Here is a 56,259-nt window from a genome sequence, read left to right as displayed (position 1 = left end):
TGGTGGTGGCAGTAGCACTCATGTCACTCATCACTTCCTGCGCCACCGGTAAGCGCGGAGGCGCCACCGACGATCTCGCTGATCTCCTGGGTGATCTGGGCCTGGCGGGCCGCGTTCGCCTGGCGGCTGAGCGTGCGGACCAGCTCGGTGGCGTTGTCCGTCGCCGCCTTCATCGCGGTCCGGCGTGCCGCCGACTCCGAGGCCGCCGCGTCCAGCAGCGCCGAGAAGAGCCGGGTCTTGACGTACTTGGGCAGCAACGCGCCCAGCAGCGCCTCGGCGTTCGGCTCGAACGAGTACACCGACTGGAGCTTCGGCGCCTGCGGGTCGTAGTCCACGACCATCGGTGCGATCCGCTTGGCGACCGGCGTCTGGCTCAGCATCGAGTTGAACTCGGTGTAGACGACGTGCAGCTCGTCCACGCCCAGCACGCCGTCGGGGCCGGGGTCGTTCCCCTGGTCGTCGCTGCCCGCCACGAACGCCTTGACGAGCACCTCACCGGCCTCGCTGGCGTTGACGTAGTGCGGGAGCTGGGAGAACCCGCTCCACTCGCCCGCGATCTCGCGGCGGCGGAAGCGGTAGTACCCGGCGCCCTTGCGGCCGACGACGTAGAGCACCGGCTCCTTGCCCTCGGACCGCAGCAGCGAGAACAGCTCCTCGGCCGCCTTGAGCACGTTGGCGTTGTAGCCGCCGCACATGCCCTTGTCGCTGGTCACGACGAGCACGCCGGCGCGCTTGGGCGACTTGCGCTCGGTCAGCAGCGGGTGGTCGAGGTTCGCGGACGCCGTGGCCAGGGAGGAGAGCACACCGGTGATCTCCTCCGCGTAGGGCTTCGACGCCGCGACCCTCGTCTGCGCCTTGGCGAGACGGGACGTGGCGATGAGCTCGTACGCCTTCGTGATCTTCTTGGTCGAGTTGACCGACCTGATCCTCTGGCGCAGCTCCCGGATCTGTGCCGCCATGGCCTACGTCACTTCTCGGTCGGAGCCGGTCGGTTGACCTTCACCGACTCCTGCCCGACCTTGTCGGCGTCCATCGCGTCGGCCGGGACGTCGACGACCGACGTGCCGTTCGAGGCGGTGAACTGCTGCTTGAAGGAGGTGACGGCGTCCACGATGCCCCGCTCCGCGTCGTCCGACAGCTTCTTGGACTCGCGGATGTCGGACAGCACGGCCTCGTGGGAACGCCGCAGGTGGTCCAGGAACTCGGCCTCGAAGCGGCGGACGTCGCCCACCGGGATCGAGTCGAGGTGGCCCTTGGTGCCGAGGTAGATGGAGACGACCTGCTCCTCCATCGGGACCGGCGAGTACTGGCCCTGCTTGAGCAGCTCGACCAGGCGGGCGCCGCGGTCCAGCTGGGCGCGCGACGCGGCGTCGAGGTCCGAGGCGAAGGCGGAGAACGCCTCCAGCTCGCGGAACTGCGACAGGTCGAGGCGCAGCGAGCCGGAGACCGTCTTCATCGCCTTGGTCTGCGCGGCGCCACCGACGCGGGACACCGAGATGCCCACGTTGACGGCCGGGCGCACACCGGCGTTGAACAGGTCCGACTCCAGGAAGCACTGGCCGTCGGTGATCGAGATGACGTTGGTCGGGATGTACGCCGACACGTCGTTCGCCTTGGTCTCGATGATCGGCAGGCCGGTCATCGAACCGCCGCCGAGGTCGTCGGACAGCTTCGCGCAGCGCTCCAGCAGGCGCGAGTGCAAGTAGAAGACGTCGCCCGGGTACGCCTCGCGGCCCGGCGGGCGGCGCAGCAGCAGCGAGATGGCGCGGTACGCCTCCGCCTGCTTGGTCAGGTCGTCGAAGATGATGAGGACGTGCTTGCCCTCGTACATCCAGTGCTGGCCGATGGCCGAGCCGGTGTAGGGCGCGAGCCACTTGTAGCCGGCCGCGTCGGACGCCGGGGCGGCGACGATGGTGGTGTACTCCAGCGCGCCCGCCTCCTCCAGCGCGGTCTTGACGCCCGCGATGGTGGAGCCCTTCTGGCCGATGGCGACGTACACGCAGCGGACCTGCTGCTTCGGGTCGCCCGACTCCCACGCCTTCTTCTGGTTGATGATCGTGTCGATGCAGACCGCGGTCTTGCCGGTCTTGCGGTCGCCGATGATCAGCTGGCGCTGGCCGCGGCCGATGGGGGTCATCGAGTCGATGGCCTTGATGCCGGTCTGCATCGGCTCGCTCACCGGCTGCCGCTGCAGCACGGTGGCGGCCTGCAGCTCCAAGGCGCGGTTGGCGTCGGCGACGATGTCGCCGAGGCCGTCGATCGGCTGGCCGAGCGGGTTCACCACGCGACCCAGGAAGCCGTCGCCGACCGGCACCGAGAGCACCTGGCCGGTCCGCTTGACCTCCTGACCCTCTTCGATCTTGTCGAAGTCACCCAGGATGACGGCGCCGATCTCGCGCACGTCCAGGTTCAGGGCGACACCGAGCACGCCGCCGGGGAACTCCAGCAGCTCGTTGGTCATGGTGCCGGGCAGACCCTCGACGATGGCGATGCCGTCGTAGGTCTCCGCGACGACGCCGACCTCTTCCCGGCTGACTTCCGGGGAGTAGGTCGAGACGTACTTCTCGATCGCACTGCGGATCTCGTCCGACGAGATCGTCAGCTCCGCCATGTCGTTCCTGCTCTCACTTCGTTCTGGGAAAGGGGCTTGTGGGCCGCGGTTCCGGTCGGTCAGCCGGCGAGGTCGCGGCGCAGTGCCGCGAGCCGACCCGCCACGCTGCCGTCGATGACCTCGTCACCGATCTTGATCAGCAGGCCGCCGCGCAGGGCGGGGTCGACCTCGACGTGGAGGGCGATGGGGCGCGAGTAGATCCGGGTCAGCGTGGCCTCCAGCCGGTCCCGCTGCGCCGCATCCAGCTCAACAGCGGAACGCACGTGGGCGACCGAACGTTCCCGGCGCTTGGCCGCGAGCGCCGCCAGGTCGCCCAGACCCGCGACGACGCCGCGGCCCCTCGGCTCCCGGACGAGCTGGTCGACCAGCGACTTGGTGGTGGCGTCGACCTTGCCCTGGATGAGGCCGTCGACCAGCGCCACCTTGCCCGCCGCGTCGGCCGCCGGGTCGGACAGGGCCAGCTCCAGCTCGTGGTTGCCCGCGATGATGCGGCCGAGCCGGAACAGCTCGTCCTCGACCGCGTCGAGCCGGCCGTCGCGCTCGGCCCGCACCAGCAGCGTGGTCCGGGCCAGGGACTCGACGCCGTCGACCAGCTCGCGCGGGCTCGACCAGCGGCTGGTCACGACCGTGCCCAGCACCTGGAGGGTCGGGTCGGTGACCTTGCCCCCGAGCAGGCCGCGCAGCAGCTGCTCCCGCGCCGCGGGCTCGGTGGCGTTGTCGGCCAGCGCGCGGCGCAGCGCGGGCCGGCCGGACAGCAGGCCGACGACCGCGAACAGCTCGTCACCCAGCTCGCCCAGGGCCGCGCTGTTCTTCGTGGCGTCGACGACCTCCAGCAGCCGCAGTTCGGCGGCGGCCAGGGCGTCTCGGCTAGCGGCGTGCAGCGTCATCGGCGTTCCTCACTTGGCGGCCGGGGCCGACGTGCCGTCGAGGTCGGCCAGGAAGCGGTCGATGGTGCCCCGGCGGCGCACCTCGTCCTCCAGCGACTCGCCGACCACCCGGTCCGCGAGGTCGATCGCCAGCCGGCCCAGCTCGCCGCGCAGCTCCGCGACGATCTGCGACCGCTGGGTCTCCAGCTGGGTCTGCCCCTGCGCGACGATCCGCGCGGATTCCTCCTGCGCCTTGGCCCGCAGCTCGCTGATGATCTGCTCGCCCTCGATGCGGGCGTCGTCGCGGATGCGGGCCGCCTCGGCACGGGCCTCGGCGAGCTGCGCGCGGTAGTCCTCGAGCAGCTTCTGCGCCTCGACCTGCGCCTGCTCGGCCTTCTCGATGCCACCCTCGATCTTGGCGGCACGCTCCGCGTACAACGCCTCGAAACGCGGCGCCACGAACTTCTTCATGACGAAGAGCAGCAGCAGGAACGCGACGAGACCGAGGATGATCTCGGACGTGTGCGGAAGGACGGGGTTGATCTCGCCTTCCGCGGCCAGGATGAGGGTATTCATCTGGGACCTCTTCCTCTGTAGCGGTGAACGGAGGATCAGCCGGCGGCGAGGAAGTAGACGACGAAGCCGAGCAGCGCGAGGACCTCGACGATGGCGAAGGTGGTCCACGCCAGGCCCAGCAGCACGCCGCGAGCCTCGGGCTGGCGGGCGGTGCCGCTGATGACCGAGGAGAAGATCAGGCCCACGCCGATGCCCGGGCCGATGGCCGCGAGGCCGTAGCCGATCGCCGCGAGACCGGCGTTGGTGACACCACTGTTGGCGGCTTCCTGGGCAAGAACGATAGCGCTCACTTGTGCTGTTCCCTTTCACTTCGGTCCGCGGAACACCCGCGGATCGGAGGCTTTGAGTGGTTTCTCAGTGCTCTTCGGCCAGCGCCGCGCCGATGTAGTTGGCGGACAGCAGCGCGAAGATGTACGCCTGGAGGACCATGATCAGCGCTTCCAGGAAGGTCAGCGCGATGGCGAAGGCGAAGGCGATCGGCGCGACCACCACGGTGACGCCGCCGGCGAAGAGGAGGTACTCACCCGCCAAGGTGAACACCAACAGGAGCAGGTGACCCGCGAACATGGCCGCGAAGACTCGGATCGCGAGCGTGAGCGGGTTCAGGACGAACTTCTGGAAGAACTCGATCGGGATCAGCAGGATGAGCACGTACCACGGCGCGCCGGGCGGCATGGTCTGGTGCTTCAGGTACCCGAGGAAACCGTGGCGGCGGAACCCGACGAAGTGGTAGACCGGGTAGATGACCAGGAGGGAGACGGCCAGCGGGAAGCCGATGTGCGACATCGTGGGGAACTGGATCAGCGGGATGAGGCCGAACAGGTTGTTCACCAGGATGAAGCAGAAGACCGTGAGGATCAGCGGCACGAAGGGCTTGAAGTCCTTGGCGCCGATCTGCTCGCGGGCGATCGAGTTGCGACCGAGGTCGTAGGCCGACTCCCCGAGGAACTGGAGCTTGCCCGGGACGAGCTTGAGGTTGCGGGTCGCGGCGAGGAAGAACGCCCCGATGATGACGATCGACAGCACCAGCAGCACCATGGGCTTGGTGACGTCGCCGAAGATCGCCGGCGGGAAGAAGTCCTTCGTGCCGGGAGCGACGAACTCATCGCCCGCGGCCAGCACCGTCATGGTCACTGTGTTCCTTCCGGTTCTCCCGGCCGGCGTTCACTCCGCCGGGGGAATCGTCACGATCGGGACTTAACGTACCTTACGGACCGCAAGCGCCCGCGAGAGGCACCCCGCCTACCTGGGTGTCCCGTCTGCGCGCACCGTACCAGCCGGTAGATCAGGTGTTGCCGGGGGTGGGCACCACCATCTGACTGCGACTGCGCTTGGAAGCGCGCACCTCCATGAAGGTCGCGACCACGATGGTGGCGACCATCGTGAGCGCCAGCGCGTTGTCGTCGAGCGCCGGGAACCGCCGCACGAGCAGCATGACCGCGATGAGCAGGAGCAGCTTGCCGAGGAAGCCGGCGAACGCGGCGATCATGATGAACTGGAGCGGCAGGGCGGCGGTCTTGCGCATCACCAGCAGCGTGGCGACCGACGACAGGCAGGCGAGCGCACCGCCGATGAGGGCGCTGACCAGGCCGGGGACGCCGGAGAGCGCGGTCCACAGCACCGCCGCGACGGCGACCGTCCCGAGCGCCGCCCACAGGGCGCCGCGGAACATCTCGCCCGCGAGGCGCCGCACGACCTTTTCGTGCGTCCACTCGGCGGTGGACGCAGGTTCGTCCTGGCTCATGTGTCACCCCTTCCCACCGGTCGATACCGAGTGTAAAAGGCCGGTGATCGGCGACCCTCAATCGGGGGTCAGGAACGCCGCACTTCCCGAAGTCTGGGTATCGCGGAGACCAACAGCGCGAGGAGCAGCCCGATCGCCAGGCACCACGCCACCACCGCGACGTCGAACAGGGTGAGCGCGACCGCCCCGAACGCGAGCACGCCCGCCCACAGGTAGATCAGCAGCACGGCGCGGCGCTGGGAGTGCCCGATCTCCAGCAGGCGGTGGTGCAGGTGCATCTTGTCCGCCGAGAACGGGCTCTCGCCGCGCCGGGTGCGCCGCACGATGGCCATGAGCAGGTCGAGCATCGGCACGAACAGCACCGCGGCCACCACGACCAGCGGCGAGAGCAGGCCGAGCACGTCGGTGGCGCGCACCGACTCGTAGTTGATCTTGCCGGAGGCCGAGATGGTGGCCGCGGACAGCATCAGGCCGATCAGCATCGACCCGGAGTCGCCCATGAAGATGCGCGCCGGGTTGAAGTTGTGCGGCAGGAAGCCCAGGCACGCCCCGGCGAGCGTGGCGGCGATCAGCGCGGGCGGGTACGCGCCCACGTCGCCGCCGTTGTTGCCGAGCAGGCCGATGGAGAACACGCAGGTCGCGGCGGCGGCGATGAGGCCGATGCCGGCCGCGAGCCCGTCCAGGCCGTCCACGAAGTTCATCGCGTTGATCATGGTCACGGCCAGCAGCACGCTCAGGATCGCGCCCTGGTTCTGGTCCAGCGACAGCAGCGAGCCGGTGCCCTCGCCGTCGTCGCCCCACGGCACCCAGAACAGCAGCCACTGGAGCCCGAACAGCACCAGGATGCCCGCCGAGGTGACCTGGCCGGCGAGTTTCGTCAGGGAATCCAGCTCGAACCGGTCGTCGAGCACGCCCACCAGGACGATCACGCCGCCGCCCACGATGACGGCGTACGGGTCGTTGGAGAAGTCGAACGCCGACCGCAGCACGGGGAGCTGGTGGGCCAGCAGCATGCCGCCGAGCACGCCGCCGTACATGGCGAGGCCGCCCATCCGGGGCATGGGCTTGACGTGCACGTCCCGGGTGCGGGGGTAGGCGACCGCGCCGATCCGGAACGCCAGCGCGCGGACCAGCCCCACGAGCAGGAAGGTCACGACGGCGGCGGTCAGCGCGACGAGCAGGTACTCCCGGACGGGGAGGACGTTGGAGACGGCAGAGAACTGGCCCACGGCAAACTAGCCCCTCGGGGACGGGGTGTCGGGCGGAGTGGGCACCACGCTACTCCGATCGGGAAGATCCACTAGCGGGCGACCTCGACTTCCACGCCCAGCACCTCGGACACCTCCGACACCGGCACCGCGCCCTCGCGCAGCACGACGGCGTCGGGCCCGGTCAGGTCGACGATGGTGGAGCCGACGTGCTCGGTCGCGGGACCCCCGTCGAGGTAGACGCCGACGTCCTCGCCGAGCTGGTCCCACGCCTCCTGGGCGGTGGTCGCGGGCTGGAAGCCGGACTTGTTCGCGCTGGAGACGGCCATCGGGCCGACGTCGCGCAGCAGCTCGAGGGCGACCGGGTGCAGCGGCATCCGCAGCATCACCGTGCCCCGGGTGTGACCGAGGTCCCAGTTCAGCGAGGGCGCGTGCTGGAGGACCAGCGACAGGCCGCCGGGCCAGAACGCCTCGATCAGCGCGCGCGCCTGGCGGGGCACGCTCAGCACCAGGCCGTCGACGGTGGTCCAGGAGCCGACCAGGACCGGCACCGGCATGTCCGGGCCCCGCCCCTTGGCCTCCAGCAGGTAGCGCACGGCCGTCGCGTCGAACGCGTCGCAGCCGATGCCGTACACGGTGTCGGTCGGCAGGACCACGAGGCGCCCGGAGCGCACCGCGCCCGCGGCTGCGGCGAGACCCGCGGCGCGGTCGTCCTGGACCGCGCAGTCGTAGATCGTGCTCACCCGGTTGATCCAAGCACAGCGCGGAGGAGCCCAGCGGCGGAGGTCACAGACCGGACCGCCGGAGCGGCCCGCCCGCGTCCGCGACCCACCGCCGCCTGCGGTGCGCCAGCACCCACCCGAACACCAGCGCCGCGCCCGCGGCCACGCCGCCCGCCGTCACCGCGGCGCTGTCGACCGCCGCGCCCACGAACGGCAGCACCAGCGCGGCCAGCGCGACGACGGCGGCGCCGGCCGCGGAGCCGGGCGCGACCCAGCACCAGCGCTCGGCGCGGTCCAGCCGGTCGAGCAGGTCCTCGGCGAACGCGGCCAGCTCGGGGTCCGGGCGCAGCTCCAGGACCTCGTGCGCGAGGGCGCGGCACGCGTCGAGCCGCCCGCGGTCGGTGACCACCAGCGCGCCGTCCGCCGCGACGCCGCGCAGCTCGGCGCTGCGGGCGGCCAGGGCGATCGCCAGGTGGTCGCGCAGCACCGGCGACGGTCCGGCGTGGCGCAGCTCGCGGCGCACCCGCTCCACCGCCGTCGCCGCCCGGCCCTCCACGAACGCGTCGGCGAGCGCGGCCCGGGACCGCGCGGCGGCGTCGTCGGCGGGGTCGGTGGGGCGGGCGGCGAGCGCGGCGAGGCGTTCGCGCAGCGCCTCGTGCTCGCCGGGCTGGGGTTCGATCGGGCCGTTGACGGGCACCGCCGGCCCTCCGGTTTACTGCTGCGGACTGGGACCACCAGAGGCTAGCCGCAGGGGGAAGGCACGATGGCGAGGCGTTCCGGAGGCGCCCGCGCCGGGCGCGTCGGCGCGCTGCCGCTGGCGTTCGCGATCACCGCCGCGTACGTGGTGGTGGGCGGCGGCGCGGGCGTGCTGGCCCTGCGCGCGGGCACGCCCGGACCACCGGCCGCGCAGGCGGGCACGACGCCGCGGTTGCCGGTCATCACCACGTCGGGGGCGACCGCTCCCCCGCCGTCGGCCACGGCTCCCGCCGCTTCGACGACCCCGGGCACCACCCCCGCGGCCCCGCCGGGCTTCCGCACCGTGGAGGCGCCGGGGGACCTGGTCACGATCGTGCCGGCGGACTGGGCGGTCGGCCCCGGCACCGTGGCCACGACCCTGGTCGCCACCGCGCCCGACGGGCGGCGGGAGGCCCGGTTCGGCGGCGCGCCGGTGACCGACCCCGGCCGGACGCTGCTGGAGCGCATCACCGCGGCGGCCGCGGACCGGGAGCGCGAACCCGGCCACGCGCGGCTGGGGCTGGCGGGGACCACGATCCGGGGCCACCCCGGCGTGCGGTGGGAGTTCGCGGAGGCCACCGGGCGGGTCGCGGTCGCGTACTGGGAGACGGGCGGCGTCGAGTACGTGGTCTACGCGTCCGGGCCGCCCGAGGTCTGGTCGGACACGCGGGCGCTGCTCACCGCCATGGTCGACGCGGCCCGCCCCTGAACCGGGTCCTTCGAACTCGCCACCGCCCGACCGCAATCGTGCGGATCGGATCCCCGCCGACCGGTCGATCATGTCGGGGTACCGAAGTCGGGCGCCGGCGGGGACCGGGCGCCGGAGGGGGTCGGGGGCACATGGGGCAGCCGGAGCACGGCGACGCGCGCGACGCCGTGGCGGCGGACGTCGCGGCGGGGAACGGCACGGCGGGGAACGGCACGGCGGGGAACGGCACGGGCAACGCCGTCACGGCCACGACCATCGGGACGGTCGTGCAGGCGGGCACCATCCGCGGCGGCGTCACCGGCCAGCGGTACCTGTTCAGCGTCCAGATGCCGCCGGCGGTGCGCAACGCCCTGGTCGCGCTGCTCGTGGCCGCCCTGCTGGCCGGCGGCGCGTACGCCGTGCTGACCTGGGTGGTGCCGCAGTTCGCGCCGACCTACAAGACCGAGTTCCTGGTCGACCTGTCCGGCGCGGGCGCCGCGCCGGAGGACTTCGCCGCGAGCGTCGAGTCCCTGGGCAAGGCGCTGGACAACTCCGGCGACGACGACGCGATCGCGCTGCGCGGCTTCGGCGGCGAGTGCGGCGCGGAGGACAACACGACCCGGCTCGTCGGGTTCGGCAAGGGCAACCGCGACGAGGTGGGCGCCGCCGTGCGCGCCGCGGCGCCGTCCGGCCGGGCGACGCTGCTGCGCGGCGTGGTGGAGGCCACCGCCGACTTCTCGGAGCCGTTCTCGCAGGACGCCAAGCAGGTCAACCGCATCATCGTGGTCACCCGCAACGGGGTGGACGCGTGCGACGACGACCGGGCCTTCGTGGAGGAGGAGATGCGCGACCGGGTCGCCGCCGCCGGGCTGGCGATCGAGTTCCGGTTCGTGGGCTACCAGCTCGACCGCGACCACCGGGACAACCTGGCGAAGCTCGCCACCGGCGCGGACGCGCCGCCGCCGCTGCTGCCCGACTCGCCCGACGAGCTGCGGGCCGCGCTGGAGTGGGTGGCCAACGTCGAACCGGTCCTGCGGTCCGCGCGCCGGGTCGTCGACGTGTTCGACCCCACCGTGGCCAGGCTCAACGAGGCCGCGCGGGCGATCGTGGAGGGCCGCCTGGACGTGGCCGGGCGGGCCGTCGACGACGTCGCACCGGTCACCGCGGACGCCGAGTTCGAGGACCTGCGCGGCCGGGCGCGGACACCGGCCGCGGTCGACCTGCACGCGAAGGCCGTCCAGCTCCGCGACCGGCAGGGCCGCGTCGTCGAGGCGGCGCGGCGGCTGCTCGACGCGGCCCGGTCCGGCACGCCGTTCGGCGAGCGCTTCGAGGAGTTCCAGCGGGCGGCCGAGGACTACAACGCCCAGGTGGACGCGGTCAACGAGGCCCTCGCCGCGCTGCGCGCCACCGGCCCGGGGGCGACCGGGTGAAGCGGGAGCTGGTCGTGGGCGCGGTCGTCGCGGTCGTGCTGGCCGCGTGCGCGGTGACCTACGCGGTGGTGCGCTCGACGCCCGACCACCGGACGACGCTGCTGGTGGACGCCTCCGCGCCGGGCGACGGGTTCGCGGCGGTGGCCGACGCGGTGGAGGCGGTCGCGCACAACACCGGCGGCGGTGACGCGCTGGCGCTGCGCCGGTTCGGCGGGGAGTGCGACGCGGCGGACAACACCGCCGAGGTCGCCGACGAGGCCGGCGAGGTGCCCGGCGCGGTGCGGGGGCTGGTCCCGTCGGGGCGGGCGACGCTGCTCAGCGGGGTGCTGGCGGCCGTCGACGACTTCGCCGGGCCGCTGCCGCCGCGGGGTTCGCAGCGCAACCGGATCGTGGTCGTCTCCACCACCGGGGTCGACGCCTGCACCTCCGACCCCGACGAGGTCTCGCGCGCCATCCGCGAGCGCGTGGCCGCCGCCGGGCTGGAGCTGGACATCCGGGTCGTCGGCCACCGCGTGCCCGCGGACCGGCGCGAATCGCTGGAGCGGCTGGTGGGCGAGCAGGCCGTGACCTTCACCGAGGACGCCGCCGAGCTGACCGAGCAGCTCGACAAGCTGGTCGTGCCCGACTCGCCCGACGCGGCCCGCATCAGCGTGACCGCGCCGCCGGAGCCGGCCGCCTACGCGTTCGTGACGGAGACCCGGCTGGGCGTCGCGCGGGGCGAGCGGGTGGTCGCCGAGGCGGCCGGGCGGTTCGGCTTCTCCAGGCCGGCGTTCACCGAGGACGGCAGGTTCGCCTTCGCCGCCTCGGAGGAGGGCGTCGCCGTGGTCGACGTCGAGGCGGGCGGCAGCCGGGTCGTGGCGTGCGGCGGCTGCCGGTCCGCGGCGCCGGTGGGCGGCAGCCGCATCGCCTGGACCGGGCCGGAGCGGGCCCTGGTCGTGCTCGACCTGGGCGCGCCCGGCGCCCGACCTGCCCCGGTCCGGGCGCTGCCCGGGCGCCGCGTGACGGACCCCGCCTTCCCCCCGGTGCTGGACCTGCCGCCCAAGGTGGTGGGCGGGGGTGAGGGGGTCGCGCTCGTCGCCTCGCCGGACGAGCCGTCGGCCTACGGCGGCCCGGACTCCCTCTACCTGGTCGGCCTCGACGGGTCCGTGCGCGACCTGGGGGTGACCGACGCCAACGTGGGCCTCGACAGCGCCGCCGTCTCGCCGGACGGCCGGACGGTCGCGTACGCGGGCACCTGGCACGGCGGCGCCTGCCAGGAGCCCACGTCGGTGATCGAGGTGGACGCCCCGACCGGCGCTCCCCGGAGCAGCGCCATCGGCGAGCTGCCCGAAGGCGGCGGCTCGACCGCCCGGGACCTCTGGTACGACGACGGGGGCAGGCTGAACGCGGTCTACGCAGGCTGGGCCTGCCCGGCGTCCGGCGGCGACTCCACGCCGGTCCTGCCGGCGGGCCACTGGCGGCTGGACGCCGGCCGGTGGGTCCTGGTGGACGCCGGTCCCCTGCTGGCCTCGCGCCCGATCGGGGACGACGCGCGCCTGGTGATCGCCGAACCCGACGAGTACCTGCGGGTCGGGACGCTCTACGTGGAGTCCGGCGGCCGGCGGACCGCGGTGGCCACCGGGGTCTCGGCGGTCGCGGTGGCCGGCTGATCCCGGCGCGGCGATCCGGCGTCGGGCGACCCGGCGTCAGGCGCGGCGGGCGGTGGCGAAGCGGGGCCGGCCGGTCAGGTCGACGTGGTCGGCCACGTCGGTGAGCACGCGCCGGGCGGAGAGCAGCGCGGGCACGGACTCGCCCTGCGTGTCGTCGTGCTCGATCGCCACGTGACCGCCGGGGCGCAGCAGGCGCGCGGCGACCGTGACCACGTGCCGGATCACGGCCAGCCCGTCCGGGCCGCCGAACACGGCCTGGCGCGGGTCGTGGTCGGCCACCTCCGGCGGCACCTCGGTGCTCTCCGGCACGTAGGGCGGGTTGCACAGCACCAGGTCCACCCGACCGTCCAGGTCGGACAGCAGCCCGGGGTCGGCGACGTCGCCCGCGTGCAGCGTGACGGGCGTGTCGCCGGCGGCCGCGCGGGCGTCGGCGTTGCGGCGCGCCCAGGACAGCGCGGTGGTGTCGCGCTCGACGGCGTGCACGCGCGCGGCCGGCAGGTGGTGCGCCGCGGCCAGCGCCAGCGCGCCCGAGCCGGTGCACAGGTCGACCACGAGCGGGTCCTCGCGCCCCACCGCGGACAGCGCCCAGTCGAGCAGCAGCTCGGTCTCCGGGCGCGGGATGAACACGCCGGGGCCGACGTCGAGGTCGACGCCGCCGAGGTGGGCCCAGCCGGTGATGTGCTGGAGCGGGATGCGCTCCACCCGCCGCAGCACGACCTTGTGCAGGGCGTCCACCACCGGCGGGTCCACCAGCGGGATCAGCGGCAGCCGGGAGCGCTCGACGCCCAGGACGTGGGCGGCGAGCAGCTCGGCGTCGACCCGCGGGCTGTCGACACCCGCGGCGGCCAGCATGCGCTCGGCTTCGAGGATGGCCAGCCGCAGCGGGTGTCGGGTCATGCGCGCAAGGGTAGGCCGTCAGAAGTTGATCATGTGTCCGGCCAGGCCGTGCACCGCCTCCTTGACGGCCTCGCTCAGCGTGGGGTGCGCGTGCACGTTGCGTGCCACCTCGTGCACGGTCAGGTCCCACTGCTGGGCCAGGGTCAGCTCGGGCAGCAGCTCGGTCACGTCCGGGCCGATCATGTGCCCGCCGAGCAGCTCGCCGTACTTGGCGTCGCTGATCAGCTTGACGAAACCGGTGGAGTCGCCCAGGCCGTGCGCCTTGCCGTTGGCGGTGAAGGGGAACTTCGCCACCTGGACGTCGTAGCCCTTCTCGCGGGCCTGCGCCTCGGTGTAGCCGAACGAGGCGATCTGCGGCTGGCAGTAGGTCGCCCGCGGGATCATCGCGAAGTCCAGCTCCATGGTCTCCGCGCCGGCGATGGTCTCCGCCGCGATGATGCCCATGGACTCGGCGGTGTGGGCGAGCATCAGCTTCGCCGTCACGTCCCCGATCGCGTAGATGTTCGACACGTTCGTGCGACCCCGGCCGTCCACCGCGATGGCGCCGCGCTCGGTCAGCCGGACGCCGGTGTTCTCCAGGCCGTAGCCCTCGACGCGCGGCTGGAAGCCGATGGCCTGCATGACCTTGTCGGCCTCCAGGACCTCCTGGTTCCCGTCCTTCGACACGGTGACGCGCACGTTCGACCCGGTGTCCTCGATCGACTCGACCCGCGTGGACGTGCGCACGTCGATGCCGAGCCGCTTGTAGCGCTTGGCCAGCTCGGTGGAGACCTCGACGTCCTCCAGCGGCACCACGCGGTCGAGGAACTCGACGATCGTGACCTTGACGCCGTAGTTGTGCAGCACGTACGCGAACTCGACGCCGATGGCGCCCGCGCCGGCGATGACGATGCTCTCCGGCAGGTCCCGGGTGAGGATCTGCTCCTCGTAGGTCACCACCCGGTCGGACAGGGACGTGCCCGGCAGCAGGCGGGTGGTCGCGCCGGCCGCGATGATCGCGTGCTCGAACGTGATGGTGTCGTCACCCACCCGGATGGTGTTCGCGTCGACGAACTGGCCCCACCCGTTGATCTCGGTGATGTTGTTCTTCTTCATCAGGAAGTGCACGCCCTTGACGCGCCCGTCCGCGACCTTGCGGCTGCGGTCGAACGCCGCGCCGAAGTCGAACTTCACCGAGCCGTCGACCTGGATGCCGTAGGTCTTCTGCTCGTGGGTGAACAGGTGGGCCAGCTCGGCGTTGCGCAGGAGGGCCTTCGACGGGATGCAGCCCACGTTCAGGCACACCCCGCCCCAGTAACGCTCCTCGATGACAGCGGTCTTCAGGCCCAGCTGGGCCGCGCGGATCGCGGCGACGTACCCGCCTGGCCCCGCACCGAGGACCACGACGTCAAAGTGTGCGCTCATGGGCACAACACTAGGCGCGGAGCTGATCCGAGAAGAACTCGATGGTGCGCCGCCACGCGTCGGCGCGGGCCGCGGCGGTGGCGGCCGGCGTGCCGCCCGTGGCGAACCGGACGCCCGGTCCCGGCACCACCACGTCCGTGGTCGGCCGGTGCGGCGCGCCCGCGATCAGGTGCCCGGCGTCCGGGTACACCACGTGCTCGTACCGGAACGGGTGGTTGTGGGACTTCAGCCGTTGGTGTGCGACCTCGCTCAGCTCGCGGCACGGCCACGACCGGTCGTCACCGGCTGAGAGGAGCAACACACCGCCGTTGATCCGTTCGACGGGGATCTCGGTGTCCTCGGGGACACCGTCGGTGAGGTCGAACGCGAGGCCCAGCGGCACCGGCTCGCCGTTGACCACCGCCGACCGCAGCTCCGCCGGCACCGAGTACGGCAGGTACGGCAGCGGGCGGCCCTCGAGCGTCCAGGACGAAGCCTCGTGCTCCAGCTTCTGCAGCAGCCGGTGGCCGGGACCGACGCACTGCGTCACGACACCGCTGCCCACCACGCTCACCACGGCCTTGACCTGCGGGAACGTCGCACCGAGCAGGAGCGCCAGCTCACCGCTGCGCGACCCGCCGACCAGGCCGACGCGGTCGCCGAGCAGGTCCAGGGCCGGCGCGAAGTACTCCAGGGGGATTTCGACCAGGTCCGCCGGCACGCCCTCGACGCCGAAGTAGGCCAGGGCCAGCGCCGCGAACCCGTGCCCCGCGAGCAGCGCGGCGTCGGACTCGTGCAGGCCGCCCTCGGAGCCACCGAGCACCACCACGCCGGGGTGCGGCCCGCCGCCGACCGGCTCGAACAGCACGCCGACCAGGCCGTCCTCCCGGACCTCGGTGCGCTTGACGCCCTCCGGCTCGGCCAGGCGCCCGACCTCGACGCGGCCCACGCCGTCGACCTCGACGACCGTGGCGTCCCGGGGTTCCGCGCCGGTCGGCGCCATCGCCCAGAACAACCCCATCGGGTCAACGCCGGAGTAGTCGCCCGAGATCGGCGCGTGCCTGGTCAGGTCCACCACGCCGCGCTCGTCGGCCCGGAACCCGGCCTCGGCGGCGCGGTCGCCCGTGGACGCGCGCACGGTCACGACCCGGTCCGGTTCGAGGCCCACCACGCGGACGTCCAGCGCCGTGTCGAGCGGGGCGCTGATCGGGTCCACCAGGATCTCGGCCATCGCGCGCACCTCTCATCCGGTCACCCGCCGGCGAGCCGCTCCGCCCGGTCGGCCGCCGCGAGGGCGTCGAGCACCGCGTCCAGGTCGCCGTCGAGCACTTGGTCCAGGTTATGGGCTTTGTACCCGACGCGGTGGTCGGAGATGCGGGATTCCGGGAAGTTGTAGGTGCGGACGCGCTCGGAGCGGTCCACGGTGCGGATCTGCGAGCGCCGGGCGTCCGACGCCTCCTGCTGCTGCTTCTCCTCGGCCAGCGCGGTCAGCCGGGCCTGGAGCACCTGCATGGCGCGGGCCTTGTTCTGGAGCTGGCTGCGCTCGTTCTGGCAGGACACCACGATGCCGGTCGGCAGGTGCGTGATGCGCACGGCCGAGTCGGTGGTGTTGACGCTCTGGCCGCCCTTGCCCGACGAGCGGAACACGTCGACGCGCAGGTCGTTCTCGTCGATCTCGACCTCGACGTCCTCGGTCTCCGGGAAGACCAGGACGCCCGCGGCGGAGGTGTGGATGCGGCCCTGCGACTCGGTGACGGGCACGCGCTGCACGCGGTGCACGCCGCCCTCCCACTTCAGGCGGGACCAGACGCCGTCCGGGCCGTCGCCGCGGCCCTTGATGGCGAGCGTGACGTCCTTGAAGCCGCCCAGGTCGGAGTCGGTGCCGTCGAGGACCTCGGCCTTCCAGCCGTGGCGCTCGGCGTACCGGACGTACATGCGCAGCAGGTCGCCCGCGAACAGGGCCGACTCCTCGCCGCCCTCGCCGGACTTGATCTCCATGACCACGTCGGCGCCGTCGTGGGGGTCGCGCGGGAGCAGCAGCTCGGTCAGGCGCGACTCCAGGGCGGGGATGCTGCCGGCGAGCTGCTCGGCCTCCTCCGCGAACGTCGGGTCCTCGGCGGCCAGCTCCCGGGCGGTCTCCAGGTCGGCCCGCGCCTGCTCCAGCTCGCGGGCCGTCTTCACGATCGGGGTCAGCTCGGCGTAGCGCTTGCCGAGCTTGCGCGCGCCCGCCTGGTCGGCGTGCACCGAGGGGTCGGCGAGCCTGGTCTCCAGCTCGGCGTGCTCGGCCAGCAGGGCGTCCAGCGTCACGGTCTTGCTCCGGGTCTCTCGGGGGTGTCTCTCAGCGGTGTCTGGAGACGACAACGGCGCCCACCCACGTGCCGGGGTGGACGCCGTTCTGGCAGCTACTTGGCGCGCTTGCCGTAGCGGGCCTCGAAGCGCGCGACCCGACCACCGGTGTCGAGGATCTTCTGCTTGCCCGTGTAGAACGGGTGGCAGTTCGAGCAGACCTCGACGTGGATGGCGCCGGACGACTTGGTGCTGCGGGTGGTGAAGGTGTTGCCGCAACCGCAGGTGACCTCGGTCGTCACGTACTCGGGGTGAATGCCGGTCTTCAACGTCTCGTCCCTTTCCTCGGTGGCCGCCGGGTCCTCGTCGGTTGGTGGTCGTGCTGCGAGGTGAACCGGAGCCGGACTCGACCCGACAGTGTGCCAGATCGGCTGACGTGCACTGCAACGCGTGCCTGTGCGTGGTTGTTCCCGTGGCCGGGTTCACTACCGCTCGGCGATGGCGGCCGACCTTTCGGCGCAGCGGGTGACCGCTGGCCTACGGACCGTGGGTGCGCCGTTGCCCGAACGCCACACTTGGGCCCGTGCTGTGCGCTGCCGGACGCCCCCTGCGCTTGTCGACGTGGCTGGCCGTGCCGTTCCTGTTCGGCGGAGCCGTCCTGGGCCTCACCGGCCTGAGCGGCCTGCTGCTGGGCACGACGGCCCCCTTGACCCTGTCCAGCCCCCTGTTCGGCGCGGGCGTGGCCGTGGCGGTGGTCGCCTCCACCGCGGTCGCCTGGACCGCCCGCTGGCAGCGGACCTGGCTGCGCTGGCCCTACCTGACCGCCGTGATGTGCCTGGGCGTGGCCACCGACGACTTACCCCTCCCCCTGCTCCCCACCCTCTTACTGGGCCTCCCCTCCCTGACCCTCCTGATCACCCACTACTTCCGCGAACGCCGCCGCCCCGCCGCCCCACCCTGCTAACCACCCCGCGTGTCCTCCACTCAGACACCGCGTGTCCTCCACTCAGACATCGCGAGTCGTACGTTCAGGACCACCGTGTCGTACGTTCGCGCACCCTGAGTTCAGCACTCACGTCACCCCGACGGGCCTCCGGCCTGTCCTGAACGTGCAACTCGGGGGTTCTGGACGTACGACTCGCGGTGTCTGGGCGTACGACTCGCGATGCTCCGGTGGAGGACACGCGGTGTCGGAGTGGAGGACACGCGGGAATGGCAAGGCCCGCCCGTGGGACGGGCGGGCCTTGGTGGGTGGGACGGGTCAGTCGTTGTCCGCGCCCGGGGTGGTCTTCGCCACCTGCATCAGGAACTCGATGTTGGTGCGGGTCTTGCGCAGGCGGTCCAGCAGCAGGTCGATGGCCTGCTGGCCGTCGAGGGCGTGGAGCACCCGGCGGAGCTTGTGCATGACCGCGAGCTCGTCGGGCGAGAGCAGCAGGTCTTCCTTGCGGGTGCCGGACGAGTCGACGTCCACCGCCGGGAAGGTGCGCTTGTCCGCGATCTTGCGGTCGAGCTTCAGCTCGGCGTTGCCGGTGCCCTTGAACTCCTCGAAGATCACGCTGTCGCCGGCCGAACCCGTCTCGACCAGGGCGGTCGCGATGACCGTCAACGAGCCGCCGCCCTCGATGTTGCGGGCCGCGCCGAGGAACCGCTTCGGCGGGTACAGCGCCGTCGAGTCGACACCACCGGACAGGATGCGGCCGGACGCCGGCGCCGCCAGGTTGTAGGCACGACCCAGGCGGGTGATGGAGTCCAGCAGCACGACCACGTCGTGACCCATCTCGACCAGGCGCTTGGCCCGCTCGATGGCCAGCTCCGAGATCGTGGTGTGGTCCGACGGCGGCCGGTCGAAGGTGGAGGCGATGACCTCGCCCTTCACCGACCGCTGCATGTCGGTGACCTCTTCCGGGCGCTCGTCCACCAGCACCACCATCAGGTGGCACTCGGGGTTGTTCTTCGTGATCGCGTTGGCGATCGACTGGAGCACCGAGGTCTTGCCCGCCTTCGGCGGCGACACGACCAGGGCGCGCTGGCCCTTGCCGATCGGCATCACCAGGTCGATGACGCGCGTGGTGAGGATGTGGGGCTCGGTCTCCAGGCGCAGCCGCTCGTTCGGGTAGAGCGGGGTCAGCTTGGTGAAGTCCGGCCGGTTGCGCGACTCCTCCGGGTCCAGGCCGTTGATCTTGTCGACCCGGACCAGGGGGTTGAACTTCTGCCGCTGCTGCTCGCCGTCGCGGGGCTGGCGCACCGCGCCGATGATCGCGTCACCGCGCCGCAGGCCGTACTTGCGGACCAGCGAGAGCGACACGTAGACGTCGTTCGGCCCGGCCAGGTAGCCCGACGTGCGGACGAACGCGTAGTTCTCCAGCACGTCCAGGATGCCCGCGACCGGCAGCAGGACGTCGTCGTCGCGCACCTCGGTGTCGGTGCCGCCGCCACCGGTCTCGCCGCGGCCACCGCGCCTGCGGCGGTCGCGGAAGCGACGGCCCCTGCGGCCGCCCTCGTCGTCGCCGTCGTCGTCGGGGGCGTTCGACCGGTTGCGGTCGTCGCGGTCGCGGTCGCGATCGCGGTCACGCCCGCGGTCACGGTCGCGGTCGCCACGGCCACCGCGGTCACCGCGCTCGCCCCGGTCACCGCGGTCGCCGCGGTCCTGCCGACCGCCGCGGTCACCGCGGTCACCCCGGTCGCCCCGGTCACCGCGCTCGGGCCGGTCACCGCGCTCGGGCCGGTCACCGCGCTCGGGCCGGTCACCGCGCTCCTGGCGCTGTTCGCGCTGCTCACCGCGCTCGGGCCGGTCCTGCTGGGGGCGCTCGACCGCGGGCGCCGCCTGCTGCGGCTGGACCTCGGCCGGTGCGGCCTGCGCGACGGGAGCCTCCGGGCTGCCGGCGGGCCGGTTGGCCGAACGGCGGCGGCGGCTGCCCCGGCGCCCGCCGTCCTCCTCGCCCTGCCGCTCGACCACGTCGAGCTGCTGCTGGGTGGGCTTCTCCACGGGCTTCTCGGCGGGCTTCTCCACGGGCGCGGGCGCCTCGGCGGGCTTCTCCGCGACGGGCGCCTTGGCGGCGGGCGCGGCGGCCTTCTTCTCGGCCTTCGGCGGCGTCGCGGCGCTGCCCCGACCGGAGGTGCCGCCCTGCCGTTCCTTGATCGCCGCGATCAGGTCGCCCTTGCGGAGCCCGGCGGTCCCGGTGATGCCGAGCTGACCCGCGAGCTCACGCAGCTCGGCCAGCACCATGCCGGAGAGTCCGGCGCGCTTGCGCGGCGGGGCGCTGCCGTTCGTAGGGGTGGTCAGAGCGTTCTCCTCGGCTCCGGAACTGGCGGTGTTGGGAGCAGCAGGAGCTTCGCTGCTCAGCACATCGGTGTTGCTCACACATGTCCTTCCTGACCGGACCGCGCCTCCTACGCGGCCCAGCGGACCTGCCGTCCGACGGAACGCGGACCGGCAGTTTCGCCCCGGCGCAGGCGGACTTCGTCGGCGCGGAACGCGCGCGAACGGCGGAGCCCTCCGGTACGGGACTTTCGGTCACACGGCGAGCGGGTGCCTTCCAGCGCCAACCCCGTCCATCCGGCACAGGGCCAAGTCACTGGAGGAATGCGATCCGGAACGAACGTCCGGGCACCACACCGGCGCCCGTGCGCGCGGTGACTGATGGCCCCGAGGGTAGACGCCGCTCCGGTCGGGTGCAACAACCGACGCGCGGCGCGTCGCATCACTCAGCCGAGTGGCGCAACGCACACCCCGCCCAGGTCAACCGGCACCCGGCGCGCCTCGAACCCCTCCAGGTCCACCCCGGCCGGCAGCTCGCCGCCCGCCGGCAGGGCCAGGACCGTGGGTCCCGCCCCGGACACCGCCGCCGCCACCCCGGCCTCCCGCAGCGCCCGCACCAGGCGGGACGTCGCGGGCCACGCGGGCTCCCGGTACGGCTCGTGCAGCCGGTCGTCCAGCGCGGTGACCAGCAACGACGGGTCGGTCGAGAGCGCGTGCACGGCCAGCGCCGCCCGGGACGCGGCGAACGCGGCGTCCCCGTGCGGCACCTCCGGCGGCAGCAGCCCGCGGGTCACGTGCGTGGACGACTCCCCGGCCGGCACCAGCACCACCGGCGACACGCCCGGGTGCGGGTCCACACGCACCGCGCGGTACCGGTCACCCTCCGTCCAGGCGATCACGACGCCGCCGAACATGCTGGCCGCGGCGTTGTCGGCGTGGCCCTCGAACTCCGCGGCGAGTTGCAACGCGGTCGTGTCCAACTCGCGACCGGCGAGCCCGTGCGCCGCCGCCACGCCCGCCACGATCGCCGCCGCCGACGAGCCGAGGCCGCGGGCGTGCGGGATCGCGTTGCGGCACGTCAGCCGCAGGCCGGGCACGTCGAGGCCGAGGTGGTCGGCCGCCGCGCGGAAGGCCCGCACGACCAGGTGCCGCTCGTCGGTGGGCACGCCCGCCGCGCCCTCGCCGCCGACGAGGACCTCCAGCCCGGCCGGCACGACCTCGAAGTCCAGCTCGTCGTGCAGGCCCAGGGCCATGCCGAGGGTGTCGAAGCCGGAACCGAGGTTCGCCGTGGAGGCGGGCACCCGCACGCGGACGCCCACCCGGGTCCGCGTCCCGGCGGGCCGGACGCCCGTCACCCCAGCTCCAGGGCGGTGGCGACGGCGCCCGGGTCCACCGGGACCGGCTCGACCTCGGACATGCCGAGCAGCGCCGTGTCGGGGTCCTTGAGGCCGTGGCCGGTGACCGTGCACACGACCGTGGACCCCGCGGGCAGCCTGCCGTCGGCGGCGGTGGCCAGCAGGCCGGCCACGCTGGTGGCGGACGCGGGCTCGACGAAGATGCCCTCGGTGGCCGCGAGCAGCCGGTACGCCTCGAGGATCTTCTCGTCGGTCACCGCCTCGAACAGCCCGCCGGACTCCTCCTTGGCCGTGACCGCGCCGGTCCACGACGCGGGGCTGCCCACCCGGATGGCGGTCGCGATGGTCTCGGGGTTCGCCACCGGCTCGCCCAGCACCAGCGGCGCGGCGCCCGCGGCCTGGAACCCGAACATGCGGGGAGCCGAAGCGATGACGCCGTCCGCGACGTAGTCCGAGTAGCCGCGCCAGTACGCGGTGATGTTGCCCGCGTTGCCGACGGGCAGGCAGTGCACGTCCGGCGCGCGGCCGAGCACGTCGCAGATCTCCCACGCGGCGGTCTTCTGGCCGACCAGCCGGACCGGGTTGACCGAGTTGACCAGGGTGATCGGGTACTCGGCGGCGGTCTTGGCGGCCAGTTCGAGGCAGTCGTCGAAGTTGCCGTCGATCTGGAGGATGCGCGCGCCGTGCGCCACGGCCTGCGCCAGCTTGCCCAGCGCGATCTTGCCGCGCGGCACGAGCACGGCCGCCCGCAGTCCCGCCTTGGCCGCGTAGGCCGCCGCGGACGCCGAGGTGTTGCCGGTCGAGGCGCAGATCACGCCCTGCACGCCGCTGGCCAGCGCGTGCGTCATGGCCACGGTCATGCCGCGGTCCTTGAACGAGCCGGTCGGGTTCGCGCCCTCGACCTTGACGTGCACCTCGCAGCCGGTGAGCTCGGACAGGTGCTCGGCGTGCACCAGGGGGGTGCCGCCCTCGTGGAGGGTGATCACCCGGGCGCCCTCGGGCAGCCCGATCCGGTCCGCGTAGGCGTGGATGATGCCGGGCCACCCGGGCCGCACGCCTGCTTGGATCGTCATGTCTCTTCGCCTTCCACCCGCATCACGCTGACCACTTCCCTGACCACGGGCAGCCCGCCGATTTTGTCCACGGTCGACCGCAGTGCCGCGTCGGTCGCGGCGTGGGTGACGACCACCAGGCTGGCGTCGTCGACCCGCCCCTCCTGCCGCACCGCCGCGATGCTCACGTCGTGCTCCGCGAACACCGCCGCGACCTGCGACAACACGCCCGCCCGGTCGGCGACGTCGAGGCTGATGTGATAACGCGTGGGGGTTTGCCCCATTGGCCGCGAGGGCAGGCCCGCGTAGGCCGACTCGCGCGGGCCGCGCCCGCCCAGCACCAGGTTGCGGGCCACGGCGACGAGGTCGCCGAGCACCGCGCTGGCCGTGGGCGCGCCACCGGCGCCCTGGCCGTAGAACATCATCTCGCCGGCCGCGTCGGCCTCCACGAACACCGCGTTGAACGCGCCGTTCACGCTGGCCAGGGGGTGCGACCTGGGGATCATGGCGGGGTGCACGCGCACCGAGACCGACTCCTGGCCGTCCTCGGTCACGCGCTCGCAGATCGCCAGCAGCTTCACGGTCCGGCCCAGCGCCCTGGCCGCGGCGATGTCGGCCGCGCTGACCGAGGCGATGCCCTCGCGGTGCACGTCGGCGGCCGTGACGCGGGTGTGGAACGCCAGCGACGCCAGGATCGCGGCCTTGGACGCGGCGTCGAACCCGTCCACGTCGGCGGTCGGGTCGGCCTCCGCGTAGCCCAGCCGGGTGGCCTCCTCCAGCGTCTCGCCGTAGCTCGCGCCGGTGGAGTCCATGCCGGAGAGGATGAAGTTGGTGGTGCCGTTGACGATGCCCATCACCCGGGTGATGCGGTCGCCCGCCAACGACTCGCGCAGCGGCCTGAGCAGCGGGATCGCGCCCGCCACGGACGCCTCGAAGTACAGGTCGGCGCCCGAGGCGTCGGCGGCCGCGAACAGCTCGGCCGAGTGCTCGGCCAGCAGCGCCTTGTTCGCCGTCACCGCGGACTTGCCCGCGCGCAGCGCGTCGAGCAGCAGCGTCCGGGCGGGCTCGATGCCGCCGATGACCTCGACGACCACGTCGACGTCCGAGGCGACCAGGGCCGCCGCGTCGGTGGTCAGCAGGTCGGCGGGCACCTCGCGGTGCTTGTTCGGCTTGCGCACCGCGATGCCGGCCAGCTCCACCGGCGCGCCGACGCGGGCGGCCAGGTCGGCCGCCTGGTCGGTGAGCAGCCGCACCACCTCGGTGCCGACGGTGCCGCAGCCCAGCAACGCGACCCTGATCGGCTTATGGCTAGGCACGTCATACCTCCAGGCGGAACAGGTCTTCCTCGGTCTCCCGGCGCAGCAGCAACCGGGGTTCCCCGTCCAGCACGGCGGCGAGCGCGGGTCGGGGCAGCCGGTTGTAGCCGCTGGCCATCGAGTAGCAGTAGGCGCCGGTCGCGGCCACCGCGATCAGGTCGCCGGGCGCGAGGTCGCCGGGCAGCCAGCAGTCGCGCACCACCACGTCGCCGGACTCGCAGTGCTTGCCGACCACGCGGCACAGCACCGACCCGGCGTCCTCGCCCGCGGCGCGGGACACCAGCCGGCAGTCGTAGACGGCGTCGTAGAGGGCGGTGCGGATGTTGTCGCTCATGCCGCCGTCGACGCTGACGTAGCGGCGGGTGGCGCCCGCGTCCAGCTCGACGTCCTTGATGGTGCCCACCTCGTACAGCGTCACCGTGCCGGGGCCGACGATGGCGCGGCCGGGCTCGACCGCGATCTTCGGCACGGGCAGGTCGGCGTGCTCGCACTCCTTGGACACGATGTCGTGGAGCTGCCGCGCCAGCTCGGCGGGCGGCGGCGGGTCGTCGTCCGGGGTGTAGGCGATGCCGAGGCCGCCGCCGAGGTCGATGGTGCCGACCTGGTCGAGGACGGCGTCGCCGTGCTCGTCGCGCAGCTCGGCGAGCAGCCCGACGACCCGCCGGGCGGCCACCTCGAAGCCGCTGGCGTCGAAGATCTGCGAGCCGATGTGGCTGTGCAGGCCGATCAGCCGCAGGCCCTGGGCCTTGAGCACCCGGCGGGCGGCCTCGGCGGCGTCGCCGGAGGACAGCGAGAAGCCGAACTTCTGGTCCTCGTGCGCGGTGGCGATGAACTCGTGGGTGTGGGCCTCGACACCGACGGTGACCCGGATCATCACCGGCTGCACGCGGCCGCGCTCGCGGGCGAGGTGGTCGAGCCGGGCGATCTCGTGGAACGAGTCGAGCACGACCGCGCCCACGCCCGCGTCGACCGCGGCGGCCAGCTCGGCGACCGACTTGTTGTTGCCGTGCAGCGCGATCCGCTCGGGCGGGAAGTCCGCGCGCAGCGCCACGGCCAGCTCGCCGCCGCTGCACACGTCGATGCTCAAGCCCTCCTCGGCGACCCACCGGGCGACGGCCACGGAGAGGAACGCCTTGGACGCGTAGTGCACCTGGGCCGGGTCGCCGAACGCCCGCGCGTGGTCGCGGCAGCGGGAGCGGAAGTCGGCCTCGTCCATCACGAACAGCGGGGTGCCGTGCTCCTCGGCGAGCCGCCGCACGTCGACGCCGCCGAGGCGGACCACGCCGTCGTCGCCGCGCTCGGCGTTCCGGGGCCACACGTTCGGGTGAAGTCGGTCCAGTTCCGCGGGCGTGGTCGGGCGCCGGCCCGCCGTGTTCGCCGGGACCAGGACGTCGGCGTGCCGGGGACCGGCCGGGTGCGCGCGCATCACATCCGCTCCGGGGCGGTCACGCCCAGCAGGCCCAGGCCGTTGGCGAACACCTGGCGCGTGGCCTCGACCAGGCGCAGCCGGGCGCGGTTCAGCTCGGTGGTCTCCTCGTCACCCCGCGGCAGCACCCGGCACACCTCGTAAAAGCGGTGGTAGGTGCCCGCCAGCTCCTCCAGGTAGCGCGCCACGCGGTGCGGTTCGCGCAGCTCACCGGCGGTGGCCACGACGCGCGGGAACTCGCCGATGGTGCGGACGAGGTCGCCCTCGCGGTCGTGGGTGAGCAGGTCGAGCGCGTCGCCGGGCGTCACGCCCAGCTCCGCGGCGTTGCGCAGCACCGACGACAACCGCGCGTGCGCGTACTGGACGTAGAACACCGGGTTGTCGTTGCTGCGCTTGCGCAGCAGGTCCAGGTCGATGTCCAGGGACGAGTCGACCGACGACCTGGTCATGGCGTACCGGGCGGCGTCCACGCCCACCGCGTCCACCAGGTCCTGCATGGTGATCACGGTGCCCGCGCGCTTGCTCATCCGCACCGGCTTGCCGTCGCTGACCAGGTTCACGAGCTGGCCGATCAGCACCTCGACCGAGTCCGGGTCGTCGCCCAGCGCCGCGGCGGCGGCCTTGAGCCTGCCGATGTAGCCGTGGTGGTCCGCGCCCAGCATGTAGATGCACAGGTCGAAGCCGCGCGACCGCTTGTCCACCAGGTAGGCGATGTCGCCCGCGATGTAGGCCGGGTCACCGTCGCTCTTGATGACCACGCGGTCCTTGTCGTCGCCGAACTCGGTGGACCGCAGCCACCACGCGCCGTTCTCGAAGTAGAGCGCGCCGGAGGACTTGAGCTGGTCGACGGCCTTGGTCACCGCGCCCGACTTGTGCAGCGAGTCCTCGTGGAAGAAGACGTCGAAGTCGGTGCCGAAGTCGTGCAGGTCCCGCTTGATCTCCTCGAACATGAGGTTCACGCCGATGCGGCGGAACACCTCGGCCGGGTCCTCCGAGGTCAGCGCGCCGGGCTCCTGCCGCAGCACCTCGGCCGCGATGTCGCCGATGTAGCCGCCCGCGTAGCCGTCCTCGGGCGCGGGCTCGCCCTTGGCGGCGGCGATCAGGGACCGGACGAACCGGTCGATCTGCGCGCCCGCGTCGTTGAAGTAGTACTCGCGGGTCACCTCGCCGCCGTTGAACGCCAGCACGCGGCCCAGCGCGTCGCCGACCGCTGCCCAGCGGGTGCCGCCCAGGTGGATGGGGCCGGTCGGGTTCGCCGAGACGAACTCCAGGTTGATCCTGCGCCCGGCCAGCGCCGCGCCGCGGCCGTAGTCGGCGCCCGCGGCGACCACGTCGCGCACGATCGCGCCCTGCGCGTCGGCGGCCAGGCGCAGGTTGAGGAAGCCGGGACCGGCCACCTCGACCGAGGAGATGGCATCGGTCGAGGTCAGCGCCTCGGCGAGCCACGTGGCGAAGTCCCTGGGGGTCACGCCGACCTTCTTGGCGGTCTGGAGGGCCACGTTCGTCGCGTAGTCGCCGTGCTCGGGGTTGCGGGGGCGTTCGATCGTGACCGCTGTCGGCAGGGCGGCGGGGTCGAGCCCGCGGGAGGACAACACGTCCACGGCCGTCGCACGGACCAGTTCAGCTAGCGCAGCGGGAGTCACCCGGCAAGTCTAGGGAAGCGTTCCCGCTGGTCTCGACTGGGATACTCGTCCCGATCAGTGAGAAGGGCAACTGTGAACGGCGACCCTCGGTGACAGGGAGTTGACGGTGATCCGACACCGGGTCCCTACACTGGCCCGCGGCATGGGCGTATGACGAGACTGAGGCGGACATGACCAGCGGCAAGAAGACTAAGGCCGCGCGCTCCAGCGTTGCGGCGGCGCGCTCCTCGGTGGTGGCGAAGAAGCCCAAGCCCTGGGGGACCATCCTGGCGGTGGTCGTCGTGCTGGGCCTGGCAGCGGGCGTGTTCGGGTACGCGTACGTGCAGATCGACGAGAAGAACGATCGTGAAGCGGCCCTCGCCAGGTGGAACCCGTCCGAGGAGAACAAGGACCCCTCGGACCAGATCCAGGGCGTGCTCAAGAAGGAGTACGAGGCGGGCAAGCACGTCACCGCCGACCAGCGGGTCGCCTACGACATCTCCCCGCCCATCGGCGGACCGCACGACGGCGTCTGGGCGGTGTGCTCGGGCGTGGTCTACGAGACCCCGGTGCGCACCGAGAACATGGTCCACGGCCTGGAGCACGGCGCCGTGTGGATCGCCTACAACCCGGACCAGGTGACCGGCGAGGCGCTGGACAAGCTGCGCGCCAAGGTCGACGGCCAGCAGTTCACGATGATGTCGCCGTACCCCGGCCTGGACAAGCCGATCTCGCTGCAGTCGTGGGGCCACCAGCTCAAGCTGGACAGCGCCGACGACGAGCGCATCGACCAGTTCATCCAGGCACTGCGCCGCAACCAGTTCACCTACCCCGAGGTCGGCGCGACCTGCGACTCGTCCACGTTCGACGTGACCAACCCGCCGGCGTTCGTGGCCGAGCCCCCGGGCCCGGACGCGGTGCCGATGGACGGCGGCACGACCGACACGAGCGAGACCGGCGGCACCGAGGGCGCGACCGACGCCCCCGCCTCCGACGCCCCGGCCGCCTCGGACGCGCCGAGCGCTCCCCCGTCGAGCTGATGAACGAACCCGAACAGCGGCACGGCTCCACCGCGACCCGAGTGGTCGTCCTCTCGGTCGCGGTGGTCGCCGTGCTGCTGCTCGGCGCGGCGGTCGGCCTGCTCATCCAGCTCCCTGGCCGGGACGGCACGTCGGTCCCGGCCGCCGACTCCGTCGACGTCGGCTTCGCGCAGGACATGGCCGTGCACCACCTCCAGGGCGTCACGATGGCCAACCTCGCCCGGGACAAGACGGCGGACCCCGCCATCGAGCAGCTCGCCTTCGACATCCAGTCCACCCAGTTGGAGCAGGTGGGCCGGATGAAGGGCTGGCTGACCTTCTGGGGCCGGCCGGAGCAGTCGGTCGACGGCACCTACATGAAGTGGATGGAGGGGTCGGACCACGCGCACGGCGGCGACGCGGCGTCCGCCGCCACCACCGGCCTCATGCCCGGCATGGCGACCTCCGAGGAGCTGAACCGCCTCCGCCGCCTCACCGGGACCGAGTTCGACGTGTACTTCCTCCAGCTCATGCTGCGCCACCACCAAGGCGGCGCCCCGATGGCCGAGTACGGGGCGCGGAACGCGACCCAGCCGGTCGTGCGCACGCTCGCCGACAACATGCTGCGGTCGCAGCGCGGCGAGAGCGAGCTGATGGAGAAGATGCTCCGCGAGCGCGGCGCCGCCCCGTTGGAGGGCTGAGCCCCCGACCGGGACCCCGGCGCGGCGTTCACCGCCACGGGTGAACCTTCCGCGCACGGGGCAGGCGTTGTGTCCAGCGCGGCACCTGCCCCGTGCGGCACGGTCGGGAAGGGACCACGTCCCCCGTACTCCCTTCCCGACTCCCCGGTGCCACATCGGAAGGACACCCATCCTCCAGGAGGAGGTGTGGTAACGCTACGTCATTACCGGCCGGTTCACACCTACGACAATTGAGTGAATCAGCAGGTGAGCAAAATTCACCTATTCTCGGAGAGTGATCATCCGCGCCGGTCGAACACCAGGTCCCGCGCCGATCGCAACCCCATCGCCACGGCGCCGCTGAGCACCGCGTCGTCGCCCAGCTCCCCCGCCACCACCTCCGGCACGAACGGCGTCAGCCGGCGCAGCGCGGCGCCCAGCGGCTCCAGCAGCAGGTCGGCGCTGCGGCCGATGCCGCCGCCGAGCACCACCAGCTCCGGGTCGATCACCGCCACCACCGAGGCCACCGCGAACGCCAGCCGCCCGGCCTCGTCGCGCACCGCCGCCAGCGCCCGCTCGTCGCCGGACCGCGCCGCGGCGAACACGTCCCGCGCCGACCGCGCGACCAGCCCGCGCTCCCCGGCCAGCGCCACCACCGACCCCGCCGCCGCGGCCGCCTCCACGTGCCCGCCCTCCGGCGACCAGGGCAGGTAGCCGATCTCGCCCGCCGCGCCGTGCGCGCCCCGGAACAGCCGGCCGTCCACCACGATGCCCATGCCGATCCCGGTGCCGACGGAGACGCAGACGAACACCTCCGCGCCCCGCGCCGCGCCCTGCGCCTGCTCGCCCACCGCGGCCAGGTTCGCGTCGTTCTCCACCAGCAGCCCGGCGCCCAGCGCGTCCTCCAGGTCCTCCAGCAGACCGGGCCGCTCCAGGCCGGGCACGTTCGGCGCGTGCCGCAGCGTGCCGCCGCGCGGGTCGGGCACGCCGGGCAGGCCGACCACCTTCACCACCAGGTCGTCCAGCGCCAGCCCGGCGTCCGCCGCGGCCCGCGAGGCCACCTCCGCGACCGCCTTGACCAGCGCGGGCGCCGACCGGCAGCGGTTGCGCTCGTCGACCCGCGCGATCACCCGGCCGGCCAGGTCCGCCACCGCGGCCCGGATCCGCTGCCGGCCGACGTCCACGCCCAGCACGTGCCCGGCCGCCGGGTTCGGCTCGTAGACCACGGCGGACCGGCCGGGGCCCGCCGTGGTGCGACCGATGGCGCGCACCAGGCCGTGCTGCTCCAGGTCGAGCAGCGCCTGGCCGACGGTCGGCTTGGACAGCCCCGTCTCCCGGGCGATCTGCGGCCTGGTCGCCGGTCCGCCCGCGCGCAGCCGGTCGAGCACGGCGCGCTGGTTGAGCACGCGCATACCGGCCGGGGTGCCCACCGGTGGTTTGTCGACCGTCACAGCGAGTGAGTCTAGATCGGTTGGAGCAGCGGCCGGACAGGCTTGCGGACAAGATGGTGAACCGGACTTGACAACGATGTCACACCGCTATTCGCTTCGCTGAAGATCGGTTTTGCGGCGAAGATCGGTTTGCGGCGAGAGGCGTGCGCGATGGGGCTCATGCGGGCAAGGAGATCGCTGGCGGTCGTCACGACCGCTGCGCTGGCGCTCGGCGGCGTGGCAGGCTGGACGACAGCCACCGCCGCACCGGAGCCCGGGAGGCCAGCCGTGAGCGAGACGCTGTTCGCCACGTCGTTCGAGGACGGCCAGCCGCAGCCCACGTGGCTCAGCGAGGTGGAGACGGGCCCGGACGGCGCGCCGAAGACCTCGGGCGTCGACGGCTCCGACTCCACCGGCATCCCCGGCAACGTCACCGACCGCGTGGTGGACGTCGCGGCCAACTCCGAGTTCGTCGAGGCGGGCGAGGTCAAGGAGAACCTGGTCGACGGCAACGCGCTGTCGAAGTGGCTGGCGTTCTCCCGGTCCGGCTGGGCCCGGTTCACCTTCGCCGAACCGGTGGCGGTCAAGCGGTACGCGCTGACCTCGGCCAACGACGAGCCCGGCCGCGACCCGAGGGACTGGGCGCTGCGCGGCTCCGCCGACGGCACCTCGTGGACCACGATCGACACCCGCGCGGGCGAGGTGTTCGACCAGCGCCACCAGACCAAGGTCTACGAGTCGGCCAACACCGAGGCGTTCCGCTTCTACCAGCTCGACGTCACCGCGAACGGCGGCGCGGACGCCCTCCAGCTCGCCGAGGTCCAGTTCTCCGACGGCTCCGCCACCCCGCCCGCGCGGCACATGCGCACCACGGTGGGCAAGGGCGCCAACGGCGGGTACAACGCCAAGGCGGGCGCGGGCTTCACCGGCGTCCGGGCCCTGCGCTACCAGGGGACGCACACGGCCGAGGGCCGCGGCTACTCCTACAACAAGGTCGTCGAGGTCGACATCCCCGTCACCGGCACGACCGAGCTGTCGTACCTGATCTTCCCGTCGTTCACCACCGACGACCTGGCCTACCCGGCCACGTTCGCCGCGGTGGACCTCGCGTTCTCCGACGGCACCTACCTCAGCGACCTCGGCGCGCGCGACCAGCACGGCTTCGAGCTGTCGCCGCGCGGGCAGGGCGCGGCCAAGTCGCTCTACACCAACCAGTGGAACCGCGTCGCCTCCGTCGTCGGCCGGGTCGCCGCGGGCAAGACGATCAAGCGGATCCTGCTCGCCTACGACAACCCGGAGGGCCCGGCCGCGTTCAACGGCTGGGTCGACGACATCGCGGTCAGGTCCGCGCCCGCCACCGTGGAGCGCGCCCGCCCGTCCGACTGGGTGCTGACCACCCGCGGCACCAACTCCAGCGGCTCGTTCTCGCGCGGCAACAACTTCCCCGCCACCGCGGTGCCGCACGGCTTCAACTTCTGGTCGCCCATGACCAACGCGGGCTCGACGAGCTGGCTCTACGAGTACGCCAAGACCAACAACCGGGACAACCTGCCGACGCTCCAGGCGTTCACCGCCAGCCACGAGCCGAGCCCGTGGATGGGCGACCGGCAGACGTTCCAGGTGATGCCGTCCACCGGCGCGCCCACCGCCGACCGGGCCGTGCGCGCGCTGCCGTTCCGGCACGAGAACGAGGTCGCGCGGGCGCACTACTACGGCGTGACGTTCGAGAACGGCATGAAGACCGAGATCGCGCCGACCGACCACGCGGCGCTGTTCCGGTTCACCTTCGCCGACGGCCCCTCGAACCTGGTGTTCGACAACGTCAACAACAACGGCGGCCTCGCGCTCGACCCCGCTTCCGGCGTGGTGACCGGCTTCTCCGACGTCCGCAGCGGCCTCTCGGTCGGCGCGACGCGCCTGTTCGTCTACGGCGTGGTGGACAAGCCCGTGACGGGCAGCGGCCGGCTGACCGGCGCGGGCCGGGACAATGTGGCCGGCTACTTCTCCTTCGACACCTCGGCCGACCGGACCGTGACGCTGCGGCTCGCCACGTCGCTGATCGGCGTGGACCAGGCGCGCCGCAACCTGGAGGCGGAGATCGCGCCCTCGGACACCCTGGAGTCGGTGCGCGAGCGCGCCCAGGCCGCCTGGGACGACGTGCTCGGCATGGTCGAGGTCGAGGGCGCCACCGAGGACCAGCTGACCACGCTGTACTCGAACCTGTACCGGCTCTACCTCTACCCGAACTCCGGCTTCGAGAACACCGGCACCGCCGAGGCGCCCCGGTACCGGTACGCCTCCCCCGTGCAGGCGTCGAACCCGTCCACGCCCACGCAGACCGGCGCGAAGGTCGTGGACGGGAAGATCTACGTCAACAACGGGTTCTGGGACACCTACCGCACCACGTGGCCCGCGTACTCGCTGTTCACGCCCGAGCGCGCGGCCGGGCTCGTCGACGGCTTCGTGCAGCAGTACCGCGACGGCGGCTGGATCTCCCGCTGGTCCTCGCCCGGCTACGCCGACCTGATGACCGGCACCAGCTCCGACGTGGCGTTCGCCGACGCGCTCGTCAAGGGCGTCGACCTGCCCGACGCCGAGGCCGCCTTCGAGGCCGCGGTGAAGAACGCGACCGTGGCGCCGCCCAGCCCGGGCGTGGGCCGCAAGGGCCTGGACACCTCGATCTTCACCGGCTGGACCTCCACGGCCACCCACGAGGGCATGTCGTGGGCGATCGAGGGCTACGTCAACGACTACGGCATCGCCAACATGGCCCGCGCGCTGCACGAGCGGACCGGTGACGCGAAGTACCTGGAGTCCGCCGAGTACTTCGCCAACCGGGCGCAGAACTACGTGCACATGTTCGACCCGGCGAGCGGGTTCTTCCAGGGCCGCAAGCCCGACGGGTCCCGCCGCGTGCCGTCCGAGGAGTACGACCCGCGCGTGTGGGGCTACGACTACACCGAGACCGACGGCTGGAACATGGCGTTCTCGGTGCCCCACGACGGCCAGGGCCTGGCCAACCTCTACGGCGGGCGCGAGGGCCTGGCGTCCAAGCTGGACGAGTTCTTCGCCACGCCGGAGACCGCGAAGTTCCCGGGCTCCTACGGTGGCGTGATCCACGAGATGACCGAGGCCCGCGACGTGCGGATGGGGCAGCTCGGCCACTCCAACCAGGTGTCGCACCACATCGCCTACATGTACGACTACGCCGGCCGGCCGTGGAAGACGCAGGAGAAGGTGCGCGAGATCCTGTCCAGGCTGTACGTGGGCAGCGAGATCGGCCAGGGCTACCCCGGCGACGAGGACAACGGCGAGCAGTCGGCGTGGTGGCTGTTCAGCGCGCTGGGCTTCTACCCGCTGCAGATGGGCAACGCGTCCTACGCCATCGGCTCGCCGCTGTTCACCAAGATGACCGTGCGGCTGGACAACGGCGGCACGCTGACCGTGAACGCGCCCCGCAACAGCGCGGACAACATCTACGTCCAGTCGCTGAAGGTCAACGGGAAGAAGTGGGACAAGGCGCACCTGCCGCACGCCGAGATCGCCCGCGGCGGCACGCTCGACTTCGAGATGGGCCCGTCGCCGTCCCGCTGGGCCACCGGGCCGGACGCCGCGCCGCCGTCGTTGACCACGGGTTCGGAGCCGCCCGCGCCGCTGCGCGACGTGACCCCCGGCGCCACCGTCACCGGCCCGGCCGCGGTGGTGGACGACACCTCGCAGACGTCCGCCGCGCTGTCCTCGCTCCAGGTCTCGCTGCCGGACGGCAAGGAGCCGGTCACCCACTACACGCTCACCTCCGGCAAGGGGGCGGGCGACCCGGCGGCGTGGGCGCTGAAGGGCTCCTACGACGGCGTCACCTGGGTGACCGTGGACGAGCGGACCGACCAGGCGTTCCCGTGGCGGCAGCAGACCCGGGCGTTCAAGGTCGCGGCGCCGGGCCACTACCGGCACTACCGCCTGGAGCTCGGGCGGTCGGCGACCCTGGCCGAGTTCGAGCTCCTGGCCAAGCCGCTGCGGTGCACCGACACCGTCACGGGCGAGCACCGCGGCCCGCTGGCCGTGCGCTCGGGCACGACCTGCGTCGTCGGCGCCGCGGTCACCGGCCCGATCACCGTCGCGGCGGGGGCGTCGCTGCACGTCTTCGACAGCGAGCTGCGCGGCGCCCTCTCCGCGACCGGGGCGGCGACCGTGGTCCTCGTCGGCAGCAGCGTCGAGGGCGCGGTCAGCATCACCCGCACCACCGGCCGGGTGTCGCTCGAACAAACGACGATCACCGGTCCGGTGAACCTGATCGGCAACCGGGGCGGCACGGTGGTGGCGGGCAACCACGTCACCGGCCCGGTGTCGTGCGTCGGCAGCGACCCGGCGCCGGTGGACCACGGTTGGGCCAACGAGGTCAGGGGGCCCAGGACCGGGCAGTGCTCCGGGCTCTAGGTCACCAGGAGATCTCGCGGCACCTCTGCGCCGAGTCCCCGGGTTCGACCTGGAGCGTGGCGTGCTCGATGTGGTAGCGCCCGGCGAGCAGGTCCTGAGCGGCCCTCAGGACCTGCGCCGGGTCCGCGTCGGGGTGCGTGGTGAGGTGGGCGGAGGCGACCTCCATGCCCGAGGTGAGCGTCCAGACGTGCAGGTCGTGCGCCTCCGCCACGCCGGGCAGCCGGCCCAGCTCGACCTGCACCTCGGCGACGTCCAGCCGTTCGGGTGCGTGCTGGAAGAGGATGCGCAGGGCACTGGCGGCCAGCTTGTAGGTCCGCGGGAGCACGAACAGCCCGATCGCCACGCCCATCGCCGGGTCCGCGTACCGCCACCCGAAGGCCAGCGTGACCAGCCCGCTGATCAGCACGCCCACCGAGCCCACGAGGTCGGCGAGCACCTCCAGGTAGGCGCCCCGGACGTTGATGCTCTCCTTGGCGCCGTCCCGGAGCGCGAGGAACGAGACGAGGTTCGCCGCCAGCCCGCCGACCGCCACGAGCACCACAGGCAGCCCCGGCACGGCCGGCGGGTCGTCCCACCGCTGGACGGCCTCGTACACCACGTAGCCGGCGACCCCGAACAGCAGGACGGCGTTGGCGAGGGCGGCCAGCACCTCGGCCCGGTACAACCCGAACGTGCGACTCCCCTTGGTCCCGGCGTGCCGCGCGAGCAGGATGGCGGCCAGGGCCATGCCGACGCCGAGGACGTCGGTGAGCATGTGGGCGGCGTCGGAGATGAGGGCCAGCGAGCCGGTGGTCCAGCCGACGGCGAACTGGACGATCATGTAAACCGCGCCGATGGCGAAGGCGATCCACAGGCGGCCGAGGTGCTTCGCCCCGGCGCCCGTCACTCCGTGGCCGTGTCCGTGACCCATGGTCATGAAACATATAGTCGTATGCGCATGAGTACAACCCGGGTGTCCTCGGAGCCCCGAAGAGTGGGATGGCGCGGGTCGGGGGTTGACGGGGCGGGGCGACGAAACCGCAGGTCGGCGGATGGTGGGGGGTGGGGTGAAAACCACCTCGTGCGGTGCGCTAAGCTTCTCCCCGTAGCTACGGCCCCCGTAGCTCAGGGGATAGAGCACCGCCCTCCGGAGGCGGGTGCGCAGGTTCGAATCCTGCCGGGGGCACCACTACGAAAAGGCCCTTGACCAGCGGATACGCCGGTCAAGGGCCTTTGTCGTCTGTCCGGCCGTGTCCGGCTGGTACCGGCCGTCTACGGGTGTCTCGGTCAAATACGGGCCAAAGTTCGACTAACCCGGTTGGCACCCCAGCGCGACGCCTTGGCGCCGTCCGGTGCCATACCGAGGACTCATGCCCGCTGGGCGTCGTCCGTGAAGTTCGAGCTTGCAATGCCGTGATCAACAGACGTACACCCTCCAACTCGATGGAGAGGCAGGCCTCCCCGCCGACGCACACGGCCTCAAGCAGTACCTGGCGTGTCGGAGTGGCGGTGGAGCGTGCCGATGCCGACGGGCAGGGAACCTCCTCCAGCGATCCGTTGACCCGTCGGTCGCGAAGACGTCACGAGCTGCGGCGACAAGCGCGTCGAACTCATGCCGGCTGCCGGCGCGCTGCGGTCGGGTCACACCGGCCGGGGTGTCTCAGATGTGTCGGGCTGCGGTCATGGCGTCTTCCTCCTGACGGAACGCTTGCCTGCGGAGAGGCCCCCTCCACTTCGTGGTCCATGTCACCGCCCACCCCCAGCGGGCCGCTCTCGACCGGGCCGGTGGCCGACACCCCCGTCGAACCACCGCATCAGGGCAACGCCCGCCGACAGGCTGTGGACGTCCCTCCTCAGGAGCAACCCGCCGTCGTCCCGGCGCTTGCCGTTGGCCGCGAAGCTGTAGAGGTGCGCCGCTTCCAAGACTCCCGGGGGACGGCCCGGTGAAAGCGCACTCGTCTCCGTACGCCTTCAGCAAGCGGCTGCGGAAGCCGACCTGACCGACCCGCACCCGGACGAACCTCGTGCGGTGCCCGCCGTAGAGCACCTGGGCCAGGTACGTCTGCACCGAGGACATGAGGGGTTCTCTCGGGGACTTCTCCACTGCCGCCCGGAATTTCGGGTGATCCAGCGGTCGGATGCCCAGCTGGGACTTGGGCCGGGTGCACGGCCCTCGGAATTCATCACCGGTCAACTGCCCGGCCAGGTCGATCCAGGCGATCCCGCTCACCCCCGTACCCGCCGCCGTCGACATCCGCTTGGCGTCGGTCGGCAGTCGGTGCGGGGCCTGGTCGGCTGCGGCATGCAGGGTCTCCGGGCCGGAACGCCCGTCCTCCTCGCAGTACCAGGCGTGCAGCCGGACCCGGTCCGCCGGGTGGCGGCCGGGCAGCCGATCAGCGAGCATGCCGCCCAGGGCGATGAGGAGCGACAGGGTGTCGAGCACCTGCACGATCCAGTCGAACCGCGAACGGAGTCGTTCACACCGCGGTCAGGCGTGCGAACAGCTTCGCACGTCCAACCGGGTCACCCGGACCGTCCTCGTCAACGCGCATGGTGACGGCATCCGCACCACCCTCGGCCACCTCGCTCCAAGCCGCCCGCAGGGTCCACCTCACCCACCTGACCAACCGCGCTGAGCACGGCTTTTGCCGAACTCCACCCCCAGGCGGAAAGACCCTCGGGTCAGGGTTGGCAGTCTGCCGCAACCTTGCAGACTGACAGATGTCACTCTGCTAATGCCAAGATGGAAGGTGCGTACCGAGGTTGATCAAGCTCACGGTTGCCCTCAGCTATGCGCACGATGAGATCAGCAAGAAGATCGTCGAAGCCCTCACACGGCTCCTCCGGTCCCACGGGGTCGAAGTCCTCGTTGACGTGGACCTCGAGGGTCGCAACCCGACTTCTCTGCCGCACTGGATGAGCCGCATGGTGCAGCACTCCGTGGTGATCTGTGTGGTGTCCCCCACCTACGTCGCCTGGTTCGACATCACCGACTCCTCGGAAGACCACAAGGGCGTCCGTTACGAGGCGCGGTGGGTGCGCAACAGGCTCTACCAGCACACCTCGGACGAGGGCTGCCCCGTCATACCCCTGGTCCCGCCCGGCTTCCCGGTAGATGCCGTGCCCTTCGAGTTCACGGGCCTCCGGTGGTCGCGGTTCGATTACGTCACCGGGAGCGGTGTCGACGAGCTGGTCGAACGGATACGGGACGCGCACGAGCACGCCCTCGGCAGCGGGAGGGAGGGTGCGCCGGGGTCGAAGGGGGGCACCGGCTTGGCGTCGCCGAAGAACACAGACCTGCCCGACGACCTCCTCGACCGCTTGACCACCGTCGACCCGTCGAGCCCGGCCGCACCGCGGCTCGTCCGCCAGTGGCTGGAGTGGGCTCGGGCGACCCGCCCGGCGCACTCGACCGACCTGGTGCGCGTCTTCACCGTGACAGAGAGGATCACCGACATCACCGGCGACATGGGAATGCTCTCGGAGGTCACCGAGATCTGCCTGGCCGCGGTGGAACGGGTCGACCTCGACGACGAGAGCACACGGGCCAAAGCCAAGTACTTGATCCACGGCCGGGCGCGCGGGCTGCGCAGGCTCCAGCGGTTCACCGAGGCGCTCGAGGCCGCGGAGGAGGGCGTGGAACTCGCGAGGGAGATCACCGACCAGAGCCTCGTCGCCAAGGGCGAGCAGACCCTGGGGCAGATCCACCGCGGCCTGGGCGAACTGGCGCTGGGCAGGGAGCGTGACGACCGCTTGGAGGAGGCCGTCGACCACGCCCAAAAAGCGTTGAGGATGTTCGCCTCCGCGGAGAACAGGCGGGAGGAGAGCACGTCCCACCTGGTGTTGGCACGCATCTACAACACCCGTTACCGCTTGTGGCGCAGGCATTCCGAGCTCGAACAGGCGAAGCACCACGTGGAAGCCGCCGGCACCCGGACCCGCCCCGAGCGCTCGCGGGAGCACCACGAACTGACGCTCCTGCGCGCCGAGATCGCCATCGCCAACGGTGAGCGCGAAGTTGCCGAAAACCTCTTGGTCCCGGCGATATCCGCCCTGAAGCGACAGACCGGCAACGGGACCATCTTCTCCGAGTTGCGGGCACGCGCCCACCTGCTGCGGGCTTACCTGACCATCAAGAGCGGCCGATCCGACGTCGACGAGGACGTCAAGGTCGCTCAACGGCTCTGCGGAGAACTCGAGTTGCCGCGGATGGCCGCGGAGTGCGACTGGTTGCTGCTCCGCCGCGACCACCGTCGGAGGGGTCTTTACCGGGGCGATGTCCGCGCGCTGGAGACGCTGTGCCCGGACCCGGTGGAGCGGCTGCGGGTGGCGGGGCGGGAGCGGACTTGGCCTGCCTGGCAGAGCGCCGTGGGCGGGCTCGCGGCGTGGCGCTGGCGGTTCGTGGTCGAGAACCTGCGGCAGGAGGGGTAGCGCTCGGTCCCGACGTCCGCCACGGCTCTTCGCGTCGACGGCTGTGCGCCGGGTCCCGTCCGTCAGGCCCACGCCCTCCCGGTCGATCGCTCAGGAGTCCGGCCGCGTGGTGGCCCGGTGGAGCTCGTCCAGCGCGACGCGGCAGCGCAGGGCGTCCTCGTCCCGGTGCTGCGCGGCGAACATGTCCTGCGCACGGCGCAGGACATCGCTGGCGCGATCGTCGCCCTGCTCGACCATGACCTGGGCCAGGTGCTCCGTGACCTCCGCTTCGAACGAGGCGGCGCCTTGTGCAGCCGCTAAGGCGCGCGCTGCGGAGTAGCGGCGCGAGGCCGTGTCGAGATCACCTGCTCGTCTGGCCAGGAATCCCAGGTTGTCCAACGCCACCATCTGCCCGCCCGCATTCCCCTGCCGTTCGCTCAGACGCAGCGCTTCGGAGCAGCACCGGAGTGCGGCGGCGTCATCACCGAGTTCCCCGTGCACCCTCCCCAGCGCGTTGAGCGCATGGGATTCGCCGACCGCGTTGTCCGCGGCGCGGTACAGGCGGACCGCTTCCGAGCAGTGCCGCAACGCGCCGTCGTGGTCTCCCGAGCGGGCGCACAACCTGCCCAGGTCGTGATGGGTGTGAGCCGCCTCGGTGATGTCCCCCGCCTCCTCGACGAGGACCAGGGCGCTTCGGAGGCACTGGGTCGCCTCGGCGAAGTCACCGGCCCGGGTGTAGGCACGGCCGAGTTGCCGCCCGACCGTGGCGATCATCGAGGAGTCACCCAGCGCTTCCGCCGCGACGACGCCCGCTCGGGAGGTGTGGATGTTCTCCATCAGGTGACCACGGCGGTAGTGATAGGTGTCCAGGGCCCGCGCCAGGTGCCAGACGTGCTCCACCCAGCCCTGGCGGACCGCCTCGTCCTGCGCGGCCAGGAGTTGGGGGTGTTCCTCCGTGAACCACTGGAAGGCGTGTTCCTCCGCCGAGAACGTCAACGGCGCGCAACCGGGGAGGGTTGGGGGCAGGGGCACGCGCCGCCGGTTCGGGTACAGGAGGAGGTCCGCGGCGCAGGCCGTGTGCGTGTAGAAGTCGACCAAGCGATGAACAGCGTCCACGGTGTCGTCTCCCGCCACTTCGGCACCAAGTTCACAGGCGTACGCGCGCACGAGTGCGTGCATGCGGAACGTGGAAGGGGCCGGCTGCCAGAGCAGGTTCCTCGTCTCCAGCCTCCGCAGCAGGCGTGCCGCCGGTGCCCTCTGGGTGCCGAGCAGGCTCGCGGTCGCATCGAGGTGGAACTCGGCGACGGGCACCGCTCCCAGCAACCGGAAGACCCTCACCTCGTCCGCGGAGAGCGAGGTGCATGACCAGGCCAGCACCGCCCGCAGGCTCAGGTCGCCGTCGTCGGACTCGAAGGCGTCGAGAGCCGTGGCGGACTCGCCGAGTTCGGCCGCCAAGTGCGAGAGGGGGAAGCCCGGGTAGGCCGCCGCACGAGCCGACATGATCATCAGGGCGAGGGGTAGACCCGCGCAGAGGTCCAGAAGCCGGCTCGCCGCGTCCTCGTCGGAACGCACCGCCTCGCATCCGACGCTCTCCTCCAGGAGCATCCGGGCATCCTCGACGCCCAAGGCGCTCAACCGCAGCGAGACGGCGCCGGCCAGGTGCAGACCGGGAAGGCGGTTGCGGCTGGTGACCACAACCGCGCACGAAGGCGCACCGGGCATCAGCGGAAGGATTTGTTCGACGTGCGCCGCGTTGTCGATCACCACCAACATGGATTTGTCCGCCGTCACGCTTCGGTACAGCGCCGACGCCGATTCCACATCAAAGGGAATTGAGCTGCTGGGGACGCCCAAGGCCACGAGCAGGCCATGTAGGACCGCCAAAGTGGAGATCATGCTTCCCGACGCGTCGTCCCCCTTCAGGTCCACGAACAGTTGACCGTCGGGATAACGCTCGACCTGGTCGTGCGCCCACTTGACCGCCAACGCCGATTTGCCCACGCCCCCGACGCCCTCCACCAACAGCAACGGGATCCGGTTCCGAGCCGAAGCTGCCCGTAGCGAGCGGTCGAGGAAAGCCATCTCCTGCTCACGCCCGATCAGGAGATGAGGTGGCGATGGAAGCTGGCGCGGCTTGACCGGTGCCGCCCCCCGCTCCCCCGGGAAGTTGACGCCGCCGGTGACAGTGCCCACCTGCACCAGGATATCGGCGGACGACGAACGGACGGTGTTGCGGACCTGGGCACGAGCCTCGAACTCATCCGCCGATGCGGCCACACCACATGCCCTACCACCGATACCCGGACAGGAAGCCGCAATAATGCGGATTGCTCATACTTTTCCCACATCTTCGATGAACGCGGTCCAGGAACGTCCCGAAAATTCCAGGCGGCCGCCCCGGCGATCACGCGACGTCCTGACCAGGACCCGATCCACGGCCCGAGCAACTTCCACGCACGCCTGCTTGTCCACTATGGCACCACTTGCCGAACTCTTCGCCCAAGCCAACCCCGACGGCTCGACCTCGACCACTTGCGCTCCGCGCGACGACTCCACCGCAGCCCCCTTCACACCGACCTCGGGCCACCTGCCATGCCCGCGATGCACGCACACAGGTGGGCCACACGAGGTGAGCAAACACGTCCGCCGACGGACGTGCCCAAGAAGCTAGCCGTGCGAGAGCGCACGCCAAACCGCCGATCGCAGTACTCCGCACCGGCTTCGGACTTTCATCGAACCGTTACCGAAAAAGTTGACGATATCCGCACTTGTGCCTCGAAAGGACAAGATCAGTACGATAGAGAAACGCCTCGAAATAAAAACTGCGGAAGGTCAAGCGTTCAGGTCATCAATCCGCTCGCGAATGAATGAAGCGGTTTCATCGTCATCGTGCGCCAATCCCCACAGTCTTTCGAAGTCGCTGTCATACTCACTTATGCTACTTTCGTTGTCACGAATCAGGACGTCACGGACAGGCTCTTCCAGTACAAGAATCTGCTCACCTCCGGACACCGGTATGTCCAGTATGGAGAAGGAACCCTTCCAGCCTTTGCCCTTGTCCACGGCGTAGGGCAGAACTCGCACGGATACGTTTTCCAAATCCATCTTCTCAAGTATCCGGTAAAGCTGCGCAGCCATCACTTCTACACCGCCGAGCCGTTCTCGCAAGATCGCTTCATGGAGCAAGAAGCGCAGCTCAGGACCACCTTCGGCAACGATCTCCTGGCGCTTCCCCCGCAGGGCGACGCCAAGGGAAATCGTCTCGTCATTCCCACCGACAGCCCTGACCATGGCTGTCGTGTAATCCGATGTCTGCAGTAACCCAGGCATGGTCAAGGACTGGTATTGACGAATCCTGGAAGCCGATGCCTCATAGCCGATGAAAGCGTACAATTGAGGATCGATTGACGCCCTGTAACTACTCCACCAAGCAGTCTTCCGACTGGCCCGCGCCTCTGCGACCAGTTCTTCCACATGCCCTTTGTCATCAATACCGTAAAGCATGAGCAAGGCACGCAGGTCAGTGGTCCCCACATTAGTGGTCCCGTTTTCTATACGGATCACCTTGGAGACTGACCAGTCGAGACTGTCTGCGACTTCCTTCTGCGTCAACTGAGCTTCTTCCCGCAGCTTCCGCAGCTCAGACCGAAGTCTTCTCTGGTGAACGATGGGGGTGTCACCCTGACTCATGTTGCCCTCCGATGCCTAGCATCTTGCCACATGGCAGATCGTTCATCGCAAGAAGCAGGCTACCGCGTTACATGTAGCTACGAGACATGCCGCACTCAACACATGGTTGACTGACAGATCGATCCGGGAAGCAGGTGCTACGCAGGCGTAGGGTCAGGCTCACACATTACGCAGAGTAACGAAAATGTACGTTTGCTCGCCCTGTCGACTGTTCCTAAAGGATGAAGCCGCTGGCTTGCGGTCTAGCTGCACATCTCTGATACCACCGCGGCACCACATAGTTAGGTCGTCGAAGCACTCCGCTTCAAGCAGCGGACCCCTATTCCACTCGATGCGATGTGTCGTCATCAGCGCCGTTCACACGGCCGAGGCGTGCGTGGTGACGGCAGCCACCGTTGGTTGCGCGGGCTCGCCGAGCCGTCGCAGGGGCCGCGTCGGTGGACGGACGCCGGGACACCGGTGCCAGCCGGACGGTCTCGTCCTCTGCTCCGCGTCGTTGCCGATGCCGGGCAGTCCTCCCGACAGCGCGCAGTGGGGCGGACGCGATGCGGTCGTACCTGGAGACGTCCGGTGCTCGTTCCGACTCCGCCGGTGGTGAGAGCGACCTGCTGAAGCGTTACCGCCGCGAACGGCGAGGTCGGGTAGGCCGGGACGAGTTCCTGCCCCGGAAGCGGAGTCGACCACGGATCAGCGCGTTCCTCCGCCTCCGGCATCTCGTCGTGATCGATCACGCACCCGGGGTGCGAGCGCAGGGCGCCGAGCCTGGGGCAACAGCCACGCATCGCTCATCGTGGCAATTCGCTCCGCCGTTCTCCCCTAGCCCACCTGGACGTGGTCGAGCGGAGGTCCGCACGCCACAGCAGGCGTTCTTCTCGCCCGGACCGGGGCAGGTGTCAACCAGTCGGGCGCAGCGGGACCTCACCGGATGTCGTGGTCCGGGTGGGTCAGGTCGTACCGGCTCCGCGCCTCCGCGATGACCTCCCGGTGGGCCAGGGACCAGTCGGCGAGGGCCTTGACCAGGTGGGTCAGGCCCGAACCGGTCTCGGTCAGCCGGTAGTCGACCTGGGCCGGGACTGTCGGGTATGCCGTGCGCAGGACCAGGCCGTCCCGTTCGAGCCTCCTCACGGTGAGGGTGAGCATGCGCTGGGAGATGCCGTCGATCGCCCGTTGCAGCTCCCGGAAGCGGCGCGGGCCGCCGGCCAGTTCCACGATCACCAGCACCGACCACTTGTCGCCGATGCGGTCCAGGACGTCGCGGATGCCGCAGTCCGGGTGGTCCTCGCTCCCGCAGGGGTCGAGGTCGGCGGGCACCGTGGTTATGCCCGTGTGCGTGGGTGACATCTAAGTGCCTCCTTGTGGCCCCTTCGCGGGCCGCTCAGGATCGAGCCTAGTTACCGGGGAGAACCACCTACGGAGGACCGTGAGCGACATGATCTTGGTGACCGGGGCCAACGGGAACCTCGGCTCGGCCACCCTCGCCGCGCTGCGCGCCCGCGGCGCGTTCGCGACGGGCGGCAGCCGCACGCCGGGTGACGGGCTGCGGCGGCTGGACTTCGACGACCCCGCGAGCCTCGACCTCGCCGGCGTGTCGACCCTCGTGCTCGTCTCCGCCGGTTACGCCGAGGACGACCTGGTCGTCGGGCGGCACGCGGCCGTCCTGCGCGCGGCCGCCCGGGACGGTGTCCGGCACGTCGTCTACACGAGCCTGACCGGCGCCGGCGACCACCTCGGTTTCGCGCTGGCGCACCGCGCGACCGAACGGCTCGTGCGCGATTGCGGCCTGCCCTGGACGATCCTGCGCAACGGTCTCTACGCCGAGCTGTTCGGCGCCCTGCTGATGTGGGCCGGGGACGGGGTGGAGTCGGCGTTCGGCGACGGCGCCCTGGCCGCGGTCGCCCGCGCGGACCTCGCCGAAGCCGCGGCGGTCGTCGCGGCGGACCCGGCGCGGCACGGCGGGCGCTCCTACGACCTGACCGGCGTCCCGATCACGGCGGCGCAGGTGGCCGACCGGCTCGGGGTGCCGCACCGGACCATCGGCCTGGGCGAGTACCGGCGCCGGCTCCTCGACGAGGCGCGGGGGCTGCTGCCGTTCCAGCCGCCCATGCTCGTCTCGATCGCGACCGGCGTCCGACACGGCTTCCTGGGCGGCACCGGCTCCGACCTCGCCGACCTGCTCGGCCGCCCGGTCCGCGACCCGCTGACCGTCGCGGTCGCGGCCGCCTCCGCCGCGAGGCCCCGCGCCGTCGGGTGACCCGGGCGACGCGCGACCGCCCGTGACGCGGGTCCCCGCGCCCGCACCGGTCGGCTCGCGGTTCGAGGTCTTCGGACCGGTGGTCCACCTCCCCGCCGAACCACCGCATCGGGGCAATGCAGCCCCGGGAGGACCACTGGCATGCTTCCCCCCGGAACTCGCCCGCGGGGGTGCGGCACGCAGGAGGTCGTCGATGGTCATGGCCAACCGGGAACCCTGCTCCGAGCAGGCCCGGACGCCACCGGACGCCTTCCTGCTCCGGATCGGCGAAGTGGTGGCCTGCACCGGTGTCCGCGACGGCCGGACGGCGTGGATCGTGGACCGGGCGTCGGATTCGCTGAGCCGGGATGACGCGGTGGGCGTCTGAGCGCCTCGGCGCACCGGGTCCGGACCTTCTGACCGCCTGACCGCTTCGGCGGGACGTCCGGTGTCGCGGCACGACCGACCCCTCGCGGCCCCATGGGGTACTCTGGTGAGCAGAGGATCATTCGCTGCCTGCGTCCCGCAGGAGCGCTCCCGCTCCGCCCGGTCCGGTTCTCCGCTCGCAGACGGAGCCGGCGGGTGACACCGGGGGCCACCCCCGATCTACTTCGCCACCTGCACGGTCTTCGGGCCTCGCCCGCGACAGCCGTCACCCCGGTGACCGCGGGACCCGGTGGGCGAGGGCTCGCCACGTCCGCCACCCGCCGACGCCACCGACACGCCCGCCGCGCGAACGCCGGGCAGACGGAGTCCACATGACACGGTCCGAACCGCTCGATCCCAATCGCGCCAACGGTGTCGCCCTCCTCAACCGGGGCGGTGACGCGACCGGGCGACCGGCGGCACGTGCCTCGCACCGGCCGCTGCCCGCGGACGGCACGCACGTCCTGGCCCGGGCGCTCGGCGATTACGTGCGGGCGGTGGCCGAGGCGGTCGGGGTGCCCCGCGAGGGCACCACGTGCGAGGTGACGGACACCGCCACCGCCTACCTCGCCCTGGGCTGCCGCGCCGTGGACCACCCGGACCGCGACGTGATGCTGGTCTGGAGCGCGTCGCGGGGGTGGGTGGTCTCGATCGAGACCTCTCCGGGCGAAGCGCCGATCGTGCTCTCGCGGTCCACCGGCGACCTCGTACCGACCCCGGGGGCGGTGGCGCGGTTCGTCGCGGAATCCGTCACGGGGCGCGGCTCGGGGCGGCGCCCGGTGGTGCTCCCGCCGTACGCGGACTGGTCCGACCTCGCCGAGCGCATGGAACTGCGCGCCTCGGCCTCCTGATCTCCACACGAAACACAGGGAAACCCATGACACCGACGAAAAACCCCACGAACGCCGACCTGCCGACCATGGTTCACCCGGTCGTGTTCAGCCACCCGGCCGACGAAAGCCTGGTCGCTCCCCGGCAGCCGCGCGGCACGCGCGGTGTGCAGCTGCCGCGCTTCGAGTCGCTGCCGGTCCTGGCCGGCGCCTGATCGACCGGCGCTCGACCGACCGGCGCCTGATCGACCGGCGATGTGGGGGGCGTGAAGAATCCGCCCCCCACCGCCGTGCGCGCGTCTAGAGGACGCGGACCGCGAGGGCCTGCGGGCCCTTGCGGCCCTCGCCGACCTCGAACTCCACCGGCTGGTCGTCCGGGACGCCGTGGAAGTCGTAGCCCTGGATCTCGGAGTGGTGCACGAACAGGTCGGCGCCGCCACCCGAGGGGGTGATGAAGCCGAATCCCTTGCTACCGCTGAACCACTTGACGGTGCCCTGGGTCATCGACGTGCTCCTTCGGTCGACCGGGAATCAGGAGCATCCCGGTGAGGGCGGTTCGCGTGCTGGTCCTGGCCCGCGTGGGCGGGCACGTCGTGCTGCGGTGCGGTGGCCGACCTCCGGCCGGACAGCCCCAGCATGGACAGCAGCTCGCGGCAGTCGCCCACGTCGAGCGAGTGCTGCGCCACCGTGCGGGCGGCCTGGATCTGCTGCGTGGCGGCGGCCTTGTCGCCCGCGGCCCGCGCCTCGTTGAAGTTGATCTCCGCGCCCCGGTTGCGGGCGGGTCGGCCGGTCCACGTCACGCCGGCCCCCGTTCCGCGGAGGGCTGTGCCCGACGCTCGTGGCGGTCGGGCGGGGTGATCGGGGGAAGTGCTCCTGCGAACTGGTGATCCGGCGGCAAGCCGGTGCTCCCGTCCCCGGCCGGATTACCACCGGACCGGACTGGGTCGGGGGACCGCGACGGCTGGGTGCCGGCAACTGGTGTCCCAACCCGGCCGACTGTACCGCAGCGCGGGCGGTCCCGGCGCAGTACTGTCGGCGCATGTCGCGAGAATCCGGTGGTCCGGTGCTCGGTCCCACGCTGGCCGAGTGGCGCAAGGCCCGCGAGGAGACCGAGCAGCACCTGGCGGCCGGGGCGACACCGCCGGTCGACTCGGCGTGGGTGCAGCGGCTCGCCGACCTGCTGGCCACCGAGCGGTCGTGGCAGGACCAGTACACCGAGCTGGTCGCGCTCGGCAGCAGCGACGGCCGGTTCCCCTCGTCCAACCGCTGACGGCGGCGCGCGGGCCGGGGCGCGTCGACGTCACGCGGTCCCGGGGGTCTTGCGCGTGGTGACGTTCATCCGGTTCCACGTGTTCACCGTGAAGATCAGCGCGAGGAGCTGGGCGAGTTCCGGCTCGCCGAAGTGCTCGGCGGCCTCGGCCCAGACCTCGTCCGGGACGCCGTCGGGCAGGCGGGTCACGGACTCGGTCAGCGCGAGCGCCGCGCGTTCCCGCGCCGTGAACAGGCTGGACTCCTCCCAGGCGGCGAGCTGGTGCAGGCGCTCCTCCGCCTCACCGGCCTTGCGCGCGTCGCGCGCGTGGTAGTCGATGCAGTACGCGCACCGGTTGATCTGCGAGGCCCGGATCTGGACCAGCTCGACCAGCACCGGGTCGAGGCCCTGCCGGGCGGCGGCGTCGAGGGCGAGGACGGCCTTGAAGACCTTGGGGGCGGTGGCGGCGAAGTTCATGCGCTGGGGCACCTGGATCGTGGTCACGACCTGAGCCTATGGGCGGAAAGACCCAGGATATGGTGCATTCCCGTGTCAGGAACACGGGTCAATCCGGGCGTCGACCTCCACCTCGAGCTGACCGGCGGGGGGAGCCGCCGCGCGCAGCTCATGCGCGCCCTGCGCGAGGCGATCCGCTCGGGCCGGCTCGCGCCGGGCACGCGGCTGCCCCCGTACCGGGGTCTGGCGCCGGACCTGGGCATCGCGCCCAACACGGTCGCGGCGGCCTACGCGGAACTGGTCGAGGAGGGCTGGCTGACCTCCCGGCAGGGGTCGGGCACGCGGGTGGCGCGGCGCGTCACGCCGGTCGGCCCGGAGCGGGCGCGGGGGCCGTCGCCGCGACCGCGCGGGCGCGTCCGGCACGACCTGGCGCCCAGTTCGCCGGACGCCTCCGCGTTCCCCCGCTCGGCCTGGCTCGCCTCGGCCCGCCGGGCGCTGACGGCCGTGCCCCACGACGCCTTCGGGGTGCCCGACCCGCGCGGCAGGCCCGAACTCCGGCACGCGCTCGCGGAGTACCTGGCGCGCGCTCGCGGCGTGCGCGCCGAACCCGACCGGATCGTCGTCTGCTCGGGCTTCGCCCACGGGTTGCGGCTGCTCGCGCGGGTGCTCACCGGCCCGGTCGCGGTGGAGTCCTACGGGCTGGGCTTCCACCGGGACCTCCTGCGGGACCCGGGCACCGCGCCGCTCGGCATCGACGCGCACGGGGCGCGGGTGGACGAGCTGCCGGGCACCGGCGCGACGGCCGTGCTGCTCACCCCGGCGCACCAGTACCCGACCGGCGGCGCGCTGCACCCGGAGCGCCGGGCGGCGGTCGTCGACTGGGCCCGCGCCGAGCGGGGGCTGGTCCTGGAGGACGACTACGACGGCGAGTTCCGGTACGACCGGCAGCCGGTGGGCGCGGTCCAGGGGCTGGCGCCCGAGCGCGTGGTGTACCTGGGTTCGGCGAGCAAGAGCCTGTCCCCCGCGTTGCGGCTGGGCTGGATGGTGCTGCCCGGGTGGCTCGTCGACGACGTCCTGGCGGCCAAGGGCGCCCGGGAGACGTCGGTCGGCGTGGTCGACCAGCTCACGCTCTCCGACTTCCTGGCGCGCGGCTCCTACGACCGGCACCTGCGCCGGATGCGGCAGGTCTACCGGCGGCGGCGGGACCTGCTGACCCGGACGCTCGCGGAACGCGCGCCGCACGTCCGGGTCAGCGGGATCGCGGCCGGGCTGCACGCCGTGCTCGAACTCCCCGACGGCGCCGAGGAGCCCGCGCTGCGCGCCGCGCGCCGGGAGGGGCTGGCGCTCGACGGGCTGCGCGCCTACCGCCACCCCGACGCCGTCGTGCCGCCGAGGGACGGGCTGGTCATCGGGTACGGCACGCCGCCGGAGCACGCCTTCGCGTCCGCGTTGGACGCCCTGTGCCGGGTCCTGCCGCGTCAGGGCTGACGCCGGTGGCGTCGCGGGTGGACGGCGGCGCGGGAGATTTTTCCGGGGCGGTGTCCATTTGACCGGGTCCCGTTCGTAGTGGTGTCGTGCGGCGGTCCTGCCGCACGGGATCCAGAGGAGTCGGGACCTTGAAGTACCTGATGTTGATCATGGCCGGCGCCACCGACGGGAACGGCGGGGCGGCCGGGTGCACGGTCGAGGACTGGATGTCCTACGACAAGGAGGTGAAGGATGCGGGGATCTTCGTCTCCGGGGAGTCGCTGGCCGACCTGGTCACGGCCACCACGGTGCGGGTGGCCGCGGACGGCAGGCGGACCGTGACCGACGGGCCGTTCGCCGAGAGCCGGGAGCTGCTGGGCGGCTTCTACGTGATCGACGTGCCCGACCTGGACGCCGCGCTCGACTGGGCCGCCCGCTGCCCCGGCGCGCGGGACGGCGCGGTCGTGGTGCGGCCGGTCGCCGACTTCGGGGGCTGAGGGCGGTGGGCTCGCCGGCGGCGTCCGTGGAGGCGGTGTTCCGGGAGGAGCGCGGCCGGCTGCTGGCGGCCCTCGTCCGCCGGTTCGGCGACCTCGACCTGGCCGAGGAGGTCACCTCCGAGGCGATCGAGGCGGCGTTGGCGCGGTGGCCGGTCGACGGCGTCCCGCCCAAGCCCGGCGCGTGGCTGATGACCACGGCGCGCCGCCGGGCCGTCGACCGGCTGCGCCGCGACCAGGCGTTCGCGGCGCGGCTGGCCGTCCTCCAGGTGGAGGCGGACCGGGCGGGTCCCGTGCCCGCCGCGGAACCCGGCGGCGACCTGCCGGACGAGCGGCTGCAGCTGTTCTTCACCTGCGCCCACCCGGCGCTCGCGGCCGAGGACCGCGTCGCGCTCACCCTGCACTGCCTGGCCGGGTTGACCACGCCCGAGGTGGCGCGGGCCTTCCTGGTGCCGCCGGCGACGATGGCCAAGCGGATCACGCGCGCCAAGAAGAAGATCCGCGAAGCCCGCATCCCGTTCCGCGTGCCCGGCGCGGACGAGCTGCCCGAGCGGCTGCCCGGCGTGCTCCAGGTCGTGTACTCGACCTTCACCGAGGGGTACGCGGCCAGCTCCGGCCCGCACCTCCAGCGGCTCGACCTGGCCGAGGAGGCGATCCGGCTGGCCCGGATCCTGCGCCGGCTGCTGCCCGGTGAGCGGGAGGTGGCCGGGCTGCTCGGGCTGATGCTGCTGGTCCACGCCCGGCGCGCCGCCCGCACCGGTCCGGGCGGCGAGCTGGTGCTGCTGGAGGAGCAGGACCGCGGCCGCTGGGACCGCCCCCTGATCGAGGAGGGCCGCGCCCTGGTGACCGCGGCGCTGACCGGGGGTCCGGCGGGCCCGTACGGGGTGCAGGCCGCGATCGCCGCCCTGCACGACGAGGCCGACGACGTGGCCGCCACCGACTGGCCGCAGGTCGTGGCGCTCTACGACGTGCTGATGGCGCTCGCGCCGTCGCCGGTGGTGGCGCTGAACCGGGCCGTGGCCGTGGCGATGCGCGACGGCCCGGCGGCGGGCCTGGAGCTGCTCGACGGGCTGGCGGGCGAACCGCTGCTGCGCGGCCACCACCCCTACCCGGCCGCCCGTGCCGACCTGCTGCGCCGGCTCGGGAGGGACGACGAGGCCGCCGCGGCCTACCGCGAGGCGCTCGCCCTGGCCGGCACCGAGCCGGAACGCGCCCTCCTGCGCCACCGGCTGGACGCGGTCGAACGGCCCGACCCGTAGCCCACCCGCCGACGGCGCCCGGTGACCGGTGGGCGCCCGGTGACCGGTGGGCGCGCCCGGTGACCGGCGGGCGCGGGCGTCGAACGGACCGCGCCCGGATCTCTCCGACTGGTCGGGCGAGTGCCCCGTCGGCGCGAGAGTGGGACAGTGTTCGACGTGGACCACGACCGCGACCGCCAGCAGGACGAGATCGACGCCGAGGTGGCCGCCTCGGCGGAGGAGCTGCGGCGATCAGGCCGGGACCGGCGCGAGCACGACCAGGACCAGCGGGAGCACGAGCAGGACCAGCGGGAGCACGAGCAGGACCAGCGCCAGCGCGAGCAGGACCGGCGGGAGCACGACCTCGACCGCAGGCAGGCGGGCCAGGACGAGCGCGCCGACCGCCTCCGGCGCCAGGAGGGCGTCGCCGCCGACCGGTCGCGGCGGATGGACGAGCGGGAGGACGAGGTGGTCGCCCGCGAACGGGCCGCCGACCAGCGGGAGATCGACGCCGAACTCGGGTGAGCCCGCGGCCTCACCGGGTTCCCTCACCCGGCGCCCCGTGGTGCCTCGCACCGCGGCCACCGCGGGACGTCCGCGTCCGGACCCCGGTGCTCGACGACCACGGGTCCGCGCCGGTCCGGACCTCGCCCGCCAGGGGTCGGGCGATCAGCGCCGCCACCCGGGCCGGGTCCCCCGGGCGGGCGCGGCCGGACAACCGGCCCGTGACGGCACCGCCGCAATCCCGTCGGGCCACGTCCACTTCCACGCTCCCGTCCCAGCCGACCTCACGCCGGATCGAGAAGCCCGAGACGGGGTCGGGCGCGGGAAAGGCCCCTCGCGGTTCGCCGACCGCCGGGGTCGACAGCCCCAGCGCCTTCAGCAGGAGGGCCAGGTCCGCGTCGATGTCGCGGTGCTCGAACTCGAGGTACTGCTTGAACGCCAACTCCGAGATGTCGTCCGGCAGGCCGCGGGCGGTGAGCCGTGACGCGCGGCTCAGCAGCAGGGGGATGACCCGCTTGCCGCGGCGCGGCGCCGTGGCGACTTCGACGCGCACCCAGTCGTCCTCGTCGCGGGCCGCGCGATCGACGTTCTCCTCGAAGTGCTCCTGCCAGGTCCTGCCGATGACCACCAGCGCGGTGTCGCAGAGCTCGAGCGCCTCCGTGATCACCTCCGCGTAGCTCTCGCCCGGGGCGACGGACCGGCTGGCGCGGAAGACGTTCTCCCGTCCCACGACCTCGGACAGCTTCTCGTCGAGCGGCGGTCCTGCATCGGCAGCAGCGCGGCGGACAAGCGCGACACCGTTTCCCGCGCACCAGGACCGGAGTCCCACCTGTTGAGCGTCCTGGACAGCTGCCACAAGTCGTTCCGGATGGTCGCCGACCGGGCGGCCAGGGGCAGCGCGAGGACGTCACCCACGAGGCCGCACGCCCGGTCGATTTCGCGCGCGCCGGCCAACGCCAACGCTTGGTCGGCCGACGAACCGCTCAGTGGTGCCGTCATGGCGCGCAGTTCAGGCCGTTCTCCACCTTGCCGATGCACCCCTTGCTGAAGTAGATCAGCTCGCCGAGCCCGCGCGTCGACAGCCCCGCCGCGGTGCGCAGCCGCCGCAGCTCCGTGCCGAACACCAATGCCCGCGTGTGCTCACCGGTCATCGCCGCCCCCCTGAGACGGCAGCGACCCACCTGCGGAGGGACCCCACCTCGACGGCACAGCGTGCCGCACATCCGCCCGCACGACCAGCAGCACCGTTTCCCGTTTCCCCGACGCCGTCGGGGTCGCACGGCGATCAGCCCGGGCCTGCTCCACCGGATCGGGCACGTACCGTGGGTCCCAACGGTGCGCGAGTCGCTGCCCGCGCCCGGTCACGCCTTGTCGCGCACGACCCGCCGGTAGTCCTCGTCGTACATCGGGCCGAGGACCTTGCCGAACGGGCCGGTCACGGGCGCGGTGGCGGAACCCGGTCCGTGCTCGACCGGTTCGCGGTACGCCCTGGCGCCGAGGGACTCCAGGCGCTGGACGCTGCCGGCCAGGTCGTCCACCTCCCGGTAGGTGATCGGGCCGCCCTGCGCGGCGGACGTGTCCTGCGGCGCGAACCGGCTGTCGACGACGCCCAGCTCGTGCCCGACGTCGTCGACGCGGAACCCGACGTGGTCGCGGCCGTCCCGGTCCGGGCGCGCGAAGTGCGCGTCGACGCCCAGCACCCGCGCGTACCAGGGACGCGAGGCGGACACCTCGTCGGCGTAGTAGTCGATGGTGGCGAGACTTCGCAGCATGGGGGTTCCTTCCTCCGGTGGGCGCTTGGTCCGATCGTCCGCCCCGAAGCGCTCACCGGCCGATCGCTTCGGTCCGGCACCACGGACAACCATGCGCGCCGATCGCCTCGTGGCGGCCCTGCTGCTCCCGCAATCACGCCAACGTGTGACGGCGGCGGCCGTGGAGCGGCCACGCGGTCAAGGCGTGCGCCCGCACCACGCGCGAGTACCGGCACCCGGTCGCGGGACCGCTGACGCCGGCCACCGAGCGTGCCCGAACGTTCCGATACTTTCGTAAGTCGTAGAAGGTAGTTGAACCGGGCACGATCCACGTTCACCTGGCTCGTTGCGTCTCTATAGGTCACACATGGTTCTTGACTCACCACAATCCGCGCCTTACTTTACGAAAGCCCTACTTGATCGACCGAAAGTTTCGATCCTGATTTGCGCGCCCCCGACCCGGGCGGCCTCCCCCGCGAAAGCAGCCCGTACCGCCGCTCTCGCCGACCCCTTGGAGGAAGTGATGTCCAGAACTGCTGTCACCGCTGCCGGCAGGCCGGTGGCACGAGGAGGGCCGCGACGCGTCGCGGTGGTGACGGGCGCGGCCGCGCTGCTGGGCGCGATGGCCGTGGTGCTGCCGAACGTGGCCAGCGCCGGCACCACCCTCGCCGCGTCCGCCGCGGAGAGCGGTCGGTACTTCGGCACGGCGGTGGCCGCGAACAAGCTGGGCGACTCGACCTACGTCGGGATCCTGAACCGCGAGTTCGACATGGTCACCGCCGAGAACGAGATGAAGATCGACGCCCTGGAGCCGAACCAGGGCCAGTTCAACTACACCAACGCCGATCGCATCGTCAACCACGCCCGCCAGCAGGGCAAGAAGGTCCGCGGGCACACGCTGGCGTGGCACTCCCAGCAGCCCGGCTGGATGCAGAACATGAGCGGCACCGCCCTGCGCAACGCCATGCTCAACCACGTCACCCAGGTCGCCACCTACTACCGCGGCAAGATCCACTCCTGGGACGTGGTGAACGAGGCCTTCGCCGACGGCAGCTCCGGCGCCCGGCGCGACTCCAACCTCCAGCGCACCGGCAACGACTGGATCGAGGCGGCCTTCCGGGCGGCCCGGGCCGCCGACCCGAACGCCAAGCTCTGCTACAACGACTACAACACCGACAACTGGCAGCACGCCAAGACCCAGGCCGTCTACCGGATGGTCCAGGACTTCAAGCAGCGCGGCGTGCCCATCGACTGCGTCGGCTTCCAGGCCCACTTCAACAGCGGCAACCCCGTGCCGTCGAACTACCACACCACCCTGCAGAACTTCGCCGACCTCGGCGTGGACGTCCAGATCACCGAGTTGGACATCGAGGGCTCCGGCTCGTCGCAGGCCGAGCAGTACCAGGGCGTGACCCAGGCCTGCCTGGCCGTCACCCGCTGCAACGGCATCACCGTGTGGGGCATCCGCGACAGCGACTCCTGGCGCGCCTCCGGCACCCCGCTGCTGTTCGACGGCTCCGGCAACAAGAAGGCCGCCTACAACTCCGTCCTGGCCGCGCTGAACGCCGGGGGCTCGCCGGTCCCGACGACCACCACCACGACGCCGCCGAACACCTCGGACTGCCGCAACGGCTACGTGGCCCTGACCTACGACGACGGGCCCAACGCGAGCACCACGCCCCAGCTGCTCAACGCGCTGCGGTCGGCCGGCCTGCGGGCCACGTTCTTCAACCAGGGCAACCGGGTCCAGCAGAACCCGTCCCTCGCGAAGAGCCAGCGCGACGCCGGCATGTGGGTGGAGAACCACAGCTGGTCGCACCCGCACATGACGCAGCTCAGCCAGGCGCAGATGACCTCGGAGATCTCCCAGACCCAGCAGGCCATCCAGTCCGCCACGGGCGTCGCGCCCAAGCTGTTCCGCCCGCCGTACGGCGAGACCAACAGCACGCTGAAGGCGGTCGAGGCGCAGTTCGGCCTGACCGAGGTGCTGTGGAACGTCGACTCGCAGGACTGGAACGGCGCGAGCACCGCCCAGATCGTGCAGGCCGCGTCCACGCTCCAGAACGGCGGCGTGATCCTGATGCACGACGGCTACCAGACGACGCTCAACGCCGTCCCGCAGATCGCGGCCAACCTGCAGGGCCGGGGCCTGTGCGCCGGCATGATCTCCCCGTCGACCGGTCGGGCCGTCGCGCCGACCGACACCCCGCCCGGCGGCGGCCCCACGACCACCACGACGCCCCAGCAGCCGGGCGGCGGGTCGTGCACCGCGACGTACCGGACGACCCAGCAGTGGGGCGACAGGTTCAACGGCGAGGTGACCGTCCGGGCCGGCGCGTCGGCGATCAGCAGCTGGACCGCCACCGTCACCGTGAACGCGCCGCAGCGGGTGTCGGCCACGTGGAACGGCACGCCGAGCTGGGACTCCAGCGGCAACGTGATGACCATGAAGCCCAACGGCAACGGCAGCCTGGCCGCCGGGGCGAGCACGACGTTCGGCTTCACCGTGATGACCAACGGCCAGTGGGCGGCCCCGACCGTCACCTGCAGCACGCCGTGACACCTGTCGGGTGAGTCGCTCCACCTGACGTGCTTCACCTGATGTCGCTTCACCTGATGTGACACCGAACGGCCCCGGCTCTCACCTGGAGGTGGAAGCCGGGGCCGTTCGGTGTTCGCGGTGGTTGCCGATCGTGGTCAGCTCGCGGCGCAGGTGGGCGACAGGCCCGCGGCGGAGCCGGTGCCCTGGAAGCCGAACTCGGTGGACTGGCCGGCGGCGACGTTGCCGTTGTAGCTGACGTTGCGCCACTGGACGGTGCCGGTGGTGCCGGAGCGGTTGGCGTTCCAGGAGTTGGTGACCGCGGCGCCGGAGGGCAGCGCGGTGGTCACGGTCCAACCGCTGATCGCGGAGGAGCCGGCGGTGACGCGGATGGTGGCGACGAAGCCGCCGTTCCAGGAGTTGATCGAGGCCGTCGCGGTGCAGCCGCCCGGCGTGCCGCCGCCCGTGGTCGTGGTGGTGGTCGTCGTGCTCGTCGGGTCGATGCCGCCGTTGAGGGCGTCGAGCGTGGCGTTGTAGGCGGCCTTCTTGTTGCCGGAGCCGTCGAACAGCAGCGGGGTGCCCGAGGCGCGCCAGGAGTCGGTGTCGCG

The 56,259-nt window shown here is 72.0% G+C and carries 54 protein-coding genes, 1 tRNA gene and 1 pseudogene (1 of these 56 only partly in view); 20 read left to right on the top strand and 36 right to left on the bottom strand.

The window, feature by feature from the left end; translation table 11 throughout:
* From atpD to ACFV4N_RS06685, 11 genes are all read right to left on the bottom strand, one after another.
* Positions 1–31 carry the start of a F0F1 ATP synthase subunit beta gene (atpD, locus tag ACFV4N_RS06735; protein WP_499671518.1) on the bottom strand. Its footprint begins 1,406 nt before the window's first position, so 31 of the gene's 1,437 nt are visible here — the first part of the coding sequence; the start codon lies at positions 29–31; its stop codon lies beyond the left edge, outside the window.
* Entirely contained in the window at positions 24–959 is a 936-nt protein-coding gene (locus tag ACFV4N_RS06730) for a F0F1 ATP synthase subunit gamma (RefSeq protein WP_499671517.1), read from the bottom strand. Before ACFV4N_RS06730 ends, atpD begins: the two co-directional genes overlap by 8 nt.
* An 8-nt stretch (positions 960–967) precedes the next feature.
* Positions 968–2,611 (bottom strand): F0F1 ATP synthase subunit alpha, encoded by a 1,644-nt coding sequence (atpA, locus tag ACFV4N_RS06725; protein WP_499671516.1) that lies wholly within the window; start codon positions 2,609–2,611, stop codon positions 968–970.
* Between the two features lie 59 nt (positions 2,612–2,670).
* Positions 2,671–3,498: a F0F1 ATP synthase subunit delta gene (locus ACFV4N_RS06720; protein WP_499671515.1), complete on the bottom strand. Its 828-nt coding sequence runs from the start codon at positions 3,496–3,498 to the stop codon at positions 2,671–2,673.
* A 9-nt stretch (positions 3,499–3,507) separates the two neighbouring features.
* Entirely contained in the window at positions 3,508–4,053 is a 546-nt protein-coding gene (locus ACFV4N_RS06715) for a F0F1 ATP synthase subunit B (protein WP_499671514.1), read from the bottom strand.
* A gap of 35 nt (positions 4,054–4,088) precedes the next feature.
* The gene (locus ACFV4N_RS06710; protein WP_499671513.1) at positions 4,089–4,343 is read right to left on the bottom strand and encodes an ATP synthase subunit C-like protein; all 255 of its coding nucleotides are present in this window, start codon (positions 4,341–4,343) and stop codon (positions 4,089–4,091) included.
* A 64-nt stretch (positions 4,344–4,407) separates the two neighbouring features.
* Complete coding sequence (atpB, locus tag ACFV4N_RS06705) at positions 4,408–5,187, bottom strand: F0F1 ATP synthase subunit A (RefSeq protein WP_499671512.1); 780 nt, start codon at positions 5,185–5,187, stop codon at positions 4,408–4,410.
* 151 nt (positions 5,188–5,338) lie between these two features.
* Entirely contained in the window at positions 5,339–5,797 is a 459-nt protein-coding gene (locus ACFV4N_RS06700) for a Cg1360 family ATP-synthase-associated protein (protein WP_499671511.1), read from the bottom strand.
* 68 nt (positions 5,798–5,865) lie between these two features.
* The gene (locus ACFV4N_RS06695) at positions 5,866–7,026 is read right to left on the bottom strand and encodes a glycosyltransferase family 4 protein (RefSeq protein ID WP_499671510.1); all 1,161 of its coding nucleotides are present in this window, start codon (positions 7,024–7,026) and stop codon (positions 5,866–5,868) included.
* A gap of 71 nt (positions 7,027–7,097) precedes the next feature.
* The gene (locus ACFV4N_RS06690) at positions 7,098–7,748 is read right to left on the bottom strand and encodes an L-threonylcarbamoyladenylate synthase (protein WP_499671509.1); all 651 of its coding nucleotides are present in this window, start codon (positions 7,746–7,748) and stop codon (positions 7,098–7,100) included.
* A 43-nt stretch (positions 7,749–7,791) separates the two neighbouring features.
* Positions 7,792–8,424: a hypothetical protein gene (locus ACFV4N_RS06685; RefSeq protein ID WP_499671508.1), complete on the bottom strand. Its 633-nt coding sequence runs from the start codon at positions 8,422–8,424 to the stop codon at positions 7,792–7,794.
* A gap of 66 nt (positions 8,425–8,490) precedes the next feature.
* Between ACFV4N_RS06685 and ACFV4N_RS06680 the strand changes: the two genes are divergently transcribed.
* The 3 genes from ACFV4N_RS06680 (at position 8,491) to ACFV4N_RS06670 (ending at position 12,229) form a co-directional block, all read left to right on the top strand.
* Positions 8,491–9,171 carry a hypothetical protein gene (locus ACFV4N_RS06680; protein WP_499671507.1) on the top strand — a complete coding sequence of 227 codons (681 nt, stop codon included), beginning with the start codon at positions 8,491–8,493 and terminating at the stop codon, positions 9,169–9,171.
* 131 nt (positions 9,172–9,302) lie between these two features.
* Positions 9,303–10,580, top strand: a complete 1,278-nt coding sequence (locus ACFV4N_RS06675; protein ID WP_499671506.1) for a vWA domain-containing protein — start codon at positions 9,303–9,305, stop codon at positions 10,578–10,580.
* Positions 10,577–12,229, top strand: a complete 1,653-nt coding sequence (locus ACFV4N_RS06670; RefSeq protein WP_499671505.1) for a hypothetical protein — start codon at positions 10,577–10,579, stop codon at positions 12,227–12,229. The genes ACFV4N_RS06675 and ACFV4N_RS06670 overlap by 4 nt, the downstream gene beginning before the upstream one ends.
* A 36-nt stretch (positions 12,230–12,265) precedes the next feature.
* On the opposite strand, the gene prmC is transcribed toward ACFV4N_RS06670, so the two are convergent.
* The 5 genes from prmC to rpmE form a co-directional block, all read right to left on the bottom strand.
* Positions 12,266–13,126, bottom strand: a complete 861-nt coding sequence (prmC, locus tag ACFV4N_RS06665; RefSeq protein ID WP_499671504.1) for a peptide chain release factor N(5)-glutamine methyltransferase — start codon at positions 13,124–13,126, stop codon at positions 12,266–12,268.
* Positions 13,127–13,144: 18 nt separating this feature from the next.
* Positions 13,145–14,530 (bottom strand): dihydrolipoyl dehydrogenase, encoded by a 1,386-nt coding sequence (gene lpdA, locus ACFV4N_RS06660; RefSeq protein ID WP_499671503.1) that lies wholly within the window; start codon positions 14,528–14,530, stop codon positions 13,145–13,147.
* A gap of 10 nt (positions 14,531–14,540) precedes the next feature.
* Entirely contained in the window at positions 14,541–15,740 is a 1,200-nt protein-coding gene (locus tag ACFV4N_RS06655; RefSeq protein WP_499671502.1) for an acyl-CoA thioesterase/bile acid-CoA:amino acid N-acyltransferase family protein, read from the bottom strand.
* Positions 15,741–15,760: 20 nt separating this feature from the next.
* Positions 15,761–16,816, bottom strand: a complete 1,056-nt coding sequence (gene prfA / locus ACFV4N_RS06650) for a peptide chain release factor 1 (RefSeq protein ID WP_499671501.1) — start codon at positions 16,814–16,816, stop codon at positions 15,761–15,763.
* A gap of 95 nt (positions 16,817–16,911) precedes the next feature.
* On the bottom strand, positions 16,912–17,124 hold the full coding sequence (gene rpmE / locus ACFV4N_RS06645; RefSeq protein WP_306747265.1) for a 50S ribosomal protein L31: 213 nt from the start codon (positions 17,122–17,124) through the stop codon (positions 16,912–16,914).
* A 254-nt stretch (positions 17,125–17,378) separates the two neighbouring features.
* Between rpmE and ACFV4N_RS06640 the strand changes: the two genes are divergently transcribed.
* On the top strand, positions 17,379–17,759 hold the full coding sequence (locus ACFV4N_RS06640) for a hypothetical protein (protein WP_499671500.1): 381 nt from the start codon (positions 17,379–17,381) through the stop codon (positions 17,757–17,759).
* A gap of 297 nt (positions 17,760–18,056) precedes the next feature.
* Here ACFV4N_RS06640 and rho read toward each other — a convergent pair whose 3' ends face one another.
* From rho to argS, 6 genes are all read right to left on the bottom strand, one after another.
* Positions 18,057–20,156: a transcription termination factor Rho gene (gene rho, locus ACFV4N_RS06635; RefSeq protein WP_499671499.1), complete on the bottom strand. Its 2,100-nt coding sequence runs from the start codon at positions 20,154–20,156 to the stop codon at positions 18,057–18,059.
* A 344-nt stretch (positions 20,157–20,500) separates the two neighbouring features.
* On the bottom strand, positions 20,501–21,409 hold the full coding sequence (gene thrB / locus ACFV4N_RS06630; RefSeq protein WP_499671498.1) for a homoserine kinase: 909 nt from the start codon (positions 21,407–21,409) through the stop codon (positions 20,501–20,503).
* The gene (gene thrC, locus ACFV4N_RS06625; protein ID WP_499671497.1) at positions 21,406–22,482 is read right to left on the bottom strand and encodes a threonine synthase; all 1,077 of its coding nucleotides are present in this window, start codon (positions 22,480–22,482) and stop codon (positions 21,406–21,408) included. The genes thrB and thrC overlap by 4 nt, the downstream gene beginning before the upstream one ends.
* Complete coding sequence (locus ACFV4N_RS06620) at positions 22,479–23,777, bottom strand: homoserine dehydrogenase (RefSeq protein WP_499671496.1); 1,299 nt, start codon at positions 23,775–23,777, stop codon at positions 22,479–22,481. The genes thrC and ACFV4N_RS06620 overlap by 4 nt, the downstream gene beginning before the upstream one ends.
* Before the next feature lies 1 nt (position 23,778).
* A complete protein-coding gene (lysA, locus tag ACFV4N_RS06615) occupies positions 23,779–25,203 on the bottom strand; it encodes a diaminopimelate decarboxylase (protein WP_499671495.1) in 1,425 nt (474 codons plus the stop codon).
* A complete protein-coding gene (gene argS, locus ACFV4N_RS06610; RefSeq protein ID WP_499671494.1) occupies positions 25,203–26,846 on the bottom strand; it encodes an arginine--tRNA ligase in 1,644 nt (547 codons plus the stop codon). Before argS ends, lysA begins: the two co-directional genes overlap by 1 nt.
* 170 nt (positions 26,847–27,016) lie before the next feature.
* Between argS and ACFV4N_RS06605 the strand changes: the two genes are divergently transcribed.
* Together ACFV4N_RS06605 and ACFV4N_RS06600 are read left to right on the top strand one after the other, a co-directional pair.
* Positions 27,017–27,865, top strand: a complete 849-nt coding sequence (locus tag ACFV4N_RS06605; RefSeq protein WP_499671493.1) for a thioredoxin-like domain-containing protein — start codon at positions 27,017–27,019, stop codon at positions 27,863–27,865.
* Positions 27,865–28,545 carry a DUF305 domain-containing protein gene (locus ACFV4N_RS06600; RefSeq protein ID WP_499671492.1) on the top strand — a complete coding sequence of 227 codons (681 nt, stop codon included), beginning with the start codon at positions 27,865–27,867 and terminating at the stop codon, positions 28,543–28,545. Before ACFV4N_RS06605 ends, ACFV4N_RS06600 begins: the two co-directional genes overlap by 1 nt.
* Positions 28,546–28,823: 278 nt before the next feature.
* On the opposite strand, the gene ACFV4N_RS06595 is transcribed toward ACFV4N_RS06600, so the two are convergent.
* Both ACFV4N_RS06595 and ACFV4N_RS06590 read right to left on the bottom strand, forming a co-directional pair.
* Positions 28,824–29,936, bottom strand: a complete 1,113-nt coding sequence (locus tag ACFV4N_RS06595; RefSeq protein WP_499671536.1) for an ROK family transcriptional regulator — start codon at positions 29,934–29,936, stop codon at positions 28,824–28,826.
* Between the two features lie 50 nt (positions 29,937–29,986).
* Positions 29,987–30,214, bottom strand: coding sequence for a hypothetical protein (locus ACFV4N_RS06590; RefSeq protein ID WP_499671538.1), 228 nt, complete (start codon positions 30,212–30,214; stop codon positions 29,987–29,989).
* On the opposite strand from ACFV4N_RS06590, the gene ACFV4N_RS06585 reads away from it, so the two are divergent.
* The gene (locus ACFV4N_RS06585; protein ID WP_499671491.1) at positions 30,126–34,388 is read left to right on the top strand and encodes a GH92 family glycosyl hydrolase; all 4,263 of its coding nucleotides are present in this window, start codon (positions 30,126–30,128) and stop codon (positions 34,386–34,388) included. The two genes, ACFV4N_RS06590 and ACFV4N_RS06585, sit on opposite strands and share 89 nt — an antisense overlap.
* A 1-nt stretch (position 34,389) precedes the next feature.
* Here the strand turns inward: ACFV4N_RS06585 and ACFV4N_RS06580 are convergent, their stop codons facing one another.
* Complete coding sequence (locus ACFV4N_RS06580; RefSeq protein WP_499671490.1) at positions 34,390–35,298, bottom strand: cation diffusion facilitator family transporter; 909 nt, start codon at positions 35,296–35,298, stop codon at positions 34,390–34,392.
* A 183-nt stretch (positions 35,299–35,481) separates the two neighbouring features.
* Between ACFV4N_RS06580 and ACFV4N_RS06575 the strand changes: the two genes are divergently transcribed.
* Positions 35,482–35,556, top strand: a tRNA-Arg gene (locus tag ACFV4N_RS06575).
* Positions 35,557–37,130: 1,574 nt separating this feature from the next.
* Positions 37,131–38,798 carry a TIR domain-containing protein gene (locus ACFV4N_RS06570; RefSeq protein ID WP_499671489.1) on the top strand — a complete coding sequence of 556 codons (1,668 nt, stop codon included), beginning with the start codon at positions 37,131–37,133 and terminating at the stop codon, positions 38,796–38,798.
* 90 nt (positions 38,799–38,888) lie between these two features.
* On the opposite strand, the gene ACFV4N_RS06565 is transcribed toward ACFV4N_RS06570, so the two are convergent.
* From ACFV4N_RS06565 to ACFV4N_RS06550, 4 genes are all read right to left on the bottom strand, one after another.
* Complete coding sequence (locus ACFV4N_RS06565; RefSeq protein WP_499671488.1) at positions 38,889–41,054, bottom strand: ATP-binding protein; 2,166 nt, start codon at positions 41,052–41,054, stop codon at positions 38,889–38,891.
* Positions 41,055–41,108: 54 nt separating this feature from the next.
* Positions 41,109–41,309 (bottom strand): DUF397 domain-containing protein, encoded by a 201-nt coding sequence (locus ACFV4N_RS06560; RefSeq protein WP_499671487.1) that lies wholly within the window; start codon positions 41,307–41,309, stop codon positions 41,109–41,111.
* 300 nt (positions 41,310–41,609) lie between these two features.
* Positions 41,610–42,467 carry a helix-turn-helix domain-containing protein gene (locus ACFV4N_RS06555; RefSeq protein WP_499671486.1) on the bottom strand — a complete coding sequence of 286 codons (858 nt, stop codon included), beginning with the start codon at positions 42,465–42,467 and terminating at the stop codon, positions 41,610–41,612.
* Between the two features lie 918 nt (positions 42,468–43,385).
* Positions 43,386–43,808: a winged helix-turn-helix transcriptional regulator gene (locus ACFV4N_RS06550; protein WP_499671485.1), complete on the bottom strand. Its 423-nt coding sequence runs from the start codon at positions 43,806–43,808 to the stop codon at positions 43,386–43,388.
* Between the two features lie 88 nt (positions 43,809–43,896).
* On the opposite strand from ACFV4N_RS06550, the gene ACFV4N_RS06545 reads away from it, so the two are divergent.
* From ACFV4N_RS06545 to ACFV4N_RS06530, 4 genes are all read left to right on the top strand, one after another.
* On the top strand, positions 43,897–44,718 hold the full coding sequence (locus tag ACFV4N_RS06545) for an NAD(P)H-binding protein (protein WP_499671484.1): 822 nt from the start codon (positions 43,897–43,899) through the stop codon (positions 44,716–44,718).
* Positions 44,719–44,911: 193 nt separating this feature from the next.
* On the top strand, positions 44,912–45,085 hold the full coding sequence (locus tag ACFV4N_RS06540) for a hypothetical protein (protein WP_499671483.1): 174 nt from the start codon (positions 44,912–44,914) through the stop codon (positions 45,083–45,085).
* Between the two features lie 370 nt (positions 45,086–45,455).
* Positions 45,456–45,974 (top strand): DUF6292 family protein, encoded by a 519-nt coding sequence (locus tag ACFV4N_RS06535; protein ID WP_499671482.1) that lies wholly within the window; start codon positions 45,456–45,458, stop codon positions 45,972–45,974.
* 26 nt (positions 45,975–46,000) lie between these two features.
* Positions 46,001–46,168 (top strand): hypothetical protein, encoded by a 168-nt coding sequence (locus tag ACFV4N_RS06530; RefSeq protein ID WP_499671481.1) that lies wholly within the window; start codon positions 46,001–46,003, stop codon positions 46,166–46,168.
* Between the two features lie 85 nt (positions 46,169–46,253).
* Here ACFV4N_RS06530 and ACFV4N_RS06525 read toward each other — a convergent pair whose 3' ends face one another.
* Both ACFV4N_RS06525 and ACFV4N_RS06520 read right to left on the bottom strand, forming a co-directional pair.
* Complete coding sequence (locus ACFV4N_RS06525) at positions 46,254–46,457, bottom strand: cold-shock protein (protein ID WP_499671480.1); 204 nt, start codon at positions 46,455–46,457, stop codon at positions 46,254–46,256.
* Positions 46,454–46,753: a hypothetical protein gene (locus ACFV4N_RS06520; protein ID WP_499671479.1), complete on the bottom strand. Its 300-nt coding sequence runs from the start codon at positions 46,751–46,753 to the stop codon at positions 46,454–46,456. Before ACFV4N_RS06520 ends, ACFV4N_RS06525 begins: the two co-directional genes overlap by 4 nt.
* A 239-nt stretch (positions 46,754–46,992) precedes the next feature.
* Between ACFV4N_RS06520 and ACFV4N_RS06515 the strand changes: the two genes are divergently transcribed.
* Positions 46,993–47,223, top strand: coding sequence for a hypothetical protein (locus ACFV4N_RS06515; RefSeq protein ID WP_499671478.1), 231 nt, complete (start codon positions 46,993–46,995; stop codon positions 47,221–47,223).
* Positions 47,224–47,253: 30 nt separating this feature from the next.
* Here the strand turns inward: ACFV4N_RS06515 and ACFV4N_RS06510 are convergent, their stop codons facing one another.
* On the bottom strand, positions 47,254–47,679 hold the full coding sequence (locus tag ACFV4N_RS06510) for a carboxymuconolactone decarboxylase family protein (protein WP_499671535.1): 426 nt from the start codon (positions 47,677–47,679) through the stop codon (positions 47,254–47,256).
* A 72-nt stretch (positions 47,680–47,751) separates the two neighbouring features.
* On the opposite strand from ACFV4N_RS06510, the gene pdxR reads away from it, so the two are divergent.
* The 4 genes from pdxR (at position 47,752) to ACFV4N_RS06490 (ending at position 51,382) form a co-directional block, all read left to right on the top strand.
* A complete protein-coding gene (gene pdxR, locus ACFV4N_RS06505) occupies positions 47,752–49,146 on the top strand; it encodes a MocR-like pyridoxine biosynthesis transcription factor PdxR (RefSeq protein WP_499671477.1) in 1,395 nt (464 codons plus the stop codon).
* 128 nt (positions 49,147–49,274) lie between these two features.
* Positions 49,275–49,622, top strand: a complete 348-nt coding sequence (locus ACFV4N_RS06500) for a YciI family protein (RefSeq protein WP_499671476.1) — start codon at positions 49,275–49,277, stop codon at positions 49,620–49,622.
* 5 nt (positions 49,623–49,627) lie between these two features.
* Positions 49,628–50,878, top strand: a complete 1,251-nt coding sequence (locus ACFV4N_RS06495; RefSeq protein WP_499671475.1) for an RNA polymerase sigma factor — start codon at positions 49,628–49,630, stop codon at positions 50,876–50,878.
* Between the two features lie 147 nt (positions 50,879–51,025).
* The gene (locus tag ACFV4N_RS06490; protein WP_499671474.1) at positions 51,026–51,382 is read left to right on the top strand and encodes a hypothetical protein; all 357 of its coding nucleotides are present in this window, start codon (positions 51,026–51,028) and stop codon (positions 51,380–51,382) included.
* Positions 51,383–51,392: 10 nt separating this feature from the next.
* On the opposite strand, the gene ACFV4N_RS06485 is transcribed toward ACFV4N_RS06490, so the two are convergent.
* From ACFV4N_RS06485 to ACFV4N_RS06475, 3 genes are all read right to left on the bottom strand, one after another.
* Entirely contained in the window at positions 51,393–52,091 is a 699-nt protein-coding gene (locus ACFV4N_RS06485; protein ID WP_499671473.1) for a toll/interleukin-1 receptor domain-containing protein, read from the bottom strand.
* 265 nt (positions 52,092–52,356) lie between these two features.
* Positions 52,357–52,512 carry a helix-turn-helix domain-containing protein gene (locus tag ACFV4N_RS06480; protein ID WP_499671472.1) on the bottom strand — a complete coding sequence of 52 codons (156 nt, stop codon included), beginning with the start codon at positions 52,510–52,512 and terminating at the stop codon, positions 52,357–52,359.
* 210 nt (positions 52,513–52,722) lie between these two features.
* The gene (locus tag ACFV4N_RS06475) at positions 52,723–53,133 is read right to left on the bottom strand and encodes a VOC family protein (RefSeq protein WP_499671471.1); all 411 of its coding nucleotides are present in this window, start codon (positions 53,131–53,133) and stop codon (positions 52,723–52,725) included.
* 502 nt (positions 53,134–53,635) lie between these two features.
* On the opposite strand from ACFV4N_RS06475, the pseudogene ACFV4N_RS06470 reads away from it, so the two are divergent.
* Both ACFV4N_RS06470 and ACFV4N_RS06465 read left to right on the top strand, forming a co-directional pair.
* Positions 53,636–55,036 (top strand): annotated as a pseudogene (locus tag ACFV4N_RS06470) (endo-1,4-beta-xylanase); the annotation flags it as partial.
* A 156-nt stretch (positions 55,037–55,192) separates the two neighbouring features.
* Positions 55,193–55,672 (top strand): cellulose binding domain-containing protein, encoded by a 480-nt coding sequence (locus ACFV4N_RS06465; RefSeq protein WP_499671534.1) that lies wholly within the window; start codon positions 55,193–55,195, stop codon positions 55,670–55,672.
* Between the two features lie 137 nt (positions 55,673–55,809).
* Here the strand turns inward: ACFV4N_RS06465 and ACFV4N_RS06460 are convergent.
* Positions 55,810–56,259 (bottom strand): cellulose binding domain-containing protein (locus tag ACFV4N_RS06460; RefSeq protein ID WP_499671470.1); only part of this gene is annotated, 450 nt, incomplete at its 5' end.

Origin of the sequence: Actinosynnema sp. NPDC059797 (assembly GCF_042732085.1) — a bacterium.
GTDB lineage: Bacteria > Actinomycetota > Actinomycetes > Mycobacteriales > Pseudonocardiaceae > Actinosynnema.
This window is presented reverse-complemented; position numbering and strand designations above follow the sequence as displayed.

Bases quoted from the DNA above. Each gene is read 5' to 3' on its own strand.
- ACFV4N_RS06730 (WP_499671517.1), bottom strand. From the start codon at position 959: ATGGCGGCACAGATCCGGGAGCTGCGCCAGAGGATCAGGTCGGTCAAC.
- atpA (WP_499671516.1), bottom strand. From the start codon at position 2,611: ATGGCGGAGCTGACGATCTCGTCGGACGAGATCCGCAGTGCGATCGAG.
- ACFV4N_RS06720 (WP_499671515.1), bottom strand. From the start codon at position 3,498: ATGACGCTGCACGCCGCTAGCCGAGACGCCCTGGCCGCCGCCGAACTG.
- ACFV4N_RS06715 (WP_499671514.1), bottom strand. From the start codon at position 4,053: ATGAATACCCTCATCCTGGCCGCGGAAGGCGAGATCAACCCCGTCCTT.
- ACFV4N_RS06700 (WP_499671511.1), bottom strand. From the start codon at position 5,797: ATGAGCCAGGACGAACCTGCGTCCACCGCCGAGTGGACGCACGAAAAG.
- ACFV4N_RS06680 (WP_499671507.1), top strand. From the start codon at position 8,491: ATGGCGAGGCGTTCCGGAGGCGCCCGCGCCGGGCGCGTCGGCGCGCTG.
- ACFV4N_RS06675 (WP_499671506.1), top strand. From the start codon at position 9,303: ATGGGGCAGCCGGAGCACGGCGACGCGCGCGACGCCGTGGCGGCGGAC.
- prmC (WP_499671504.1), bottom strand. From the start codon at position 13,126: ATGACCCGACACCCGCTGCGGCTGGCCATCCTCGAAGCCGAGCGCATG.
- lpdA (WP_499671503.1), bottom strand. From the start codon at position 14,530: ATGAGCGCACACTTTGACGTCGTGGTCCTCGGTGCGGGGCCAGGCGGG.
- ACFV4N_RS06655 (WP_499671502.1), bottom strand. From the start codon at position 15,740: ATGGCCGAGATCCTGGTGGACCCGATCAGCGCCCCGCTCGACACGGCG.
- thrC (WP_499671497.1), bottom strand. From the start codon at position 22,482: ATGACGATCCAAGCAGGCGTGCGGCCCGGGTGGCCCGGCATCATCCAC.
- lysA (WP_499671495.1), bottom strand. From the start codon at position 25,203: ATGCGCGCGCACCCGGCCGGTCCCCGGCACGCCGACGTCCTGGTCCCG.
- ACFV4N_RS06605 (WP_499671493.1), top strand. From the start codon at position 27,017: ATGACCAGCGGCAAGAAGACTAAGGCCGCGCGCTCCAGCGTTGCGGCG.
- ACFV4N_RS06600 (WP_499671492.1), top strand. From the start codon at position 27,865: ATGAACGAACCCGAACAGCGGCACGGCTCCACCGCGACCCGAGTGGTC.
- ACFV4N_RS06595 (WP_499671536.1), bottom strand. From the start codon at position 29,936: ATGCGCGTGCTCAACCAGCGCGCCGTGCTCGACCGGCTGCGCGCGGGC.
- ACFV4N_RS06585 (WP_499671491.1), top strand. From the start codon at position 30,126: ATGGGGCTCATGCGGGCAAGGAGATCGCTGGCGGTCGTCACGACCGCT.
- ACFV4N_RS06580 (WP_499671490.1), bottom strand. From the start codon at position 35,298: ATGGGTCACGGACACGGCCACGGAGTGACGGGCGCCGGGGCGAAGCAC.
- ACFV4N_RS06555 (WP_499671486.1), bottom strand. From the start codon at position 42,467: ATGAGTCAGGGTGACACCCCCATCGTTCACCAGAGAAGACTTCGGTCT.
- ACFV4N_RS06550 (WP_499671485.1), bottom strand. From the start codon at position 43,808: ATGTCACCCACGCACACGGGCATAACCACGGTGCCCGCCGACCTCGAC.
- ACFV4N_RS06545 (WP_499671484.1), top strand. From the start codon at position 43,897: ATGATCTTGGTGACCGGGGCCAACGGGAACCTCGGCTCGGCCACCCTC.
- ACFV4N_RS06540 (WP_499671483.1), top strand. From the start codon at position 44,912: ATGGTCATGGCCAACCGGGAACCCTGCTCCGAGCAGGCCCGGACGCCA.
- ACFV4N_RS06535 (WP_499671482.1), top strand. From the start codon at position 45,456: ATGACACGGTCCGAACCGCTCGATCCCAATCGCGCCAACGGTGTCGCC.
- ACFV4N_RS06530 (WP_499671481.1), top strand. From the start codon at position 46,001: ATGACACCGACGAAAAACCCCACGAACGCCGACCTGCCGACCATGGTT.
- ACFV4N_RS06525 (WP_499671480.1), bottom strand. From the start codon at position 46,457: ATGACCCAGGGCACCGTCAAGTGGTTCAGCGGTAGCAAGGGATTCGGC.
- ACFV4N_RS06515 (WP_499671478.1), top strand. From the start codon at position 46,993: ATGTCGCGAGAATCCGGTGGTCCGGTGCTCGGTCCCACGCTGGCCGAG.
- ACFV4N_RS06510 (WP_499671535.1), bottom strand. From the start codon at position 47,679: ATGAACTTCGCCGCCACCGCCCCCAAGGTCTTCAAGGCCGTCCTCGCC.
- ACFV4N_RS06480 (WP_499671472.1), bottom strand. From the start codon at position 52,512: ATGACCGGTGAGCACACGCGGGCATTGGTGTTCGGCACGGAGCTGCGG.
- ACFV4N_RS06475 (WP_499671471.1), bottom strand. From the start codon at position 53,133: ATGCTGCGAAGTCTCGCCACCATCGACTACTACGCCGACGAGGTGTCC.
- ACFV4N_RS06465 (WP_499671534.1), top strand. From the start codon at position 55,193: ATGCACGACGGCTACCAGACGACGCTCAACGCCGTCCCGCAGATCGCG.